This is a genomic window from Bacillus sp. JK106 (assembly GCF_053663355.1).
On sequence record NZ_JBSJQC010000002.1, the window covers coordinates 1,030,627 to 1,080,370 of the forward strand.

Consider the following 49,744-nt stretch of genomic DNA (forward strand, 5'->3'; position numbering starts at 1 on the left):
ACGACTTGTTGCAGGATTTGCATGAAATGTTCCCGAACCCGCTCTATGCTTGCCCGATCATACACATTTGCATTGTATTCAAAAGAGATGGTCATCTCGTCGCCCGGTATAACGGTCAAATTAAAATCGTAGTTGGTCTGTTCTTCCATTTGTACGTTGGAGATCGTGATGGATGTTCCGTTCTGGCGGCCTATGCTTTCCATATACTGATCAACCGGATAATTTTCGAATATCATTAAATGTGTAATTAAATCTTGTTTTTGCGTTGTACGCGCTTGAATATCGTACAGCGGGTGCGTCTCAAATTGTTGAGACGCTACAGCCCTTTCTTGCGCCTCTTTCATAAGCTCGGCAAACGTTGTTCCGGCTTCACACCGGAACCGGACGGGAATGGTGTTAATGAATAAGCCGATCATGGTTTCCACGTTTGGAATTCCAGCAGGTCTTCCGGATACAACACTTCCAAACACAACGTCCCGGCTGCGGTTATATTTCTGCAGCAAAACCGCCCATGCCGTCTGCAGCAGCGTGTTCAGCGTGACATGATGCTGGCCTGCCGTCCGCTTCATTTTTGAAGTGAGATCGGAGCTTATGTCACACGTCACTTTTTCAGGAACGTATCGTCCGTCTTCCGCTGCATGGTGATCCTTAGGAAGGCCGGTTTGCTCCTCATATCCCTCTAAGTATTGATCCCAATAAGCCGTGGCCTTTTTCGCATCTTGCCGGCCGAGCCATTCAATATATTGACTGTACGGAGTAATTGATGATTGTTCAGGCTGCTTTTGCTGAAGCAAGGCAAAGTAATTCTCGAATATTTCTTTTGTAATCAGCGGCAGGCACCAGCCGTCCATCAAAATATGGTGGAAGCTCCAGATAAAACGGTATGTCTTTTCATCCGTACGAAGGATGAATAACCGCATTAACGCGCCTTTTTCTAAGTCGAACCCCCGCATCTTATCTTCTCTGGCATACTGCTGAATCATCGCTTCTTTTTGTGATTCCTTCATCTCTCGTAAGTCATTGAATTGAAAACCGATTTTTTTCGTTTTGAATATGATTTGGAGCGGCTGATCCTTCCAGCCTCTGTAAAAATTCGTCCGGAAAATATCATATTTTTGCGATAAGCCGTCCAAGCTTTTTGAAAATGAATCAATCTCCAGATCTCCATGCAGATCAAACATCGTTTGCTGAAAATAAGCACCTGAATTCGGATCAAATAAGCTGTGAAACAGCATGCCCTTCTGCATCGGCGTTAATGGATAAATATTTTCCGCTTCGCCTAATTCACGCGTCTGCTCCAAAAGCTGTTCCAGTTCGTCGATTGAGATATCTTTTAACAGGATGTCACTTGGTGTGAGAGAAGTCTGCTGCCGGCTTACGCAATGCGCAATGACTTCTTGCAGACTTTCTTTCAACCCCCGGGCAAATTGCGCCATAGTAGATCTTTCGTATTGTTTGCTGCTGTAGCTCAGTGTCAGTGATAATGTCCCTTCGGCAATCATGCCGTTCAAATCAAGCACGGCCGTTCTCTCTTGGTTTTCGTTCATCGATAACCCTGTTGAATATGGCGATATGCGCAAAGCCTGATGCTTCAGGTCTTGGTCAAATTGTCCCAAATAGTTAAACGATATCTCCGGATTCAGCTGCAGGCTGTCGGCATCCGGATGCCCGGATATATATTTGATGATGCTGTAATTCATTCCTTTATCAGGGATGCGGCGCAGCCCTTCTTTCACGATCTTGATCCGCTGCGACAGGTTTTTTCCGGCTTCCATTCTCAGGACGACAGGGTACTGGCTTGTGAACCATCCTATCGTGCGGGAAATGTCAGCATCCGGAATAATCGGTTCTCTCCCGTGGCCTTCCAAATTCACGACAATGTTTTCCGTGCCTGTCCACTTGTGAACGGCCAGCCCTAACGAAGTCAGCAGCAGATCGTTGATATCCGTGTTGTAGGCGCGGTTCGCTTGTTTTAATAATTGCTCCGTTTCCTCTTTTGTCCATTGAATCGTCACTTCTTCGCTGTCACTTAATAACGATCCTTCGCTGATAATGTCCTTAGGCAATGGCTGAGGCTTTATGCTTGAAAGCTCAGTCCAATACGCAATCTCCTCTTCCATGTCGGTTTCCGCTGCATGCTTGGACAATTGATCGGCCCAGAATGGAAACGAATCTGTTTTTTGCGGGAGCTGGATCGTTTGTCCGCGTTCTGCCTGCTCATAACCGCTTGCAAAATCTTCGAGCAAAATACGCCAGGATACTCCGTCAATCAGCAAATGATGAATTGCAATCAGCAAATGATCTCCGTCCGGACATTGGAACAAACCGAGCTTCATCAATGGCCCTTTGTCTAATACCATGCTGCTTTGAATCTCATTCGCTTTATCGGCAATCGCTTGAGCCGGATCGGTTTTCCCTTTATAATTCATCACTTCCAGATGGTATAGTTCACTTTCATCTGTTCCTGTAATTCGCGGAGCGTATCCATCCGGCGTTTTTTCAAAAATCATCCTCAAGGCATCGTGATGCGACGCGATCTGTTCTATCGTCCGGCGAAGCGGAGCCTCTTTAAAGCATTCCGCCGAATATAACATGACGGCCTGATTGTAATGGTGTGCATGCGGCATGTTTTGTTCAAAAAACCAATGCTGTATCGGGGTCAGCTTGGTTCCGCCATTCACTTCTCCTTGATCAGCCACCCTGCTGACCGGCGCTACAAACTGACTAAGTTCAGCAATCGAGGGGTGTTTAAACAAATGCTTCATATCAACCTTGTATCCGGCTTGATACAATCTGGATGACACCTGAATTGATTTAATCGAATCTCCGCCAAAATCAAAGAAATTATCCAAAATTCCTATACGTTCTGCCCCTAATACTTCTTGCCAGATAGACGCCAGCAGTTCTTCTATTGTGTTCCGCGGGGCTATGTATTCGTATTCCGCCCGCGTATTTTCGTCAGCAGCAGGCAAAGCTTTCAGATCAATCTTCCCATTGGAAGTGAGCGGAATGCGTTCCAATGGGATAAAGCGGGAGGGAATCATATAATTCGGCAGTTCCCGGGATAATTCTTTTCTGAACTGCGCAGCGGTCAAAGAAGGCTCGCCGACATAATAGGCATACAATTGTTTGGCCCCGTCTGCGTCTTCACGCGCGACGACTGCGGCTTCACGAACGTTTTCCAGATTGAACATGGCTGCCTCTACCTCGCCGATCTCAATCCGGTAGCCGCGAATTTTCACTTGATGATCAATCCGCCCTAAATATTCGATTCTTCCATCCGGCAGCCATCTGGCAAGATCCCCAGTTTTATACATCTTTTGACCAGGGACATGCAGATGCTCCACAAATTTTTCCTCCGTCAATTCAGGACGATTGAGGTAGCCGCGGGCCACTCCCGCTCCTCCGACATACAGCTCTCCCGGTACGCCGATCGGCTGGATTTGATGGTGCGCTCCTAAAATATAAGCTTGATGGTTGGCCACCGGGCTGCCGATTGTGATCTGTTCATCAGCGGACTGAACAGGGTGAAATGTAGATACCACGCTGTTTTCTGTCGGTCCGTATTCATTATTGATCCGAATGCGAGGCTGCAGAGAATGGAGCTTCTCAACTGTATCTGTTTCCAGCTGCTCACCGCCTACAACAACATGCTGAACATGGATGAAGTCCTCTGTGTTCATCTGTTCGATCATCGTTTTCAGAAGACGGGGAGAAGTTGAGAAATGAGTAATTCTCTCTTGTTTTATGGCATTTTGAATGGCGAAAGTTTCTTTATTCTCTTCATTAGGCAATAGGTGCAAAGTTGCCCCCGAGATGAGCGGGCCGAAGAAATTTAAAATGAACGCATCAAAAACATACGGGTACAAGACAAGCACGCGATCCGCCGGAGAATGCTTAAAAAACGCCTTCTTCCATTGGAGCGAATTCACAATGCCGCCGTGTTCAACCATGACTCCTTTCGGCTTTCCTGTTGTACCCGACGTATAAATGACATAGGCTAAATGGCTGTGTCCCGCTACTGGTGATAACAATGAGCTATCGGCATGGTATGATGTTTCATCATTCAAATCAATCACCGGGCCGTCAAAGGTGAGACTGTTTTTTAAATGACGCTGAACAAGGAGAACGTCTGCATCCGCATCATGAAGCAAATATTGAAGCCGCTCTTTTGGATATTCAGGATCCAGGGGCACATAAGCGCCCCCTGCCTTCCAAACGGCTATAATGGATACGATCATCTCTAATGAACGATCGGCGAGAATGGCGACTAACGTATCGGGTTGAACCCCGCAATTACGCAATGTTCTTGCCAAACGGTTCGCCTTCTCATTCAGTTCCCTGTACGTCAAATGGTCGTTTTTAAACTTGACGGCCGCATGCTCAGGTGTTCTTTCTGCTTGCTCTTCAAATAATTGATAGACTGTTCTGCTCCCGGAGAAATCTCTGACGGTATCATTAAAATCAAACAATAGCTTCTGTTTTTCCGCTTCCGGTAAGATCTCTGCCGTATGGATCGCGGCTTGAGGCTGAAACAGGATCACAGACAGCAGCTGATCCAAATGGGATACAATTTGATTGATATAGCGCTCATCGTACAGATTGCCGTTATAAAAAAGTTTCAAATGAATCCCGTTGTTCTCCAAATCAAAGTGAAACAGCGTATCGGCTGCAGTATCTTCTTTAAATTGCAAGGAATGAATTTCGTTAAGCGAAACGACGGTATGAATCAACGGCAGATGCTCGTCATTGTATTGCACGTTCAGATGCTGAACCATTTTTCTAAACGGCAGGTTTTGATTTTTCAGAGAATCATTAACGGCTTCTTTCAGCTGTCCGAATACGCTTTTAAATGTACTCTCGTTTGAAAGCGTATTTTTTAAGAGGACAATGTTGTTAACGGCTGACTGGCCGGCTTTTTGCTTCGATACCGTCGGAATGCCAAGAATCAGGCTCGTTTGATCCGTATATTTATATAACAAGCATTCAATACCCGCCAATAAAATCAGATAGGCCGCCATATCGGAATGATTCGCCATTGTCATGATTCTTTGAGATACTTCCGGAGATAAGGAACGGCAGATGCATTTTTCCTGGTAGCCGGTACGGGCCAACGACGCTTTATCCGCTGCTTTAAAGTAAGGGAATGCGCTTAGTCCGTCTTCTTCATCAAACAGGTTTTCCCAGTACGTTTCTTGGTTTTTAAATACCGACATTGGAGCACCTCATTTTATATAATTTAAAGAAATGATGCTTTTCCCTAAAAGTTCAATTGAATAGAATCAAGCGCGTTCTCTTCTTCCTCATTGCTGCCGCTCAATCCGATATGTTCGATTAGAATGCTTGGCTGTTCCAAAATCGCCGATAGGATGTGTAAGTAGTCGTTTGATAAAACCTCGATTCTGCTTTTCTTAAACAGTTTTTTCGAATATTCAAACAGTCCGTGATAGTTGTCTTGGTCCGCCTGAATCGACAAGGTCAAATCGAATTTCGCAACCGGATGATGAAATGGATACGGCTTGAGTTGAAGAGAATCGAAAGTCAATTCGGCATGATCGAGATTTTGCAGCACAAACATCGTATCGAATAAAGGATTGCGGCTTGAATCTTTTGGAAGATGCAGATGCTGAATTAATTCTTCCAACGGATAGTCTTGATTTTTATAGGCGTTCAGCATGTTTTCTTTTACTTCGTTTAAGTAGGCATCAAATGTTTTACGGCCCGCCGGGTGATTGCGAATGACTAACGTATTGACGAACATTCCCACGACCGGCTCTACATCCAAATGAGTCCGCCCGGCAGATGGCGTTCCTACGATAATATCTTCTTGTCCGCTGTATTTGGATAAAAGAATCGTATAGGCTGCCAATAAAATCATATACAGTGTTGCTCCTGTGTCTTCTTCCATTTGGCTTAAACGCTGTTTCAAGTGTTCTGGTATAAGAAATTCAAATGATTCGCCTTCGTAATCGCGTATGGCAGGTCTCTCATAATCCGCAGGCATATCCAGTACAGGAATATCACCGTGAAACTGATCCAGCCAATACGTTTCCTGGCTCTTGATGTTCCGTTTCTGAATGTCCGATTGCTGCCAAACTGCAAAGTCTTTATATTGAATAGAGAGCGGGTCCGGTTCGTCCCCCTCGTAGATTCGGGTTAAATCTTTCATCAGAATATTGACGGACACGCCGTCAGAAATGATATGATGCATATCAACCACAAGCACGTGCCGCGCAGGTTCAATTTCAATCAGTCCGGCCCGCATCAGCGGCGGTTTGGCTAAGTCAAACGCTTTGATGAAATCAAGCACACGGTCTTCCGCTTCTTCTTCGCTTGCTTGAATCCGTTCTATCGTAAAGTCGACGTTCTGATGAATACGCTGTGCCGGCTCGCCTTCATATAAATCAAAGCTGGTCCGCAACGCTTCATGACGCGCGATTAATTTTCGGAAAGCGGCGTTTAACCGTTCGGGATCGATCGTCCCTTCCACATTCATGGCACCCGTCATATTGTAAGTCAGCTCGCCGCCTTCTGTGTGACTTAACAAATACATCCGCCTCTGAGCTGAAGAAACCGGATAATATGGCATTTCCTTTGCAGCCGGAATCGGTACATATCGATTTTTGTCCATGTGTAACGCCTTGTCAGCCAATTGTTCAATGGTAGGAAACTTGAATATGTCTTTGAGAGACAGATTCACATCCAGCTCTTTGTGAATTCTGGCGGCTAAGGCAGCCGCTCGAATGGAGTTGCCTCCGAGATCAAAGAAATTATGTTTGATCCCCGCATGGCTTATTCCGAGCACTTCCTTCCATAAATCTGTCAGTTTGGATTCCGTCTCATTACCCGGCGGAACATATTCAGCTGTCAGCTGAAGACTCGCTTCTGGTGCTGGCAGTGCCTTGCGGTTTATTTTCCCGTTGGACGTTAACGGCATATGCTCCAGATGGACAAAATAGGACGGAACCATGTAGTCTGGAAGCTCCGATGACAATTGTTCCCTAAGCTGCGCAGCCGCTATAGGCTTGTCGCTTACGTAATACGCGCATAATTGTTTTAAGCCGTCTTCTTCTTCTTTCACCGTAACTGCGGCTTTTTGCACCGCTTCCGCGTTATGCATTGCTGCTTCAATTTCACCAAGCTCGATTCGGTATCCCCTGATTTTGACTTGTTCATCAACGCGCCCGATATATACAAGATTTCCGTCCTTCAACCGCTTAGCCAAATCCCCTGATTTGTACATCTTCGCTCCCGGGACATACGGGTTTTCAACAAATTTCTCTGCCGTTAAATCCGGACGGTTCCAATACCCTCTGGCAACACCCGGTCCGCTGATATATATTTCGCCGATTACCCCGATCGGAACCAGGTTTCTGCTTGCATCGGCCACATAAATATCCGTGTTGGCAGCCGGAGTGCCGATCGGTACAAATTCCCGCTTGTCCCGTTCTGCGTCGAAGTGATAAATCATACATCCGACGACAGCTTCCGTCGGTCCGTATTCATTGAAAATGTCCAGCCGGCCTTTAAACTGCTCGCTGACACTTTTGGCCAGACGGGTGCTTAAATTTTCTCCGCCGACAATCATTTTCCGTATTGCGGTGCCGCCAGCGATATTCATCTCCTTGATGACGTGCAGATGTGCCGGGGTCAATTTGATCATGTCTATTCTTGAGTCCCGCATAATCTCAGAAAGCACAGCGCTTTTATCTTCGCCGTCAAAGACAATGATGGTATTTCCCGTAACCAGCGGTGTAAATATCGAGGTCACAGTCAGATCGAAAGAGATGGAAGAGTATAATGGGAAGTTGGTTTTCTCACCTCTTACATAAACCTCTTTCGCCCACCAAATATAATCAGCCAGTCCCTGATGCTCAATGAGTACACCTTTTGGATTTCCCGTGGAACCTGACGTATAGATCATGTAGGCCAAATCATGCGCATCGCTGTCCGATTCAAGATTCGAGTGATCCTCATGGTATGAGTTTTCCTCATCCAAAAGCACAACGTCACCATCATACGGTAATTGATCCAGCAGGCTGCGCTGTGTCAACACAACCTCCGCCCTTGAATCTCTCAGCATATATTGGATCCGATCTTCCGGATATTCAGGATCAATGGGCACGTATGCGCCGCCGGCTTTCAGAACAGCCAAAATTCCGACAATCAGTTCGACCCGATGCGGGCAGATGATGGCAACGAATTGATCCGCTTGTACGCCTTTTGTCCGTAACGTCCGCGCCAATCGGTTCGCCCGTTCATTGAGCTGTCTGTACGTATACCGCTCATTGCCAAAAATAACGGCTTCATGATCGGGACTCTGTTCCGCTTGCATTTCAAACCATCGGGTTACTGTTTCGTTATGCGGATACGGCGTCTTTGTGCCATTACACTCCGTCAGCAGTTGATGCCGTTCGGTTTCAGACAGCATAGGAACGGAAGACAATGTCATCTCCGGCTGCTCAACAAGACTGTTTAAAATGCCGGTATAGTGTTTGGTGATCTGTTCAATGGTGTCTTTTGTGAATCGTCCCGGTTTATAATCAAAATGCATCTCTATCTGTTGACCGGCATCTTCGATCGTGAGCATCAAATCATACAAAGAGACCCCTGGATTTCGTTCTTTCACTTTAAATGTACATTCATTGTGCCGGATTTCATGAAATTCAATGTTTTGAAACACAAACATCGTGTTAAACATAGACTGTCCGGTTGTTTCCCGCTGCACATTTAATTTCTCCACAAGCCGGTCGAATGGATAGTCTTGGTTTTCGAAAGCATCAAGCGTCTGCCGCTTTACTTCTTCCAGATAATCCGTAAACGTTCTATTGGCGTGCGGCTTCGTCCGGATTCCAATGGTTTGTATGAAAATACCGATGATCTTTTCGATATCCGGATGATTTCTTCCTGAAGCAGGCGTGCCAACGACAATGTCTTCTTGTCCCGTATATTTATGAAGCAGCACATTATAGGCGGCCAGAAGCACCGTATAGAGAGTGGTTTCCGCCTTTTGCGCCAAATCTTGAAGCGAACGGATGACATCCGACTGTAAGGAGCATGTCACACGCTGTCCCTCAGAAGACCGTTCTGCCGCTTTTGAGCCATCTGTCGGCAGGTCAAGGATGGGAATTTCGTCTTGAAATTGTTCCAGCCAATATGTCTCCTGCCGCTTCATGGCATCCTCATTCAGCCGTTGGTTTTGCCATTCTGCGAAATCTTTATATTCAAATTCAATGTCCGGTAGTGGTTTCTGATGATATAAAGCCAGCAATTCATTTGTAAGGATGTTGACGGAATAACCGTCCGAAATGATATGATGCATATCGATGAGCAGTTCGGCCTGCTCGTTTTCAATCTTGATCAGCTCCGCACGAACTAACGGAGCTTGGTCCAGGCGGAACGGTTTTACAAACCGGTCTGAATAGGCATCAAATTCGTCCCGGCTCATTGTCCGGACATGAACGTTAAAATCAACTTCGTTTTCAAGTTTCTGAACGATATCGCCATCTATAATGTCGAAATACGTGCGAAACGCTTCGTGCCGCTGCATCACTTGTTGAAGAGATGAGATCAGGGCTTGCTCATCGTACTTCCCTGTTATTGATATTTGGCCGAACATATTTTGCGCCAGCTGATCCGGTTCCAGCTGGTGCAGGAAATATACTCTTTGCTGCGCCGGCGATGTCGGGTAATACGCTTTTTTCTCGGCAGCCTTCATCGGGAAGTGCACGACTTTTGTTTCGTTCTGAATGAAATGTGCTAATTCTTTAACAGTCTGGTGATTGAAAAATTGTCCGATGGAAACCTTTTGATGAAATGTCTTCTGAACTTTGGAAAGCATAAGCGTCGCCTGGAGTGAGTTTCCTCCCAGAGCCAGGAAGCGATCTGATCTGCCGACCCGTTCAAGGCCGAAAAGTTCCTCCCAAATCCGCGCCAGCTGCCGCTCCGTTTCATTTACCGGCGCCTCATAGGCTTCAGTGAAATTTGCTGTATTGCTTCCTATTGAAGAGACCCGCTTCTGGTGTTCGGCATAAAGTGCTTGTAAATCATACTGTTCTTCATCGGAAAACAGCATCATGGCGTCAAGAGGGATTGAATCTCCCTCAACCATTTTTTGCAGCAATTTTGTAAAACCCGCTCCCCACTTTTTCATGATTTCCGGACTGATGACGTTCGTATTAAAGTCGAAATCAAGAACATATTCTTGATGCGCGTCTGTTATGTTAAGAAATAAATCGTACAGGGTGCATTTTACCGGGTATGCAACGGGCTCCGCTTCCGCCTTTCCGAAATGCAGCTTTCGAAAAGGCCTGTCTAAATTAAAGATAATACGCATATCCGGCACTTGATCGTGCGGAAGCTCTCTGGCCACCAGTGTCATCGGGACGGCTTGGTGCCGCATTGCAAGATTCACGCTTTCTTTCATACTGCCAAGATAACCGGATAAAGTGCTTTCTGAAGAAGACGTGTTCTTCACCGGAATCATATTGACGCAATTTCCAACCAGATCATGCTGTTTCATATGCGATTGACCTGCAGCGGGGATCCCGATCACAAGGCCTGACTGTTTGGTAAGCCGGTGCAGAAAAAGATGAAATGCACCCAGCATCGTCACAAATACGCTATTTTTCATCTGAATGCTTAATGACCTTAAAGCCTCGCTCAATGGCCGTCCAAGCCTGACGGTACACCGGTCTCCCTCATACCCCTTCGGATAACGGACAGAACCTGCGCTCGGCAGAATTGGCTGCTGTATCGGTTCAGAGAAATGACGCCGCCAATACCGGACCCCTTCTTCATAATGGCCGCTGTCAATCTGTGCCTGCTGCCAGTCTAAGTATTGGTGAAACGAAACATCTGCCTCTTTCGGTGAAATCGGCTTTCCTTGTACAATTGCCGCGTAGTTGCTCTCCAGTTCTTGAACAAAAACGGCGATTGACCATCCATCGGCAATGATATGATGGAACGTGAGCACAATCAGATGTTCATTGTGAGCCGCAGTAAGCACATGGATTCTAAACAAAGGCTTTTGTTCATGGAAATGAAACGGCCGCTTGGCATCTTCTGTCAGCCATTTTTGAATTTCCGACTCCCGATGTTCATGCGGGTGACCGGTAAAATCAATGACTGGTATTTCTATATTCATCCGTTCCTGCACTTGCTGTACCTCGTCATCGGGATGAATCACTGTACGTAAAGCTTCATGACGGTCAACGATATGCCGGACGGCTTGTTTTAATGGCGTATGCTGCAGTTCGCCCTCCACTTTCAGCATAATGGACTGGTTTAAAGCGGCGGAAGCTTCATTCCCGTAATGGGATGCCATAACCAACTGCTTTTGTTCAGGTGAAAGCTCGCGCGTCCCGGACTTTTTACGGCCTCCGCCATCAGGGGAGTCCGGGCCTTCCGGAATAAATCCGCCTCGGCGAAGATCCTCCACCGTGTCTTTCACCGCTTGAATAATATTTTCGATATCATCTGCGGTATGCGCGACGGACAAGAAGCAGTTACGTCCTTCCCACACATAGACACCTTTATAGTTGAGATGGTAAAAGAACAAGTCATTATCAAGCGATGAGACAAACCGGAATAAAGAACCGAATCGAACCATGCGGATAGGCACTTGCGCTTGTTCGAAGCAGCGATTCAGCTCATCGACCAAGTAGGCTGTTTTTTGATTAAGCTGCTCATACAGATGTTCTCCCTCGGTTTGTAAATGGCGAAGGACGGCTAATGACATCCTCATGGTAAGCGGGTGAGTATTGAAGGTGCCGGCCACAAACGTGCGTTTCGCCTCGTCTTGCGGGTAGGAATCGTCCCCATACTGCCAGGTACCCCCGTCGATCGCATTCATGAACTCAGCTTTTCCGGCAACTACCCCTAACGGCTGTCCGCCGCCGATGATTTTTCCGTAGGTCACTAAATCAGCCTGAATGCCGAACCATTCCTGTGCGCCGCCGAGACCGATCCGAAATCCGGTAATAATTTCATCCATAATCAGAGCTGTTCCGGATTGCTGCGTGATCGCCCGCAATTCTTTCAAAAATGCCCGCGGCTGCAAATCCGGTCTGCGGCTTTGTACCGGTTCCACCAGTACGGCTGCCAATTCATCACCAAGACTGCGGATCACGTCCAGCGAATCGGGATTGTTGTAATGTAAAATAATCAAATCATCCATAAAGCTTTGCAGTATACCCGGAGCCAGCGGATTCGCAGACGCAGCTCCGCCTTTTGTGCCGGCAACCCCTAATACGCCGTCAAACGTGCCGTGATAAGATCCCGAGAACGCCACGACTTTCTTTCTTCCTGTTGCCGCCCGCGCCAAACGCAGGGCAACCATGACGGCCTCTGTTCCGGAATTATAGAAAGCGACCCTTTCCACCCCGGTACATGTGCGGATCCGGTCGGCAACTTCACCGGCGACATCTGACATCGGGCCGAGCGGAGGCAATGATGAACGGGCTGAATCATCGATAACCTGTGTAATAAAGGAAGGATGATGCCCGAAAAGGTTAACCCCGAATCCCATGGTGATATCGATATATTCATTTCCGTCAATATCCCACATTTTAGAACCGTCAGAACGTTCGGCGATAATCGGGTATACGATTTCCTTCCAATACGAACGGAAGCTGGACAAGTTGCGATTGTTTGCATGAGCAAATCGGGTGTTGTCCGTATATTGTTTGGAACCTTTCGTTTTATCTGCGTATTTCTTGATGAAATCTTCTAAGTATTGTTTTTGCCGTGCGGTATAGTGTCCCTGTTCATGCAGGTTCTGAGGCTGGAAAGGAACATAGGGTTTCGCTTCTTGAGCCGCTTTCTTTTCTGCAGTGACGGCCGGAGGCCCCTGCTTGACAGAAGGAATTGATTTCTCTTGCGCTTTAGCGTATTCTTTCTCATCGGAATGATGTCCGCTGTTTCTCAACAAATTAAAGCTATTTAATTGAGCTTGCAAGGTATCCTGAATTAATTGATTCTGAGAAGCGATTATTTTTTCGAGCATATGCTCTTGATGACCTTCTCTGCGATCCGATTCAGACTGTGCTTCTGAAATGACCTGCATTTCCTGCGCCGGAACATTCTCTTGAGGCGGAGCGGATGCAAAGGACGATGGAACGGTCTCAGCCAAGTAATCTATGACACTTTGAAGGTTGTTCATCGTATCAAAAAAACGATCCATCGGGATGTCTGCCCCAAATTCGTCCGCGATGGCTTTTTTGACCTGTGACAGCATGATAGAATCCATTCCGAGCCCGATAAAATGAGCATTCAGATCGAGTTCCTCCGCTCTGATCCCCGAAGCATTGCTGATTACAGTTTTCAGGAAGGATTCAATGTGCGACTTCGATTGATTGATATTCAATGCCGCTTCTCCTCTCTTTTCGTCCTCGTTTAAGCGCAATTGGTCAGCTTCAGCCCAGCATCGGCTCCGTTCAAACGGATACAGGGGCAATGGCGTCTTTTGTACAGTTTCACCGGAATAAAGCGCGCGCCAATCGATAACGGCTCCTTGCACAAATAATTCGGCGGCGCGATGCAGCCATATGATCCGTTCATCTTGCGTACGTAAACGCTGCTTAATCAGTGCGGCTGCTTGTTGATTCAGCTCTTCTTTATGAGCAGGCAGCATTTCCTTCATATTCTTGTAGCCGATGTATACACCGGGAAGGTTTCTGTCTCCCTGAATCAGGCGGGTCAGCTTATCCGATAGTTCTTGTTTACCGGATACAATCATGGCAATGCCATGATCCAAATGAGCCCTGCCCGTACTGGCTGTATAGCAAATGGACTTTAATGAAGCTTGGCTGTCATCCGATACATATTGCCGGTACTGCTGTGCGAGTTCATAGAGTGATTTTTCAGTATGAGCGGATAAAACAAATAGGTGCGGCCCATGTTCATCCTCGGGCGCATACTCACTTTGAGAAATATATTCTTCCAATACCACATGAGCGTTCGTTCCGCTAAAGCCAAATGAGCTGACTCCGCCTCGCAGCGGCTCATCACCGGATGTGAACGCTGCAGCTTCCTGGTTTACGTAAAATGGTGAAGAGTGAAAATGAATGAGCGGATTAGGTTCATTAAAGTGCACTAACGGCGGATTTTTCTTGTGATTCAGCATGAGGACAGATTTGATCAGCCCGACGATGCCTGCCGCTTCAAACAAATGACCGATGTTCGATTTAACAGAACCAATCGCACAAAATTGTTTTTTTGCCGTATACTTTTCAAACGCTTTACAAAGCCCGTTAAATTCAACCGGATCGCCGAGCTTCGTTCCGGTGCCATGCGCTTCGATGAAAGACAGTGTTTCAGGAGCAATGCCCGCGTCTTTCCAAGCCGTCTCAATGACCTCAGTCTGAGCTGCCGGATTCGGTGCTGTAATCCCGGCGGTTGTTCCGTCTTGATTCAGCGCGCTTCCCTTGATTACGCCGTAAATATGGTCTCCGTCGCGAACAGCATCCTGCAGAGGTTTTAGCAGGACTGCGGCCGCGCCTTCACCTGTGCCAGTACCGTCTGAATCTTTGCTGAACGTTTTCGTGTACCCGTCCGAAGATTCCATATCAAGTCCGATACAGATCGGCAAGAGCGATGTCCGGATACCGCCGGCAAGAGCCATTTCACAATCGCCGGATATTAAAGATTTACATGCCATATGAACCGCGGCAAGCGATGAGGAGCATGCCGTATCCACTGTGACCGCCGGCCCTTTTAAATTTAGGAAATAAGCGATTCGGCTGGCTAACACGGAAGGGAGATTGCCCACGATATATTGATGAAGCTCCTCCGGATAATTCGCAGAAAGGAGACGTTCATAATCGTAGCCCACCTTCGAGTACCCTGCATATACCCCGACACGGCTCCCGTTCATGCTGCCGCCGGCATAGCCCGCATCTTCAATCGCATGCCATACAGACTGCAAAAACAGTCTTTGGTTAGGGTCCATAAACTGAGCCGTTTTAGGAGCTAAACCGAAAAACGAGTAATCAAAGCGGTCGATTTCATCTAAATAGCCGCCCTTCACAAACTGATTCTCATTGATTTCGCTTTGGATGGACTTTAAATAATCCGCCGCATCTTTCAGCCGGGATGCAGGGTATTCTCGAATGCTGTGCTCACCTTTTTCAAGCAGATTCCAAAAATCACTTTTCGTTGATGCTCCAGGGACATTGAGCGACATCCCGATAATGGCGATATCTTTCGGTGTCACATGGCTTGGTTTTTCTGCCGCGTCCTGCTTGATTTCAGCCCGGCTTTCAGACAGATATGCCGCTAAATCAGTGATAGAAGGATACGTAAAGAGATCTGAAACAGCAAGCTCGCGTCCGAATTTCTGTTCTATGCGCTCGGCAATCTGCGATAACTGTAATGAATTTGCTCCCATATCAAAATAACTGTCAGCGAGGTGAACCTTTTTCCCATTGAGCACATCGGAAAAGATAGACAGTAATTCCGTTTCAATTTCATGAATGGGAGTCTGTCCGGATGTTTCCGGGCTGCTCTCCAAACATTCATTGATAGCGGCAGACTCTGTTGAAAAATTCCCTGCCTCATACTGTCTGGCAAGTTCGTAGCGTTTAACCTTTCCGCTGGTTGTTTTAGGGAGTTTTCGGATCGGAAGGACTTCTTTTATGCTCCAGCCGCCCCGCTTGAGCAAATGCTTTTTTATCTCTTTGACAAGCGGTGCGAATTTTTCAGGTGATTTTTTGTAAACAACAAAGAGCACGATTTCTCCGCTTTGTGTCTTTTGATCATATACACCGCAGGCGGCAACTCTTCCTAAGTCAACCTCTTCCATTTCAATCGCGACCCGTTCAATATCGTGCGGGTAGATATTTTTTCCGTTCACGAAAATAATGTCCTTTTCTCTTCCGGTTACGACTAAGTTACCACTTTCACTAATGAATCCGAGGTCCCCCGTTTTTACCCAGCCGTCAGAAGTCAGCGCTTTTTCCGTACTCTCGGGGTTGTTATAATACCCTTGTGTCACATTGTCTCCTTTGATCTGGATATGGCCGATGATTCCGTCTTCTACTCTTTCATTTGCTCCATCGGAGATCCGAAGCTGACAATAGTCAATAGGTTGTCCCACTTCGACGAATGAAGCGCAATTTTGATCCTCTTTGCTTACTTTTACAGCTCTTTCACCAAGATTTAAATAGTCACGATGCAAATAAACGGGAACGAATTCTTTACCTAATTTAGAGAATGCTGCGCCGACCGAAGCTTCCGCTAAACCGTAAACATTCAAAATGGCGGATCTTTTCAGATTGAATGCTGCGCATCTTTTCAAAAATTCGTCACATAGCTCCGGCAATATCGGTTCTGCACCGTTTGCGATGACCTTGATGTGGGATAAATCCCAGTCTGGTTCGTTTTTCAGAAATTTAAGGAAGTAGTTGTACCCGAAATTTGGAGAGGATAGAATACTGGCTTTATGTTCATGAGCTTTTTTCATCCAAAGAATAGGTCTGCGAATAAATAATTCTGTAGGCATTAGATTTTGATTGATTCCGGTTATGAAGGGAACAAGGTGGCAGGCGATGAGCCCCATATCATGCGTTAAAGGCATCCATGATAAGAAAGAGTCTTTCGAATGAACGGCTAGGGCATTCCCAATGGCGCACGTGTTATGTATTAAGTTGTGATGCGTTAACATGACTCCTTTTGGATCTCCTGTCGATCCTGAAGAAAATTGGATAAAGGCGAGTTCATCCGCATCAGGTTCATAAAACGAAGCGGGGTAATCGTAGGTTTGATCTTGAATGATGTCAGATTTTTCGTTTAATTGATGATGGAAATCCTGTAAATCGTGTTCTGCAGCGTATTTCTTTATTTTGTCCAATACTTTTTCAGAGGCAATCAGAAACGGGTGATTTAATATGTTCCAAATGCGCCAGACCTTCAGCTTATGGTCATCATCTTCTCCGATACTGACCGGCACCGGGATCATTCCTCCTAATATACAAGCCCAAAAAGCAACGACAAATGATTTGTTTTCTTGGATTTGAAATACGATTTCCTGCTTCGGCTGAATGCCGATATGCTGTAAATAGCCAAGATACCCTTGCGCCTCTTCAAACAATTGGCGATAAGAGACAACCGTCTCGTTTTTATCGGATTCGATAAAACGGATCCCGCGGTCAGAGATATTGCTTCTTTCCCGAATGACATCTACTAAGGTTTGGAATTGACTGGTATACATAGGTCCCCTCCTGGGCGCTTTATTTTAAAATCCGCAATTCTTCCCAATCCGGAAGCTGTTTAGCCTCGCAAATTAATTTGCATAAATGGATCGAATGTTCGAGCTCTTGTTCTGAGAGCTCATTTTCATGTCTTTCCATTCTCTCTTTCAGCTCTTGGATTTGCGTAAATAATGCCGTCGTCATATTGGAATAAGCCGCTGAATCCTTGTTGTAATTTCGCGCAATGACGGATTGAATCATCAATTTATTCAGTTGTTTTTTGCGTAAACGGACAATATGTTTCTTTCTTTCTGCTGAATTGGAAAGCAAGTGAACATCAGATGTCTGTCCTAAGGGATAAGGTACAATGTGATTCGTTGTTTTTCTCAGCAGACCGGCTAAAACATTGTTCGGACCCATTTCGATGACTTCTGTGACTCCGTGTAAAAGCAAGTAATGCATCGATTCCGTCCATCTTACCGGCATCGTCATGTGCTGCTCGAGATGTTCGCTGATCGAATTTCCGCTGCTGTAAGGGCGTGCGGTGACATTTGAAATGATCGGCCATGCGGCATCCCGGAAGGAATACCGGTGTAATACAGTCTGGAATTGTTCAGATGCTGATCGTATCATCGGACTGTGAAAAGGCGCACTGACATTCAAATAAGTGTATGCCGCTCCCTTTTCCTCCGCCATCTTGATGACACGTTCCACAGCTTGCCGGTGTCCGGAAATCACATGCTGCTGTTCTGAATTCATGCAGGCTACTCCTGCCGGAAAGTCTTCCGTCGACACTTTCGAACATATTTCCTGCAACGTTTGAAGAGAGAGGTGAGTCACGGCGGCCATCGTCCCCTGCTGCTGAGGATCCGCATTTTGCATAAGAATTCCCCGCTGCCTTACAAGTGTAACGGCATCCTGAAAAGAAAGGGCGCCGGCACAGACAAGCGCTGAATATTCGCCTAAGCTATGACCTGCCAGGAAGCGGGGCTTCACCCCTATTTCCTGCATATACACTTGAAAAGCAATAACACTGACCGTTAAAATAGCGGGCTGCGCGTTCATTGTCTTTGTCAATTCATTCATATCTCCGTTAAAACACAGTTTTTTTACATCCAAGGAGATCGCATCGCTCGCTTCTTCAAACAATCTCTTTGCGAGCACAAAATCATTCCAAAATTGTTTGCCCATTCCTACAAATTGAGACCCTTGTCCAGAAAATAAAAAGGCAAGATTGTTCATGAGATTCCTCCGATCATATTGAACAGAAATACAATATCCTACAAATTATCCCTTTATCTAACATCCTAGCATGATTATAACAAATGTGTATAGAATACTTTCGGAGGAGTTATTGTTCGATTTTACAAACGAATTAGATATATTTATTCATAAAATAAAACATGGGGGTTTCACCGAAAATCAGTCTTAAAGAGAGATGATGAAAAGCCGGAGTGGAGCCTGTTACCGGCTCTTCTTCACTTAGGACGAGCTCTTCATGTTTCATATGTTTTAGGGCTATTGGCATTATTGTGTCAGAAATTACATATTTTCTGTTTATTGTAAAAATTCATTTGTATATCTGTGAAGGATTGTAAACTGATGGCGTTTGATTATAAATGCGGTGCAAGAGATGGATCTGGTGAGGAAAATCTGCAAGGACAAAATACGCCGCAGAACATGTGAATGACCCAGCCCGGATACCGATTGACGCAGTAAATCGGCCTATTGAGTGAACAAGGTTTTCAGGCATAAAAAAACAGCCGTTCAGAGCGGCTGTTTTTTAAATAGTACAAGAACTATTGAGCGGTATACCCGCCGTCCATGACTACGGCCTGACCTGTGACCCCTTTTGCTTTGTCGCTGGCCAAAAATACGGCGTAATCAGCGATTTCCTTCACTGACAGCAGCCGTTTTTGGGGAACGAGCGGAAAGATGACGTCCTCAAGCACCCGCTCGTACGGTACATTCCTTGTTGCGGAAATGTCCTTTAACTGATTGCGGACAAGCTGAGTGTCCACATATCCCGGACAAAGCGCATTGACGGTAATGCCGTCAGCCGCGCCTTCAAGTGCACCGACTTTCGTTAAACCGATGACGCCGTGCTTGGCGCTGTTATATGCCGCTTTCCCGTGAAAACCGATCAGCCCGTTGACAGACGCCATATTAATGATTCGACCGAATTGCTGTTTTTTCATAATGGGGAATGCATGCTTCATTGCGATAAATGGCGCAGTCAGCATGACACGAATGAGCCGTTCAAACTGTTCGGTGGGAAATTCCTCGATGGGCGCGACATGCTGAATGCCCGCATTATTCACAAGGATATCGAGACGTCCGAATTGTTTCTCGACCGTCTGCAGCATGTCGGCCACTTGCTTTTCATTTGTTACATCGCATGTGATGCTGACTGCTTCACAGCCTTCATCTTTAAGTCCTGCCGCCGCTTCTTTCCCCGCTTGTTCGTTTACATCAGAGATGATGACGGCTGCTCCTTCACGGGCGAATTCTCTTGCAATTTCAAGCCCGATTCCTCCGGCTGCTCCTGTTACAACGGCTGTTTTTTCAATAAGCAATGAATCCATGGCGGCACCTCCTCATTTTGGTCTGACCCCGTTTTTTAACGACTGGCTGACAGTAAAATGACCTTCTGTTTTCTCAAAGACCTCCTCCATTGTTACACCTTCCTGCAGTTCGGTGAGCGTCATACGGCCATCATGAAAATCGAATACAGCCAAATCTGTGATCAGCCGATCGACCACCTGCCTGCCGGTTAAAGGCAGCGTACATTCCGTTCTCACTTTAGATTCCCCATATTTATTAACATGCTCCATAATGACAATAATCCGTTTTGCTCCGTGCACCAGGTCCATGGCGCCGCCCATTCCTTTGATCATTTTTCCGGGGATCATCCAGTTCGCCAAATCTCCCCGTTCGGACACTTCCATCCCGCCGAGAATCGCTACATCAATGTGGCCGCCGCGAATCATGGCAAAGGATTCGGCACTGTCAAAATACGAGGCTCCCTTTACCTCGGTAATGGTTTCTTTTCCCGCATTGATCAGATCGGGGTCCTCCGTTCCTTCCGCCGGATAAGGCCCGATCCCGAGCAAGCCGTTTTCAGACTGAAGCAGGACGTTATAATCATTCGGTATCTCATTGGCTACAAGCGTCGGCATCCCTATCCCCAAGTTCACATTCATTCCGTCCTTTATTTCCTTTACAGCCCGTTTGATCATTCGTTTTCTGCTATCTCTCATTCTGTCAGCCTCCTTTATCATGCTTGCCGGACGGTGCGGCGTTCAATCCGTTTTTCATGAATCCCGCCAAGCAGCACGTGCTGCACAAAAATACCCGGCGTATGAATTTGATCGGGATCAAGCTCTCCGGCATCGACGATTTCTTCAGCCTCTGCAATCGTCACTTTGCCTGCCATTGCAGCGAGCGGATTGAAATTTCTCGCCGTCTTTCTGAACATCAGGTTGCCCAGAGGATCGGCTTTCCAGGCCTTTACGATGGCGGCGTTCCCTGTAATCCCTTTCTCCAGAAGATAGGTGCGTCCGTCAAATGTCTTATGTTCTTTTCCCTCGGCTACTGATGTTCCGACGCCCGCAGGTGTATAAAACGCCGGAATGCCCGCCCCTCCCGCGCGAATTCTTTCTGCGAGCGTTCCTTGGGGCACCAATTCGACTTCCAGCTCTCCGCTTAAAAACTGCCGTTCAAAGGTTTTGTTTTCTCCGACATAGGATGCGACCATTTTTTTGATCTGCCGGTTTGCAAGCAAGAGGCCTAACCCCCAATCATCAACACCGCAGTTATTACTGACAACGGTCAAGTTTTTCACGCCGCTGTCCCTGATCGCGAGAATTAATTGTTCCGGAATGCCGCACAGGCCGAAGCCTCCTGCGATGAGGGTGTCTCCGTCCTTGATCAGTGCAGCAGCATCTTTATAAGAGTCCATCACTTTTCCTTTTCCCATATTCGTTTCCCCTTTCTGTTTTGGCTACACAAGGCCCGTCAGACTGTAAATGGCGATGATGACAAACACAGCGGCTGTTTTAATGACGGTAATGGCAAAGATATCCTTGTAGGATTGGCGGTGGGTCAACCCGGTGACCGCGAGCAGCGTAATGACGGCGCCATTATGCGGAAGAGTGTCCATCCCGCCGGAGGCCATCGAAATCACCCGGTGCATGACCTCCGGCGGGATGTGGAATGTATTGATTGCTTCTGTATACGCTGCTGACATCGTGCTTAAAGCGATGCCCATTCCTCCTGATGCCGATCCTGTAATCCCGGCAAGCGCAGTGGTCGTCACCGCTCCGTTGACGAGCGGATCAGTAAACGTCTGCGATATGCCGCTGCTGACCATTTTAAAGCCGGGAAGCGCCGCAATGATGCCGCCAAATCCGTATTCGGCTCCTGTATTCATCGACGCCAGCAAGGCGCCCCCGATGCCCTCATTCAGTCCTTCTTTCAAATTGAAGAGGACTTTTTTCCAATCGAACAAAATCGTTGTCATGATTCCGATGAACAGTGCGAGTTCTACTGACCAGATCGCAGTGACGGAGGAAAGGTCAATCTTCCCGAACGCTTCTAAACCGAGCTGCGCAAAATCAAATCCGTCAGGGTACCAATGCGGGAGCCACATCGTGAAGCATTTGTTCATGACCCCCACAAGGATAAGCGGAACAAAGGCGAGCACTTGCCGCGCGGGGCTGGGTTCTGCCTCCTGCGGTAAAACAGGCGTATGTTTTTCATTAGTCAGACCTGAGGATTCCTCTGCAGCGGAAACTTCAGATTGAAATCCAGCATAGCCTTCTCCGGCATTGGCCGCTTTTTTGCGCCGGGATTCTAAATAAATCATTCCGGCCGTAAGCACAAATGCTGCACCAATCAGTCCGAGCCAGGGAGCGGCATAAATGTTTGTTTTAAAAAAAGCTGTCGGAATGACATTTTGAATTTGCGGTGTGCCGGGAAGCGCATCCATTGTAAATGTAAAGGCGCCCAATGCAATCGTACCGGGTATCAGACGCTTGGGAATATCAGCTTTAATAAATAGGTTTTTAGCAAACGGATAAATGGCAAACACCGCTACGAAGAGACTGACGCCGCTGTACGTTAAAATCGCACCCATTAAGACGATGGCGAGAATGGCTCTTTTTGCTCCCACAAGCCTGACGATTGTTTTTGCAATCGACTCGGCGAGCCCGGATATTTCAACAACCTTGCCAAAAACGGCCCCTAAAAGAAATACGGGAAAATACAGCTTAATAAATCCTACCATCTTCTCCATAAATATATTCGAGAAGAAAGGAAGTACGAAGCTTGGATCTGTAAGAAGCACGGCAAACAGCGCACAAATCGGGGCGAATAAAATGACTGAAAAGCCCCGGTATGCCGCAAACATCAGCATGCCTAATGCCAATAAAATAATAACAATGTCCACAAATCCCCCTCTTTTCTGCTCAATATTAGTAAGCGCTTACAAAAATCGAGAAAATAAAGCAAAAAACATGCCGGTTTTGCACAGTTTCTGAGGCTGAAAAAATGTGCATCACGGTGAATTTTCCGTTTTGGCGAAAAAAAAGGAGATTCTTGCTGCATGATATTGAATGGCTGAGCAGCGAGTTTTTTTTAGGATAGTGAGATGGATCAGAGAGGATTTTTGCTTTATAAATATGTATTCTTTTTTCTTTCATTTATTTCCTGCAAGAGGAACCGATAAAATCCGGCCCTCCTGCATGGTCATTCAGCCAAGGACAACCGGAAGCTCTTTGAGCGATCTAAAACCAATGAGCTTGCGGTATTCAAGGCGGTGTGCGGCCAGCCGAAGCTTAGGTATCCGCTCAAACAGTGTGAGAATTGCAATTTGTGCTTCGATGCGCGCTAATGAGGAGCCTATGCAAAAATGGGCGTTCTTTCCGAATGCAAGATGCGGATTCGGTTTTCTTCGGATATCCATTTTATGAGGCTGATCGAATATGCTTGGATCGCGATTGGCCGCTCCTAAAAGGATATATACCTGCTCTCCTTTTTTTATGGTCTTCCCATTTATTTCACAGTCTTCTGAAGCGGTGCGTGCCGTCAGCTGCGCGGGGCTGTCGTAGCGCAGACATTCCTCGACAGCAGTTTCAATAAGCGAGGGGTTTTCTCTCAGTGCGCTAAGCTGTTCAGGGTGTTTCAACAAAGTAAACACACCGTTGCTCATGAGATTTACCGTTGTCTCGTGTCCGGCTATGACAAGTAAGATACATGTCGCGAGTACTTCGTCTTTTGAAAGCTGTTTCCCCATAATAAACCTGCTGATTAAGTCTTCCTGAGGATGTGCTTTCCGCTCGTGAATCAAATCTCTGAAATATGCAGTCAGCCTGCCTGCGGTGTCGCTTGCTCTGACTAACGTCTTTCTTGACCGGGTAAGATCAATGGCTTGAATGACGTCTGCCGTCCATTGTCTGAATTGATATCTCTCCTCTTTCGGCACTCCGAGTATCTCCGCAATGATGAGGCTTGCCAATGGAAAGGCAAACTCTGAAACAAGGTCTGCGGTTTTTTTGTTTTGGATTTGATCCAACAAGTCATGAACCGTTTCTTTTATACAGGGGCGAAGTGATTCCGCCGTCTTTGCGGTAAATTCTTTACCTATAAGCATCCGCATCCGCTTATGGTCTGATTGATTTTTAAATAACAGCATATCGTGCTGGATATGCGATAGATTTTGATATTTCGTTGAAGCTTCCGGAAAAGGAATGCGGTTTTTAAATCGGGTGTCTTTCAGAATCGATGCCGCCTCTTTGTACCCGGTGACATACCAGCCCGGATGTTTTAATACGGTTCCTTTATAAACAGGATCAATGGATCGCAGTTTTTCATAAAACGGGTAAGGGTCATTCCAAAAATCCGCATCGGCATGGAGAGACGGATGTGCACTTGATAGGCCCGCCGTCATCTTATACCTCCGTATTGCAGGCGGATTGCAGGCCGGCTTTCATTTCTTCAACGGATTCGACTTCAAACCCTAAATCATGGAGCATTTGATGATCCTCTGTTTCATGCTGCCCTGCTGTCGTTAAGTAATCTCCGACGAAAATCGAATTTGCGGCGTAAAGTCCCAGCGGCTGCAGCGAACGAAGGTTGACTTCCCGGCCTCCTGAGATACGGATTTCTTTTGTCGGATTGATAAAACGGAACAAGGCGAGCACTTTCAGGCAATACACCGGATGTAATTCGCTTACCCCTTCTAACGGAGTTCCGTCAATCGCATGCAGAAAATTAACCGGGATGCTGTCGGCGTCAAGCGCTTTTAAGCTGTTCGCCATATCAATGACGTCCTGTTTCGTTTCTTTCATGCCGACGATGACACCCGAACAAGGCGACATCCCCGATTGTTTCGCCGTTTCCACCGTATTGACCCTGTCGTCATACGTGTGGGAGGTCGTAATGTTTGAATGATTCCTTTGTGATGTATTGATGTTATGATTGTACCGGTCTACTCCTGCCTGTTTCAGCCGCTCTGCCTGTTCCGGCTTCAGCAGACCGAGGCATGCGCAGATTTTTAAACCGTACGTTTCTTTAATTTCTTTGACAGCATCAACAACTTGATCTACTTCTCTGTTCGACGGTCCCCGCCCGCTGGCGACGATGCAGTATGTCCCTATATTCAGGTCATGGGCGCGTTTTGCCCCCTTAAGCAATATATGCTTATCCACCATCCGATAAGACTCGATCGGCGCTTTTGATATTGAAGATTGTGAACAGTACCCGCAATTTTCCGGACACAGGCCTGATTTTGCATTCATAATCATATTCAGCTTTACTTTTTTTCCGTAAAATCGTTTTCTGATATGAAAAGCGGCATGCATCAGCAATAAAAGATCCTCATCAGGACAATTTAAAATGGCCAGCGCTTCTTGATTCGTTACTTCCGCCCCGTCCAGCACTCTCTCTGCAAGATCCATCCATTGATTCATGTTTATCTCCCCATTTGTGTCAGATTCATGAAAGAGGAAACATCTATATGTTTCTCAATCATGTGTTGAATGTTTTCCGGTGAAACGAGATCCAGCTTCGGTGTGATTCCCAAAATCGGAACTTTGCATAATGTTTCAATCATGCTCGGGTTTGTCTTCTCGTCCAGCCCCGGCCGGCTCTTTACGCCGTTGATCATAATGCCGAGAACCTCTATTCCCATGTTTTTCGCATATTCAACGGTTAAATATGTGTGATTGATGGTTCCGAGATCAGGCCTGGCGACAATCACTGCCGGTAATTCCAAGGCTTTTATCAAATCACTGACTAAGTAATTTTCACCAAGCGGAACGGAAATGCCGCCTGCCCCCTCGACGATGAAACACTCATGACGATTTTTGATCTTACTCCAGTGGGCCATGACTTCATCCATGCTCACGGATTTCCCCTCAAGCATGGCGGCCGTGTACGGCGCAAGCGGCTCTTTCCATTCAAATGGCGTGATTTCTTCATGAGACAGTGCGGTTTGTGACATGTTTTTCAACAGCGAGGTGTCACTTTCCGGATGAGTCCGCGGCACGCCGCTTAAAAACGGCTTAAACACTCCGATATCCGCCTGTTTCTGCCTGAATGCCGCGGCAAGTCCGCAAGAAACGATGGTTTTTCCGACGCCGGTATCTGTTCCTGTGACAAAAAAACTTCTCATTTGTTTATATTCAGCTCTTTTCTAATGGAATCAAATGCTTCTGTCAGCTCGTCTATGTCCTGTAAGCTGCGATCCGCCGTAACGGTCAGCCTGATTCTGCTTTCGCCTTCCGGAACGGCGGGCGGGCGGATGGCCGGGGCGCAGATTCCCTTTTTCTCAAGCAGTGCAGCGGCTGAAACCGCTGTTTTTGCATCACCGATGATAACGGGGATAATCGGTGTATCCCCGCCTCTTACGATAAAGCCCATATCGGCCAGACGCGTTTTTATCTTTTTGACAGACGACTGCAGCTCACGGCGCGTACCGTGCATATCTGATATGAGGTCAAATGCCGTATGCGAAGCCGCACAAATTGACGGAGGGAGGGCCGTCTGAAAAATAAACGTCCTCGCCTGATTCAGCAAAAAATCAATGAAAATGTTTGATCCCGCGGCAAAACCGCCTTCCGTTCCGACTGCTTTGCTTAATGTGCCGATGACAACATCAGGACAAACACCGAAATAGTCACTGGTTCCCCCGCCGTTTTCTCCGAGTACACCGGTTGCATGCGCGTCATCTGCTATCACAAATGCCTGGTACTGCTTTGCAAGCGCCATTATGCGGTCAAGAGGCGCAATTGTGCCGTCCATGCTGAAAACGCCGTCTGTGACGATAAAGCGGCGGTTCCGCGTCTGGACGGAGGCAAGTTTTTTCTCAAGATCATCCATATCAATATGGCGGTACACGATGGTTTCCGCTTTTGATAAACGGCAGCCGTCAACAATGCTCGCATGGTTCAGTTGATCGCTTAAAATGACATCGCCTTTTTGAGGCAGTGAGGCAAGCACGCCGATATTCGCCAAGTAACCGCTTGAAAACAATAAAGCCGCTTCCGTCTGTTTAAAATCCGCGATTGTTTGTTCAAGTTTTTCGTGCCACACAGTATTTCCTGTCGTTAACCGTGAGCCGCCGCTTCCCGCTCCGAACCGGCTCAGCGCTGTTTGCGCGGCTGTGATCAGCCGTTCATCTTTTGACAGACCTAAATAGTCATTGGACGCCCAGGTCTGCCGCTTTTGCCCTTTGGTTTTAAGAGCGGTTTCCTGTGTTCGCAGCGTCCGATACAGCCCGTCTCTTTTCACCGCATCGAGCCTTCCGAGGAGCCATCCGTCAAAATCCACGGCCGGTCACCTCGGCTATCGCTTCTTTCATAATGGATATCATGGCTTGTAACTGGTCGGTTGTGCTGGCGAGCGGCGGCAGAAAGGCGATGACGTCACCGAGCGGCCGTGTCAGCATACCCAGCTCTCTCATTTTCAAGGACACCTTGTATCCCATCCGCTTTTCAGGCGGATAAGGCTGTTTTGTCCCCTTATCCTGCACAAGCTCTATGCCGCACATCAAACCGAGCTGGCGGACATCGCCGACATGAGGAAGCTGCTTCAGATCATGAAGAAATTTCGCAGCCGTTTTTGATTTTTCGGCGACTCGTTCAACGATGCGCTCTGATTCGAATAAACGCAGATTTTCAATTGCCGCGGCACAGCCAAGCTGATTTCCTGTATAGGAATGGCCGTGGAAAAATGTTTTCATTTTGTCGTAGTCATCGTAGAAGGCTTCATAAATGGCTTCTGTGGCAAACGTCACAGCGATCGGCAAATAGCCTCCCGTAATGCCTTTCCCTGCCGCCATCAAGTCCGGCTGGACATTTTCATGCTCGCAGGCAAACATTTTTCCGGTGCGGCCGAACCCCGTCGCCACTTCGTCAACGATCATTAACACATCATATGCCGTACACAGCTTTCGTACGCCTGCCAGAAAGCCTTCAGGCATGACGATCATCCCGGATGCGCCTTGCACCATCGATTCAATCGTAAGTGCGGCAATCTCTTCGTGGTGCTTTGCAAGCAGCTGTTCGAGCGCGTGAAGGCATTCATCCCGGCACTGTATGGGGTCGCCGCTTTCAGATCTGTATACATAAGGAATCGGGGCTTTGTAGCTTTCAAACATCAGCGGGCCGTACACATGGTGGAAGAGTTCAATGGAGCCGACGCTGACGGCTCCGATCGTATCGCCGTGATAGCCGTTCTGCATCGAAATAAACGTCTGCTTCTTAGGTCTCCCTACGTTTTTCCAGTATTGAAAGGCCATTTTCAGAGCGATTTCCATTGCTTCCGCTCCGCTGTCGGAGTAAAAAACGCGCGTCAGCTTTTCCGGTGTGATGCCCGTCAGCATCTCCGCAAGTTCTGTTGCGGGAACGTTTGTCATACCCAGCAAAGTCGAATGAGCGATTTTTTCAAGCTGTTTTTGAATCGCTTCATCCATTTCTTTTTTGCGGTGGCCGTGTACATTGAGCCATACTGAAGAAAAGCCGTCATAATATTCTTTGCCGCTGATGTCTTTCAGCATGATCCCGTTTCCGCTTTCAATGATTAACGGATCTTCATCGTAATCTTTCATTTGTGTGAAAGGCAGCCAAAGATGCTGTTTGCTTTTTTCAATCATTGATTGTTTCATATGTTCTCCTCCCGCTGAATGAATACAGGCTGCTTCTCTAAAAAATGGATACAGCTCTCCGTATCTATGGAGCCATCAGTAAAGAAAACCCGGCATCCCCTTTCATCTCCGGCATTCTTCATCTTGGCAATCCGCTGATATCCCAGCTTCTTTGCGGCAACGTAGCCTGTTATGTAATCAGGGTCATCTGACCAGCACAATTCGGCAATAATTCCCGGATGTGCGCAAACTTTTGCCGCGATGGCATGTGCTTCTTTTATTCGTGAATTTTCCGGCATGTTGTGAGTAAAAGCCCATTTTTGAAAATCATGTGACGGCCAATCCACTCGGGATACCCGCACACCTCTATTTCCTCTGCCGTCAATGCGTTTTCCTGCCCGGATATCAAACAGGACCGCTCCTCTTGCTTCTGCATATTCCGTAATGTTTTCGTACGCTTTCTCTATCATGTGCGGAGGAATCCCCGCCTTTTGCAGAAGCTTGCGGGCAATTGCTTGTCCTTTTTCCGGCGTGTCTGTTTGATGGAGGGCAACCGGCAAAGGGCGGATCGTTTCGATCGGTTCATGAACGCTTTCAAGCTGAATCTGCATAAAATCAGGTATCCCTCTTGAATGTGAGAAGCCTTTATGTAATAAGCCATCTACCGCTTCCTGTAAACCGCTGTAAGTGATGAGCCGTTCTCCGCCGGAAATATGTTTTCCGCCCTGCTCATGGGGGGCGTTTCGGGAAGCTCTCATTCTGACGCTGTAATAGGTCTCTTCCCGCATGAAAATTTCCCTCCTTTCTTTTATTTCGAAATTTAATGTTAACCAAAATAATAAAAGGTTAACACTCATACAGAATATTAGTGTCTTGCACGTAATATGTCAACCTAAACTATAAAACTGTTAACTTAATGGGTTTTACAAAGCCTCATTACGTTTTCATGTTTTGTTCATATTTTAGTAATTGTTTATTCAACACTGTCCGCTAAAGTAATCCATATCAACAAATAGGACAGCGATCCGCATCTTACTTATGAAGGGAGGTCAAAACCGGATGCCGTTATGCTGAAAGAAAAAGTAAAGACAGCAGGCCGTTTTTGCACCGTGGGCGCCGGCAATACGCTGATCGATTTTGGTGTCTTCTTTCTTCTCACCGCTTGCCATGTCCCCTATCTGCCGGCGCAGATCTGCTCCTATTCGGCAGGGATCATCAACAGCTATGTGTGGAACCGGAAGTGGACGTTTCGTGTAAAGCGCAAGGCTGGCGGGAAAGAGATCGTGCGCTTTCTCATCATTAATCTTGCCGCGTCGGGAATCACCTTTTTGCTGCTGTACGCGTTTCAAAAAGGCGGCTGTTCGCTTTTGGTGAGTAAGCTCGCCGCCACTATCGGCGGAATGATGATGAATTTTATCGGAAACCGAATCTGGGTATTTGGAGATTCGCTGAAAAACATACAGGATCAGGAGTGAAGATGGATGAGAAAAAAAGTGAGAAAAGCGGTCATCCCCGCAGCGGGTTTAGGAACGAGATTTCTGCCGGCGACAAAGGCGCAGCCGAAAGAAATGCTGCCGATCGTCGACAAACCGGCAATCCAATATATTGTCGAAGAGGCCGCAGCGTCAGGAATTGAAGATATACTGATTATTACAGGGAGAAACAAACGCTCGATTGAAGATCATTTTGACCGGTCGGCGGAGTTGGAATTCAATCTTGAGGAAAAAGGCAAGTCAGAGACGCTGAAGGAAATGCAGCGGATTGCCGATTTGGCCAATATTCATTACATCCGTCAGAAAGAACCGCTCGGACTAGGCCATGCGGTGCTGTGTGCGGAGCATTTTATCGGAGATGAGCCTTTTGCCGTTCTCTTAGGTGATGATATTATGGTATCTGACACTCCCGCTCTTTCACAGCTCATAGACGTCTATAACCAACACGGCACAGAAACGATCGGCGTACAGCCCGTCGATCCTGCTGATGTCAGCAAATATGGTATTATACAGACGGGGCGGCAGAGCGGTCATGTGTACCGGGTTGAGGATCTGATTGAGAAACCGGCCGTTGAAAAGGCGCCCTCTCATATTGCCGTGTTGGGTCGTTACATATTAACCCCTGCCATTTTTAAAGCGCTGAAGACGATCGGAAGAGGCGCGGGCAGCGAAATCCAATTGACAGACGCGCTGCGCGAAGTATGCCGCACCCGAAGCATTTACGCGCGGGAGCTTGAAGGAAGCCGGTTTGATATAGGAGATAAGTTCGGCTGTTTTAAGGCCGGCACGGAGATCGGGCTTCTGCGGGAAGAAATGAGACCGAAACTTTTAGCTTATTTAGAAGAGGTGTTAAAAAGAGAATCTGAAGAAATCGTGCGTTAAAAAATAATTTGTAACCATTTTGCTTGTCAATCAGTCATATAATTGGGTAAAAAGATAAAGAGGTTGTGAACAGTGTGGGCAATTTTATTAATGAAATATTATCCTGGCTGACAAGTATGGGCTATTTAGGGATTGCGCTCGGATTAATGATCGAAATCATTCCGAGTGAAATCGTTCTGGCTTACGGAGGCTATATGGTGTCAGAAGGCACGATCAGCTTTATCGGCGCCATTGTCGCCGGTGTGATCGGGGGAACGATCGCGCAGTGCTTTATTTACTGGATCGCCCGTTATGGGGGACGGCCGTTTTTGGACAAGTACGGCAAGTACTTACTTCTGAAAAAGCATCATGTTGATGTTGCGGAAAACTGGTTTCGCCGTTACGGCGCCGGCGTTGTGTTCTCGGCGCGTTTTATCCCGGTCGTCAGACATGCGATCTCCATCCCGGCCGGCCTTGCGAAAATGCCTCTTTCCAAGTTTGTCATATTGACGACGCTTGCCATTATTCCGTGGTCTGTCATTTTCGTTTATCTCGGGTATCAGCTCGGGGGACAGTGGAAAGACGTAGACAGCTATGCCGGAATGTATACAACTCCGATCATTATATTGGCTCTCGTATTTATTGTTGTTTATTTTGTTGTGAAGAAAATGAGATCAAGACTGTGAAAAAAGACTGCATAAGAACGGCTGCCGAGCCGGATCTATGCAGTCTTTTTTTATTTATACCGGGTATACGGGGTGTTTCCGGTGTGTGAATGTCAGTTGTTTGGACATGTAAGCAGTGAGGCGTTTATTGAGTTCTTCCCGCAAGGAATCAGCAGGAACAATGCCGTCAATCACCATTTCAGAGGCAAGCCGGTAAAGGTTAATGTCTTCCTTATATTCATCACGCTTTTCTTGAATAAAAGCCGGCCTTTCTTCAGGGGCCAGCTCGCTGATTTTGTTTGCGTAGACCGCATTCACCGCTGCTTCAGGACCCATTACGGCAATTTGCGCAGTCGGAAGCGCTAAACAGCAGTCCGGTTCAAAAGCAGGCCCCGCCATCGCGTATAATCCGGCACCGTAGGCTTTTCTGACGATAACGGAAAGCTTCGGAACAGTCGCTTCCGCCATTGCGGAGATCATTTTTGCGCCATGCCTGATGATGCCCGCCTGCTCAACCTTCGTTCCGATCATGAATCCGGGAATGTCTGCTAAAAACAGAAGCGGAATATGGAATGCGTCGCACAAAGCGATAAATTTTGCGGCTTTATCCGCCGAATCGAGAAATAAAACTCCGCCTTTGACACGCGGCTGATTGGCGATAATGCCGACCGGCTGTCCGTGAATCCGCGCAAGCCCCGTTATTAATTCCTGCGCAAATAACGGTTTGATCTCAAAAAATGAGTCTTCATCAATAACACGTTCAATTAAATCCATCATGTTGAACGGTGCGTTTTGATGTGCCGGGATGACATCTGAGAGCGGTTTTTCAAAAGCTTTCGGGTTCTTAGATTTGTTGACGGGCGCTTTTTCAGTATAATTTGCCGGAAAGTAGCTGAGATATGTCTGCGCCATCAAGATTGCTTCCTGTTCCGTCGGGGCGAGGAGATCACCGCAGCCTGATACGGAACAATGCATACGGGCGCCGCCCATTTCTTCAAGCGATACTTTCTCGCCGATCACCATTTCTGCCATGCGCGGGGAACCTAAGTACATGGATGCATTGCCTTCGACCATAATGACAATGTCGCAAAAGGCCGGAATGTAAGCGCCGCCTGCAGCGGAAGGACCGAACAATAAACAGATTTGCGGAATGCGGCCCGACAGCTTTACTTGATTATAAAAGATGCGGCCGGCTCCCCTTCTGCCCGGGAACATGTCGACCTGATCCGTAATTCTCGCACCTGCGGAATCGACTAAGTACAAGAGCGGACACTGAAGCTTCTCCGCTGTCTCCTGAATGCGGATGATTTTTTCCACCGTTTTCGCGCCCCACGAGCCCGCCTTTACGGTTGAGTCATTTGCCATCACACAAACGGTTCTGCCGCCGATGGTTCCGATCCCGGTAACGACCCCGTCAGCCGGCAGTCCGTCTGACATGCACTCGGCGAAAAAAGCGTCTTCAACGGATATGCCGTCATCGAATAAAAGCTTCAGCCTGTCTCTTACAAAAAGTTTCCCCTTCTTTTCATTGCTTGCGTGATATTTCGCGGCTCCTCCCTTTTCAATCGTTTTGCTGCGTGTCTGCCGTTCTTTTTCGTAATCCATCCGAGTCCCTCCATGTTTTATTTTCCTTTGTATTCAGGGGGTCTTTTTTCTTTAAAAGCGCGCAGGCCCTCTTCTCTGTCAAGTGTGGGGATGACTTGTTCATATGCTTTTCGTTCGATTTCGAGCCCTGTATTGAGATCTGTCTCCAGACCCTTGTTTATCGCGGATTTTGCTTGTCTGACGGCGATCGGCCCATTAGCGGCGATGCGGCCGGCCAGTGCTTTTGCTTTTTCCATAAGTTCATCGGCTTCACAAACATGCTCGATCAGCTTCATGTCTTTTCCCTCTTCGGCAGAAAGCCTTCGGCCGGTATAGATCAATTCTTTTGCCGCGCCGGGGCCGATAAGCCGGGGCAGTCTCTGCGTTCCGCCCGCCCCGGGAATGATTGCAAGCCCTGTTTCAGGAAGGCCGAGGCCCGCCCGGCTGACGGCTGTTCTGATATCGCAGGCGAGAGCGAGTTCAAGGCCTCCTCCGACAGCGGTTCCGTTCAGCGCTGCAATGACCGGCTGCGGGAGAGCTTCAATGGATGCAGCCGTTTCACCGATACGCCTGACGCTTTGCTTAACTTGTTCATGATTCATCCCCGCTCTCTCTTTTAAATCAGCGCCGGCGCAAAATGTGTTTCCGGAGCCGGTGAGAATGACACAGCGAATGGATGGCGAGTTTTTGATGTCTTCAATCACACGCTGTAAATGATCAATCATTTCTGAAGACAGTGAGTTGGCCGCATGCGGGCGGTTCAGCGTGATCAGACCGATCGTTCCTTGACAGACGGAATACAAGACGCAATCTCCCATGGCTTCTCCTTTCTCATTTCGTTCTGAATGCCTGCAGGTTTCTGCTTGGCAGATCTTTGCCTATTTTATCCGCGATCCAGCCGGCGGCATAAAGAAGTTTATTCATGTCCGTCCCGGTATCAATCCCCATTTGTTCGAGCATATAAATGACGTCTTCTGTGGCGGCGTTTCCTGCTGATCCCGGAGCATACGGACAGCCGCCAAGCCCGCCTGAGGAAGTATCGAAGGATGTAATCCCCATATCAAGAGCGGGAATGATATTCGCTAGAGCCGTTCCTCTTGTATCATGGAAATGGAGTGCGATTTTTGAGGCGGGAATTCTCGGCAAAAGGGCTTCAAGCACGGCTATGACCTGCAAGGGGTTTGCCGCGCCGATTGTGTCGCCGAGCGATATTTCATCAACATCCATTTCGAGCAGGGTGTCTGACAGGCGGATGACTTGTTCGACCGGCACGTTCTGTTCGTACGGACAGCCGAACACAGTGGACAGATAAGCTCTCGTCTCCATTTTTTCAGCTTTTGCTTCAGTAATAACCCGCCTGAGCTCTTGAACGGTCCGGTCAATCGGTTTGTTTACGTTTTTTTGGTTATGGGTTTCGCTTGCAGATAAAAATACACAGGCCTGATCGATTCCGCCTTCTGCAGCATGCTCCAGTCCGATGAGGTTCGGAACGAGAGCCGCGTAGACCGTATGTTCAGATCTGGCAATGCCTTTTGCGACGTCCAGGCTGTCACGAAGAGCCGGAATCCATCTCGGATGCACGAATGATGTCACTTCGATATAGGGAAGGCCTGTTTTTGACAGCATATTGATCCACTCAATCTTATCTTCTGTTTCCACCCACGCCGATTCATTCTGCAAGCCGTCACGCGGTCCTACTTCATTGATGCGGACATGTTTCGGACAGTTCATGCTGCACCTCCCGTTTTATTGAAGTTCAATCAGGACCTCTCCTTCATCAGTGAAATCACCTTCTGATTTTTTCACTTCTTTCACCGTACCCGCTGCATCAGCGATAATCGGAATTTCCATTTTCATAGATTCCAAGATGGCCACTTCCTGTCCTTCTTCAATGACATCACCGGGCTTCACATGAATTTTCCACAGGTTTCCCGCCATCTGAATTTTTATGACGCTCATTTTGACGCCCCCTCGTTCATTGTTTGTAAAAAACCGGTTGTTGCCTCACCCTTTTCAAACACTTCTGAATGGGCAATTTTTGTCAGCAGCGGAATGTTGGTTTTAATCCCTTCTACATGATATTCGCCAAGGGCGGTTTTCAGTTGTTCAATGGCCTGTTTTCTCGTATTCGCCGTGACGATCATTTTGGCAATCATCGGATCGTAAAACGGAGAAATGACGCTTCCCTTTTCTACGGCGCATTCGTGTCGCACTGACGGGTGTCTTAAAACGGAAAAAGACGAGATGGCACCGGGTGACGGGTAAAAGGTGACCGGATCTTCCGCATAGATCCGCACTTCTATCGCATGACCGCGGTGGTTGATATCTTTCTGCGAGAAAGTCAGCGCCTGCCCGGCGGCAATTTTCAGCTGTTCTTCCACAAGATCCAGTCCTGTAATTTCTTCTGTCACCGGATGCTCCACCTGCAGTCTTGTGTTCATCTCTAAAAAATAGATATGTTTCTTTTGGTCGACGAGAAATTCTATTGTGCCTGCATTTTGGTAGCCGATCGATTTAGCGGCTTTAACGGCGGTTTCACCGAGTCTTTGTCTTAATTCATCGTCAACAAACGGCGACGGCGCTTCTTCTATCACTTTTTGGTGGCGCCTTTGTACTGAACAGTCACGTTCAAACAGATGAACGGTGTTTCCGAAAGAATCTGCGAGAATCTGAATTTCAATATGACGGGCATTTTCAATGACCTTTTCCATATACATTGCGCCGTCTCCAAAAAAGGACGCGGCCCGCTTTTGATTGCCTTCGAACGCTTTGGCCAGCTCTTCTTCTGAATGTACGATCTGCATGCCGATTCCGCCTCCCCCTGCAGACGCTTTCAGCATGACCGGAAAGCCGATGGCACGGGCTTCGGCTAAGGCGGAGTGGACATCGGGCAATGGCTCTGAAACACCGGGAACGATCGGGACCTTTGCTTTTTGCATCGTTTTTCGGGCTTCTATCTTGCTGCCCATCTTGGCGATGATATCACCGGGCGGGCCGATAAATGTGATTTGTTCCTTCCGGCAGCGTTCGGCGAACAGGCTGTTTTCTGACAGCAGCCCGTAGCCCGGATGAATGGCGTCCGCTCCGGCGGATTTGGCGGCTTCTATGATTCTGTCGATATGTAAATAGCTTTCATTTACTCTCGATTTACCGATCGGATAGGCCTCATCAGCCGCTTTTACATGCAGCGCGTCCCTGTCGGCTTCTGAATACACAGCTGCCGAGGGGATGCCGAGACGTTTGCAGGTGCGGATAATTCTTAAGGCGATTTCTCCTCTGTTGGCAATCAGGACTTTTTTAAACAAATGTGAAGCACTCCTTTTTCATTAAGTTAACTTGAGCTCTTCAATCGTTTTTTCCCGCAGCTTGAATTTCTGAATTTTTCCTGAGGCTGTCATTGGATATTCATCTGTAAACAAAACATACCTGGGGACTTTATAGCGGGCGATATGTTCTTTGCAAAAGGTTCTGATGTCTTCTGCGGAAGCGGTTTGTCCGTCTTTGAGCCTGACCCACGCCGCGGCCTCTTCTCCGTATTTCGGATCAGGCACGCCGACGACCTGAACGTCTGCCACTGCGGGATGCCGATATAACATTTCCTCAATCTCGCGCGGATAGATATTTTCGCCGCCCCTGATCAGCATGTCTTTCAGACGGCCCGTGATTTTGCAGTACCCGTCCTCGTCCATGACAGCCAAATCACCGGTATGCAGCCAGCCGTCCTTGTCTATCGCTTCTTCGGTCGCTTCTTGATTTTTATAGTAACCTTTCATGACATGATATCCGCGGGTGCAGAGCTCTCCTTGTTCGCCCCGGGCGGCTTCTTGGGATGTTCCGGGCCGAACGATTCTGACTTCGATATGGGGAAGCGCGCGTCCCGCTGTTTCCACTCTTCTTTCAAATGAATCATCCGTTCTTGTCTGCGTAATGACAGGTGATGCTTCGGTCTGTCCGTAGGCAATGGTAATGCAGGTCATCCCCATTTTGCCGATCACTTCTCTCATGACTTCCGCCGGGCATGGCGAGCCTGCCATAATCCCGGTTCGGACGTGGGAAAGATCATATTCAGAAAAGCGGCTGTCATTTAGGAGGGCGATAAACATCGTCGGTACACCGTGCAGAGCCGTGCAGGCTTCTTGTTCCACCGTTTTCAGAACGGCCGGCGGAGAAAACTGTTCGATCGGAATCATCGCCGCACCCGCGGAAACACACGCCAGCACGCCGAGCACACACCCGAAGCAGTGGAAAAACGGCACGGGAATACATAAACGGTCACTTGAAGTAAGCTTCATGCATTCTGCGATATTGGCCGCGTTATTTACGATATTAAAATGTGAGAGCATGACGCCTTTCGGAAATCCGGTCGTACCTGATGTATATTGCATATGAATGCAATCATCCTTTTTCAGGCTGTCCATCCTTCCGTCAAGCGCTGCATCCGTTACAGCTTCGCCTTCCTTCAGCAAAGAATCCCAGCGGTGCATCCCGGGCGGGCTTTTATCACCGATATATAACACCGTCCGTAAAAAGGGGTAACGTTTCGAACGCAGCCTGCCGTACTCACAAGTTTTCAGCTCCGGAATCAGCTTATTCACCATCTCAACATAAGATGTCTGCCGGTAGGAATCCATGATTATCAGGGCCGAGACGTCTGAATGCGCCAGCAGGTAATCGAGTTCTGCGATTTGAAAATTTGTATTAATGGTGACCAGAACAGCGCCGATTTTCGCCGTTGCAAATTGCGCCGCGAGCCATTCCGGTATGTTGGATGCCCATATGGCCACATGATCTCCTTTTTCAACTCCCAGCTTCATCAGCCCTTTTGCGGTTTGCCGGCATAACCGGTCAAACTCGGCATACGTATAACGAAGGCCGCGCTCAGGGTAAACAACCGCTTCGTGATCTGGAAAAAGCCCCGCGGTCCGCTCAAGCAGCTTTCCGGCTGTTAAATGGATAAGTTCAGCCATATGACCTGCCCCCTTCCATCTCTGTCTTAGTAAACGTTTTCATTTCACTTCAAAAGCTGTCTTGCGATGACCATTCTTTGAATTTCTGATGTTCCTTCTCCAATCTCCATCAGCTTTGCGTCACGAAGCATACGTTCGACACCGCATTCCTTCATATAACCGGAACCGCCATGAATTTGGATGGCCTGAAGGCAGGTTCTGACGGCCATTTCTGAAGCATAAAGCTTGGCGAATGCCGCTTCTTTCGTAAATGGCAGGTTTTGATCCTTCAGCCATGCCGCTTTAAGCACCATTTGTCTGGCAAGGTCAATTTCCATCGCCATATCGGCCAGCTTAAATTGAATGGCTTGAAATGACGATATCGGACTGCCGAACTGCTTGCGTTCCTTCGCATATGACAGCGACGCCTCCAGTGCGCCTTGAGCGATACCGACAGCCAGTGCCGCAATCGAGATCCGCCCGCCGTCTAATGTATATAAAAATTGTTTAAAACCTTTTTCAGGATCACCGAGCAGGTTATCGGCAGGCACCCTGACATCCTCCAGCACAAGCTCGGCCGTATCCGATCCTCTCACACCCATCTTGTCGTACGGATTTGTGATCGTAAATCCCGGTGTGTCTGTCGGGACGATGAGAGCTGAAATGATCGGTTTTCCGGCGGAGTTCTTTCCCGTAACGGCGGTGACAATGACCGTGCGGGCGTAATTTGCGTTTGTGATCCAGCATTTTTCTCCGTTTATCACATAGTCATCGCCCTTTTTCTCGGCTTTTGTCTGGGTGCCGCCGGCATCTGAACCGGCATTCGGCTCTGTCAGCCCGAATGATCCGAGCGCTTTTCCCGAAGCAAGCGGAACAAGATGTTCTTGCTTTTGCTGTTCAGTACCGAAATAGTATAATGGGCTTGCGCCGAGTGACACGGCTGCCGCGTAGCTCAGCCCCGTGCTGCCGCAGGCTTTTCCGATTTCTTCAACCGCTGCTGCATATGAAATGGTGTCACCGCCCGCCCCGCCGTATTCTTCCGGAAACGGAATTCCGAGCAGCCCGAGTTCGCCTATTTTTTTAAATGTGTCTATCGGGAAGACGGCTGATTGATCAACCTCATGGGCTTTCGGGGCAATTTCATTTTTGGCGAAATCTCTGACCATTTCGCGCACCATCTGCTGTTCTTTTGTCAATTGAAAATTCATTAACCTTCCTCCTTCTGCTGCTTTCTACATTTTATTAATGGGGGTCTTTATTCATTCCATCCAAATAAAGTCTGAACATTCGGACTCATCCGCCGCAAAAAAACTGACAGCGCCGCAACTGTCAGTTTTATTAATAATGGCTATTTAATCGTCCGTTTTGCGGAGGGACGGCTCTCATGGTGAAGCCTGTCAACAGAAGTAACGATATAGGTGCATGCTTCTTCCGCCCGAATATCAGTATCTGAAAATGTCTGCGTCCGTGACGATGTTTTTCTGACTGTATCCACTAAATAAGGCTGCTTTCCCTTTTCTGCGCGGTAAATGGCGTAATAAGCCGTTTTTTTACCGTTGGATTTCGCATCTTCGATATAGAGTGTATTGCCTGAAGCGTTCTTCTCCGCCCGTTTGACAGCCGGTTTTTTTAAAGCGGAATGTCCGAGCCAAGGCATCTCGGGAATTAATGCGGGCCGGCTGTACATGTCATTGATCAAACGGTTTTTCACATCGAGCGGATTACGGTTTAAATCCTTTAAACTGAAATGCATGCTGCCTTTTATCCATGCTGATCCTCTGTTTAGAGTAATCTGTCTTCCGTATTCCCCCGGGTCGGCCCAGGCCGGATCAGTATTGTTGTTGATTTTATAAGCTGCCTGCCCGATATATAAATGCACCGGCCGATTGTTCACTTCTTTTCCCCACCAATCCGCTAAGACGTCATATGCTGCCGCTTTAAATCCGATACTCCAGTAAATTTGCGGTGCGATGTAATCAATGTATCCTTTTTGGATCCATTCTCTTGTATCAGCATATAAGTCATCGTAGTTCCGCACCCCGGCGGCCGTTTCGGAGCCTGTCGGATCATCTGCGGCATTTCTCCATACGCCGAACGGGCTGATTCCGAATTTGACATAAGGTTTTTCTCGTTTGATGGTTTCGTTGATTTCTTTTACAAGCCGGTTGACGTTATCCCTGCGCCAGTCATCAATTGATGCAAAGTGAGCTTTTCCGTACCGTTCGTATTCCGCCTGATCGGGGAATTCCTGTCCGGCAATTTTATAAGGATAAAAATAATCATCCATATGAACCGCATCAATGTCATAACGGCTGACCACTTCTTTGATTCCATCCGTTATAAATTGTCTTACTTCCGGAATGCCCGGATTATAATACAGCTGTTTTCCGTATGCAGCGACCCAGTCCGGATGGGAACGCGCGGGATGATCATCTGAAAGCGCATTCAAATTTGTGTGATTCATCGTGATCCGGTAAGGATTGAACCAAGCGTGAAATTCAAGATTCCGTTTATGTGTCTCTTCAACTAAAAAAGCAAGCGGATCGTAGCCGGGATTTTTGCCTTGTGTTCCTGTCAGATACTCTGACCAAGGCCCGTAATCTGATGGATAAAAAGCATCAGCCGCAGGCTTAATTTGGACGATAACGGCGTTCATTCCCATCTTCTGAACGTCATCCAGCAGCTTGCTGTATTCTCTTTTTTGCTCTTCCGGTGACAGCCCTTTTTTAGAGGGCCAGTCGATATTGGTGACAGATGCGATCCATACGGCTCGCATTTCTCTCTCCGGCTGAGTGCCGCTTGCTTGTGCGGATGCTGAGAATGTAAAGATGCCGGCTGTCAGTACAACGGCCAAAAACCATATCATGCTAAAACGGCAGCTTTTCATGTTTTTCCCCCTCTCTGCTTTACGGTATTCCGAAGCATTCCGGGCGGTGAATCAGAAAGCCTGCTTTGCTCCTCTCAGCCTAAAAGGGAAAGAAAAAAGTCCTAAAGCGAATAAAACGCTTCAGGACTTTTTATGTTTTATGGCGGCGAGCACGTCAATGACCTTCGTTCCGACGCCGACACATGTTTCAAGAATGGCCTGCGCTCCGGCGATGGACAAAATGAAAATAACCGGATGTGCATAGCGGGGCCAGACCAAGTAGCAGATGCCGATCAATATGGCGCACCAGACACCCGCACACCAATAACATTGCAGCATATAACCGAATGCGGAGGAAGGGACTTTTTTTTGGACGGCGCGCCCGTTTTGATCGACGGTTTTTTCTTGTTTTATAAAGGGTTTTCTTATGAATTCCGTAATCTTATCAAATACGATCAAATGGGTCAGCCGGTAGCTGGCAAGAATAATCATTACATACGTAAGCCAAGATAGGTTCGTCATCTCAAAGCCTCCAAAAAAAACTGAGTGTGATTCCCCTATCTTGCCCTTTGTCTTCTTCAGTCATTCTGCCGGATGTTACAGATTCCGCGCCAAGCGTCTTCCGCTGTTTGCAATGATGTCCAGTATGATCTCGGCATTTTTGTGTGCAAAGGCGGGTTCAAACATATCTTTATGAGCTCCCTCGCCCTGATATTCCTGGTAGAGTCCCGTTGTGGCGCCTTCCCATTTCTTCGGCTCAGACTCAGCATTGTGCTCTTCCTTTAAGCCGGCCTCGATAAAATGGAGGTTTGCCGCAATTTGGCCGTCATTTATCAGTTCCGCCCAGTACGTTTGATAGCGCTCTGTTTTTCTGATGACCGCTTCCCTGACGGCTTCCGGGACATTTTCGGCTGTTGCGTTTGTTGGCTGCTGCGGCAGTGCGTCAAGCTTTCTGTACGCGTCTGCGATAATGACGTCGCTGATTTCTAAGCCGCGCTTTTCCATCGCTTTTGCAGCCTCGAATGCCGTATTGCCGCCCGCTGAATATCCGAAGAGGATGTAAGGGCCTTCCGGCTGGATTTCCAGCATTTTATCAATGTATTGTTCCATTCTGCTGTCTTCTTCAATAAAGTTAAAACCGTACACAGCAGCCCGTCCATTTAATGCCGCCGCCAGATCTTTAAAGAAAATGCCGAAACCTGAGATAGGCGGAAAACAGAAAAGATTGCGGCCTTTCGGCTGATTCAGTCTGCTGATATGCTGTTCGGCAGCTTCTGACAGTGTGTTTGAATACAGCTTTTCAGCCAATTGTTCGATTGTCGGATATTCAAATATCATTTCAATCGGGACGTCCATCTGCTGCCTGGTCTTCAGCTGATGAATCACTTGCAATGCTTTCAAAGAATGGCCGCCCAGCTCAAAGAAGTCATCCTGTATGCCCAGCTCCCCGCAGCCGAGGATCGGCGTCCAAATGTCGATCAGCTCACGCTCTACCCAGTTTCGTGGCGGAACGGCTTTTGATGAAGCTTTTTTCCGTTCCGGCGCAGGCAGCCCGCGGCGGTCCACTTTGCCGTTTGCGGTAAGCGGCATACGGTCAAGCTTCATCACATACTGCGGAATCATATAGTCGGGAAGCGACCTGGCCAATAGGGATCGAATGGCTCTTTCTTCAGCATGTGCGCCTGTATAATACGCACAAAGGGTTGCTTTTTGTCCTTCGTCTGACACGATGACTGCAGCTTCCCTGATTCCATCAATTTCAGTCAGCCGCGCTTCGATTTCGGCCGGCTCGATACGCTTCCCGCGAATCTTGAATTGACGGTCGATACGGCTGATGTATCCGATGCTTCCATCAGGCAGCCAGTGTGCCAAATCCCCTGTTCTGTAGATCTTTTCTTCAGGATGAACCGGGTGGCTGACAAATGCTTCACTTGTTAAGTCAGGCCTGTTTAAATAGCCTTTGGCAACCCCGTCCCCGCCGACACAAAGCTCACCGGGCACGCCGATCGGCGCAAGTCCGCCATTTTTATCAATGATATACGCGGTTGAATTGCTGATCGGTTTTCCGATTGGGATCGGCTGAGAAAAATCGTGCCTGATTTCGTAAAAGGTAGAAAATGTCGTATTTTCCGTCGGCCCGTATATGTTATAAAGGCTGAGATTCGGACAGCGGTGTCTGACCTTATTGATGAGCGCCGGGGACAATGCTTCTCCGCCGACATATAAGGTGTGCAAACCGGAAAACATCTCCGGATCCGCCTGGGCAAACTGGTTAAAGAGCGCCGTCGTCAAAAACAGAATCGTAATACGATTGGAACAAAGATAATTGCCGAACCTCTCAGGCGCAAGCATTGTCGTGCGGTCAACCACATGAAGGCACGCTCCGTTCAATAGCGCTCCGAAGATTTCAAACGTCACTGCGTCAAAACCGATGGACCCTGTCAGAATGAGACGGTCCGTCGTGCCGGCTGACGTGTAATTGCTGTTTGACACGAGCGATACGACGTTGCGGTTGGAAATCATTACGCCCTTCGGTTTTCCTGTTGAACCGGATGTATACATAATATAGGCAAGATCATCAGGTGACGTAACGGTATTCAGTTTTCCTGCATCAGCGGTTTGTTTTTCAGCTGCAGCCGGGATAGAGATGATGTGAGAAAAGTCAACGTCAGTCTCAATCCCTTTTTGTACCGTTAACAGCTGTGCTCCGCTCTCAGTGAGCATATCGGCGATCCTGTCGGATGGCAGTTCTGCATCGAGCGGAAGGTACGTCCCTCCCGCTTTCAATACAGCGAGAACAGCGATGATAAATTCCGGTGAGCGTTCGGCAAGAATTCCGGCAATTCCTTTTGGCGCCAAACCGTTTTCCAGCAGGATGCGGGCGAACGCAGTTGACCGTTCATCGAGCTCCCGGTACGTCATCGTCAGCCCGCCGGCGTGAAGCGCCTGATGGTCCGGGGTTTTCTTCACCTGTCGGCTGAACAGGCTGATGATGCTTTCGTCTCTTTCATAAATTGTTTTCGTGTCATTAAATTCGCCGATTATTCTTGATTTTTCCTTTTGTCCGAGCATCGGAAGCCGATCAGCGGGAACATCGGGATTGAAGGCGGCGCCGCGCAGCGCTTCTTCCAAGTGTCCTTTTACGCTCTCTATCCATACTTCGTCATAAACGTTCGCATTGTAGCTGAATTTGATGATCAGCTCATCGCCGGGCGCTATGATGAGGTTAAAATCGTAGCCCGATTGTTCCGAAACATTAACATTCCCGATCTGGAACGGTGCATCCGATTCCTTTTCCGCGTCTCTCATCTGCTGCTGAATCGGATAATTTTCAAACACGATGATATGGTCGATTAAATCCTGTTTCAGCTCAGTCTGAGATTGGATGTCAGCAAGCGGATGATAACTGAACGCCTCTGAATCAAGCATTTCTTTCTGGCTGCGGCCCAGCAGTTCTCTAAAGCTTTCGTCACCCGTTTTAATGCGTACCGGCACGGTATTGATAAACAGCCCGATCATGCTTTCCACGCCGTCAATGACGGAAGGCCGCCCTGATACGACGGCGCCGAATACGGCATCGTCCGTCCGGTTGTAGCGCTGCAGCATCAGGCCCCATACAGTCTGCATAAGAACCGCGAGCGTAGCGCCCTCTTCTTTGGCGATGGTTTTCAGCCTGTCTGTCAGATTTTGATCTAAAGAAAACAGGAGCTCTTTCTTACGGTAGCCTTTTTCCTGGGGACGGGCCGATATTTTCGGGAGTCCTGAGGGTGTCTCGCAGCCTGCTAAATATCCTTTCCAATACTCAGAAGCCGCGTCTTTGTCCTGATCAGTCAGCCATGTAATATACGTGCTGTAAGGCTTTGCGGGCGCCAGTGTGACAGGTGAGCCTGATTCAATCGCCCGGTACATATGCATGAATTCCTGAAGGACGATGCCGAGGCACCAGCCGTCCATAAGGATGTGATGGTGGCTCCAGACGCATACATATTTTTCGTCAGCCGTTTTAAACAAAGACACACGCATCAGCATATCCTTTTGCAAGTCAAAGCCTTTTAAGCGGTCACGTTCCTTAAATCGCTGTAAGTAGGCGCTCTGTTCCGCTTCATCCAAATGTGTAAGATCTTCGCGGTGCAGCCGGAATTCCCGCTCACGCAGCACGACTTGGCGGGGGCCGTTCAGCTGAGCGACATGAGGTAAAAAAACTGTTCTGAAAATATCGTGGCGGCTGATGACAGACTGTACGCTTTGCTCAAACAATTCCGGACGAAGCCGGCCTTTTATGGTGAAGACGGATTGCTCGATATATGCAGCCCCCTCCTTTTGCAGAAAGGAATGAAAAAGCATTCCTTCCTGCATTCGGCTGAGGGGATAAATATTTTGGATATTTTTTGTTTTGTCCATGTGTTCCTCCCGCTCGGTTTAGTGGAAGCTGAGTAAGTCGGCAATATCCTGCAATGCTTCCTCAGTCAGCTCCCGATCATCAAAGTCACTGACGGTCTTCTCCGTATCGGTTTTGCTGAGGCAGTGTTCCGACAGTTTCAGGAGATAATACCGGCAGCTTTCGGACAGCCGTTCGATCGTATCTTGCCGGAAGCGCTCCGTTTCATAGGAAATGCTGACGGTCATCCGGCCTTTTGCCGCAATCGCGCTGATTTCAAGTGACTGCTCCCGTTTCCATGTATCTGTCACATCATCTCCGCCTCCCAAAGGAGAAAACTGAAACGCGTCAGGCTGTTCCGTTTCTGCCGGATTCCCGCCGGGCGCATCGAATTGTCCGAGATAATTAAAGCTGATCTCCGGTGCTTTCCCGAAAGTCATCCCGGCAAGCTTCGGCGGTGTTAAATATTTGAGGACGCCGTATCTGTTCCCTTTATCCGGAATGCGCCGCAATGTGTCTTTAACGGTTTTCAATGTGCGAATTTCATATTCTTCAAGAGGTTCATAAACTCCGCTCCGGACAAGCACCGGGTAAATGGAAGTGAACCACCCCACTGTCCTGCTGATGTCCGCACCTGCCTGCTCCGATTGGCGTCCGTGTCCTTCAAGGGCGATTTTCAAAGCGTGCCGCGGCGACCACTTTTGAACGGCAAGCACGGCGGAAGCCAACAGCACATCCTGCGTATCCGTATTGTAGGCGCTGTGCACATCTTTCAACAGGGCGTCCGTTTCACTTTCTGTCAGAGTGAAGGATACCGTGTTCCGTTTTTTTGCAGGAGTTTGAGATAGACCTGCCTGCTCGTAAGGAAGACTTTCTGTTTCATAGTGTTCAATCTCCCGCCAATACTCCGCCTGCTGAAGAAGCTGTCTGCTTTCGGCATAATCGGCCAGCTGCTCCGTATATGTTTTGAATGACATGGTTTTCGGAGGGAGTTTGATTTCCTGACCAGAGGCGGCCTGCTCATAAGCAGAAGCCAAGTCCTCCAATAAAATCCGCCATGATATCCCGTCGACAGCGAGATGATGGACGGTCAGAAACAAGTAATCTTCTGCTTCAGAGCGGAACAGTCCCGCCTGTACCAGCGGCCCGTTCTCCAAATCCATGTTTCTCTGAAGCTCTGCGACGCGGCGTTTTATAAAACGTTCCTTCTCATGCTCATCGCCTTCCGTTTCTAATATGGTCAGGTTGTAAAGCTGCTCATCTGCGAGGTCAGCCGGTCTGTTGAAGAGGAGAAGACCTTTCTCTTCGTCTTTTTTGCAGACAAGGCGCAAGGCATCATGATGAACGGTAATGGCTTTTAACGTTTTCCTGAGAGCCTCTTCATCTATTGAATTTGTTCTCGTCAGCATGACGGACTGGTTAAAATGATTTGCTTCCTTCATGTCTTGTGTGAAGAACCATTTGTGAACCGGCGACCACTTCACTTCTCCTTCTGCGGGAGCTTGGCTGACCGGCTGCCGCTCTGTACGGACATAAGGAGCCAGCTCTCTAATTGTCGGCCGGCTGAAAATATCTTTTACGGCGATCTGTTTTCCTGCCTGATGTAATCGGGCTGATACTTGCAGGGCTTTGATGGAATCGCCGCCCAGTTCAAAAAATGATTGATCCGCGGCAATGTTTTCAGTTCCGAGCACTTCGCTCCAAATCGCGGAAAGCTCTTTTTCCAAGTCGCTTTCAGGCTCCGTAAATGCCCGTCCGGTGTGCGCTTTTTTCCGCGGCTCAGGAAGCGCGCGGCGGTCAAGCTTCCCGTTCGGTGTGACAGGCAGGGCTTCAAGTGTTTCAAAGAACGCCGGCACCATATAAGCGGGCATTTCATTTCTGAGTGCCTGCTGCACGGTTTCACTTTCTGTTCCTTCTTCTGTCACGATATAAGCGCATAGTTCCGTTTGGCCTGCTGATGCGGACAGAGCGGTAACGGCTGCTTCCTTGACACCTTTTATGCCTGTTAAGGCCGATTCAATTTCTTTCAGTTCCACCCGGTAGCCTCTGATTTTGACTTGCTCGTCCATTCGGCCGATATATTGCAGCGTGCCGTCCGGCAGCCATTTTGCCAGATCGCCCGTGCGGTACATGCGCCGGTTCTTGTGGAAGGGGTCTTGGACAAAGACTTGAGCCGTTTGCTTAGGAAGATTGCGGTACCCTCTTGCAAGGCCGGAACCCGAAATGCAAAGTTCTCCCGTTACACCGATCGGCTGCGGGTGATCCCCGTTTAAAATATAAACGTGTGAATGCTCAATCGGACGGCCGATCGTAATGTTCTCACTTTGTTCTATATGTCTTGCCGCTGTAGTGGCGACGCTGTTTTCCGTCGGGCCGTACTCATTGGCAAGCTCCGTGTGAGGACAAACTGATAAACTGCGGCTGATAATGTTTTGGTCGACAGCTTCTCCAGCTAATGTGACAATTCTGAGAGACTCTGCATCCCCCGGCTCCAGTACGTCAAGCAGTGTACGGTACAGTACGGGAACAATGATCATATGAGTGATGCGGTAAGATGCAAGATAGTGTTTAATGGCAAGAATATCTCTTGCTTCATCTTCAGCTGGAACGGCCGCCTTCGCACCTGAAATCAGCGGTGTGAACATACTTGTCACAAAACCGTCAAAGGAAAATGAAAAGAGCTGAAGAACTGTATCTTTCTCATTCAGATCATAAAATCCGCTGCGCCATTGAAGGGTTTTGCTGACGGAACGATGTTCGACCATAACCCCTTTCGGCCTGCCTGTCGTCCCGGACGTGTAAATGATGTAAGCCAAATCTTCCGGTGCTGATAATGGCTGAACCGATGATGCGTCTTGTTCTTGGATATCCTCCAGTGCGAGCACTTCACCTTTAAAATGATCAGGCACTTGATCTATCGCGCCGTGTACGGTAAGGAGAAGCGCTGTGCCGCTGTCTGAAATGATATATCGCTTGCGTTCCTCCGGGTATTCAGGATCTATCGGGACGTAGGCGCCCCCGGCTTTCCAAACCCCGAAGACTGCGGCGACTTGTTCCGGTGATCTTGGTATCACAATGCCGACGGCGGCATTCGGTCCGATCTGCCGTTTTTGCAGAGCTCTGGCGATTTTATTCGACCATTCATCTAATTCTTTATATGTGACCAACGTTTCCCCGCTGATAAGGGCTGCCGCATCCGGTGTTTTTCGCGCCTGAGTGATGAACAGTTCATGAACTGTTTTTTCAGGCAGCTGTTTATCCGTCATGCCGTTAAAGTCCGAAAGAATTCGGTCCCGTTCCGCAGCAGTCAGCATGCTGATCGCTTGTATAGAAGTTTCCGGTTCACGGACAATGTGTTCAAGCATCGTCATAAAGTGGGAAGCCCAGCGCTGCATCGTTTCTTTCCGGAATAAAGACGCCGCATATTCAAACAGAAAATGAATCTGTCCCCCGCCTTCAGAAGCCTGCAAAGTGACATCAAATTTGGAAACCGGACGGGACACGTCCGCAGGCTGAATATGCAAACCGTCCAACAGCAATTCCTCATGTTCCATATTCTGAACGACAAGCATGGCATCAAACAGCGGATTACGGCTTGTGTCCCGCTGCACGCCGATCCGCTCCACAAGCTCTTCAAACGGGTAGTCCTGATGTTCATACGCCTCAAGCGCCGCCTGGCGGACTTCCGCCAAATAATCGGTGAACCGTTTGTCCCCCTTCGGCTCCGTTCTGATGGCCAGCGTGTTGACGAACATGCCGAGAATCGGTTCAAGGTCTTTATGCGGACGCCCGGCAATCGGCGAGCCGACGATGATGTCTTCCTGCCCGCTCAATCTCGCGAGTAACGTATTGTACGCGGCGAGAAGCACCATATACAAAGTGGAGCCGTGATCCCGGGCGATGCGGTGAAGGTCGGATGCCGTTTCAGCGTCAAGCGTGCACGATACGCTGCCGCCCGCAAAGCTTCTGACAGCCGGACGGGGCTTGTCAGCCGGAAGCTCCAGCACCGGAAGCTCTCCTTCTAGCCGCTTCAGCCAATACGCTTCCTGCTTCTGATACCCTTCTTTCTGCTGAAACGACCGCTGCCAGACGGCATAGTCTTTATATTGAAGGCGCATCGGCGCAAGCGAACGGCCTGCGTACAGCTCGCCGAATTCTTTAATCAAGGTGTTGACGGACACACCGTCAGAAATAATATGATGCATATCCGTTAATAAAAGATGGCGTTCGTCCGATTCTTTCACGAGGGCCGCACGGAAGAGCGGCGCTTCCTCCAGACAAAACGGCCGGACGAATGCGTCAGCTGACTCGGCCTCATCGAGCTGAAACGGTACACTGTCATGGATGCGCTGCACCGGTTCGCCGTCAGGCCCCGTTTCAAAGGACGTTCTGAGCGATTCATGCCGCTCCACAAGCTCCCGGAACGTCGCCTCCAGCCGGACACGGTCAAGCGGGCCCGTCAGCTCCAGCACAGCTGGCATATTGTAGCCGACACCGCCGTCTTCAAGCTGCTGGAGCACATACATCCGTTTCTGCGCCGAAGACACCGGGTAGGTATCTTGTGTTTGCGCAGGCTGAATCGCTTCATACGGGCTCTCTTCCAATTCCTGAATAAC

Annotated in this window: 27 protein-coding genes (1 of these 27 cut by a window edge); 3 read left to right on the forward strand and 24 right to left on the reverse strand. The window is 48.2% G+C overall.

All coding sequences use genetic code 11. The annotated features are described in order from the left end of the window. The 13 genes from ACWJJS_RS10255 to ACWJJS_RS10315 form a co-directional block, all read right to left on the reverse strand. A protein-coding gene (locus ACWJJS_RS10255) for a non-ribosomal peptide synthase/polyketide synthase (RefSeq protein ID WP_454023538.1) crosses the window boundary here: on the reverse strand, positions 1–5,216 show its 5' portion. Its footprint begins 10,909 nt before the window's first position; the window shows 5,216 of its 16,125 coding nt (coding positions 1–5,216); it begins with the start codon at positions 5,214–5,216; its stop codon lies off the left edge, out of view. A gap of 44 nt (positions 5,217–5,260) precedes the next feature. Further along, positions 5,261–17,209, reverse strand: a complete 11,949-nt coding sequence (gene bamA / locus ACWJJS_RS10260; RefSeq protein ID WP_454023539.1) for a bacillomycin D hybrid PKS/NRPS BamA — start codon at positions 17,207–17,209, stop codon at positions 5,261–5,263. A gap of 19 nt (positions 17,210–17,228) precedes the next feature. Beyond that, a complete protein-coding gene (bamD, locus tag ACWJJS_RS10265; protein ID WP_454023540.1) occupies positions 17,229–18,431 on the reverse strand; it encodes a bacillomycin D biosynthesis malonyl-CoA transacylase BamD in 1,203 nt (400 codons plus the stop codon). Positions 18,432–18,988: 557 nt separating this feature from the next. After that, positions 18,989–19,774, reverse strand: coding sequence for a 3-hydroxybutyrate dehydrogenase (locus tag ACWJJS_RS10270; RefSeq protein ID WP_070081905.1), 786 nt, complete (start codon positions 19,772–19,774; stop codon positions 18,989–18,991). 12 nt (positions 19,775–19,786) lie between these two features. Further along, positions 19,787–20,449, reverse strand: a complete 663-nt coding sequence (locus ACWJJS_RS10275; protein ID WP_007410136.1) for a CoA transferase subunit B — start codon at positions 20,447–20,449, stop codon at positions 19,787–19,789. A 17-nt stretch (positions 20,450–20,466) separates the two neighbouring features. Further along, on the reverse strand, positions 20,467–21,168 hold the full coding sequence (locus tag ACWJJS_RS10280) for a CoA transferase subunit A (protein WP_003153920.1): 702 nt from the start codon (positions 21,166–21,168) through the stop codon (positions 20,467–20,469). A 24-nt stretch (positions 21,169–21,192) separates the two neighbouring features. Continuing rightward, positions 21,193–22,638: a GntP family permease gene (locus tag ACWJJS_RS10285; RefSeq protein WP_454023541.1), complete on the reverse strand. Its 1,446-nt coding sequence runs from the start codon at positions 22,636–22,638 to the stop codon at positions 21,193–21,195. A gap of 303 nt (positions 22,639–22,941) precedes the next feature. Then, positions 22,942–24,138 carry a cytochrome P450 gene (locus ACWJJS_RS10290; RefSeq protein WP_454023542.1) on the reverse strand — a complete coding sequence of 399 codons (1,197 nt, stop codon included), beginning with the start codon at positions 24,136–24,138 and terminating at the stop codon, positions 22,942–22,944. Between the two features lies 1 nt (position 24,139). After that, positions 24,140–25,159 (reverse strand): biotin synthase BioB, encoded by a 1,020-nt coding sequence (bioB, locus tag ACWJJS_RS10295; protein ID WP_079004869.1) that lies wholly within the window; start codon positions 25,157–25,159, stop codon positions 24,140–24,142. A 2-nt stretch (positions 25,160–25,161) separates the two neighbouring features. Then, complete coding sequence (gene bioD, locus ACWJJS_RS10300; protein WP_146276882.1) at positions 25,162–25,863, reverse strand: dethiobiotin synthase; 702 nt, start codon at positions 25,861–25,863, stop codon at positions 25,162–25,164. Continuing rightward, positions 25,860–27,020 (reverse strand): 8-amino-7-oxononanoate synthase, encoded by a 1,161-nt coding sequence (gene bioF, locus ACWJJS_RS10305; RefSeq protein WP_454023543.1) that lies wholly within the window; start codon positions 27,018–27,020, stop codon positions 25,860–25,862. The genes bioD and bioF overlap by 4 nt, the downstream gene beginning before the upstream one ends. Next, on the reverse strand, positions 27,010–28,356 hold the full coding sequence (gene bioA / locus ACWJJS_RS10310; RefSeq protein ID WP_317461499.1) for an adenosylmethionine--8-amino-7-oxononanoate transaminase: 1,347 nt from the start codon (positions 28,354–28,356) through the stop codon (positions 27,010–27,012). Before bioA ends, bioF begins: the two co-directional genes overlap by 11 nt. Beyond that, positions 28,353–29,123, reverse strand: coding sequence for a 6-carboxyhexanoate--CoA ligase (locus ACWJJS_RS10315; RefSeq protein ID WP_146276888.1), 771 nt, complete (start codon positions 29,121–29,123; stop codon positions 28,353–28,355). Before ACWJJS_RS10315 ends, bioA begins: the two co-directional genes overlap by 4 nt. A 279-nt stretch (positions 29,124–29,402) precedes the next feature. Between ACWJJS_RS10315 and ACWJJS_RS10320 the strand changes: the two genes are divergently transcribed. The 3 genes from ACWJJS_RS10320 (at position 29,403) to ACWJJS_RS10330 (ending at position 31,375) form a co-directional block, all read left to right on the forward strand. Further along, positions 29,403–29,810 (forward strand): GtrA family protein, encoded by a 408-nt coding sequence (locus ACWJJS_RS10320; RefSeq protein ID WP_102422655.1) that lies wholly within the window; start codon positions 29,403–29,405, stop codon positions 29,808–29,810. A 6-nt stretch (positions 29,811–29,816) separates the two neighbouring features. Further along, positions 29,817–30,710, forward strand: coding sequence for a UTP--glucose-1-phosphate uridylyltransferase GalU (galU, locus tag ACWJJS_RS10325; protein ID WP_146276890.1), 894 nt, complete (start codon positions 29,817–29,819; stop codon positions 30,708–30,710). A 74-nt stretch (positions 30,711–30,784) separates the two neighbouring features. Continuing rightward, the gene (locus ACWJJS_RS10330) at positions 30,785–31,375 is read left to right on the forward strand and encodes a DedA family protein (protein WP_003153904.1); all 591 of its coding nucleotides are present in this window, start codon (positions 30,785–30,787) and stop codon (positions 31,373–31,375) included. Between the two features lie 54 nt (positions 31,376–31,429). Here the strand turns inward: ACWJJS_RS10330 and ACWJJS_RS10335 are convergent, their stop codons facing one another. The 11 genes from ACWJJS_RS10335 to ACWJJS_RS10385 all read right to left on the reverse strand — a co-directional run. Next, a complete protein-coding gene (locus ACWJJS_RS10335) occupies positions 31,430–32,959 on the reverse strand; it encodes an acyl-CoA carboxylase subunit beta (protein WP_058906071.1) in 1,530 nt (509 codons plus the stop codon). A 17-nt stretch (positions 32,960–32,976) separates the two neighbouring features. Beyond that, entirely contained in the window at positions 32,977–33,756 is a 780-nt protein-coding gene (locus ACWJJS_RS10340; RefSeq protein ID WP_003153902.1) for an enoyl-CoA hydratase, read from the reverse strand. Between the two features lie 13 nt (positions 33,757–33,769). Further along, positions 33,770–34,669, reverse strand: a complete 900-nt coding sequence (locus tag ACWJJS_RS10345) for a hydroxymethylglutaryl-CoA lyase (protein ID WP_003153901.1) — start codon at positions 34,667–34,669, stop codon at positions 33,770–33,772. A 15-nt stretch (positions 34,670–34,684) separates the two neighbouring features. After that, on the reverse strand, positions 34,685–34,897 hold the full coding sequence (locus tag ACWJJS_RS10350) for an acetyl-CoA carboxylase biotin carboxyl carrier protein subunit (protein WP_007410121.1): 213 nt from the start codon (positions 34,895–34,897) through the stop codon (positions 34,685–34,687). Further along, positions 34,894–36,243 carry an acetyl-CoA carboxylase biotin carboxylase subunit gene (locus ACWJJS_RS10355; RefSeq protein ID WP_454023544.1) on the reverse strand — a complete coding sequence of 450 codons (1,350 nt, stop codon included), beginning with the start codon at positions 36,241–36,243 and terminating at the stop codon, positions 34,894–34,896. Before ACWJJS_RS10355 ends, ACWJJS_RS10350 begins: the two co-directional genes overlap by 4 nt. A gap of 21 nt (positions 36,244–36,264) precedes the next feature. Further along, entirely contained in the window at positions 36,265–37,905 is a 1,641-nt protein-coding gene (locus ACWJJS_RS10360) for an AMP-binding protein (protein WP_139886570.1), read from the reverse strand. Positions 37,906–37,949: 44 nt separating this feature from the next. Beyond that, on the reverse strand, positions 37,950–39,092 hold the full coding sequence (locus ACWJJS_RS10365; RefSeq protein WP_032857977.1) for an acyl-CoA dehydrogenase family protein: 1,143 nt from the start codon (positions 39,090–39,092) through the stop codon (positions 37,950–37,952). A 140-nt stretch (positions 39,093–39,232) separates the two neighbouring features. Continuing rightward, the gene (locus tag ACWJJS_RS10370) at positions 39,233–40,771 is read right to left on the reverse strand and encodes a glycoside hydrolase family 10 protein (RefSeq protein ID WP_015388152.1); all 1,539 of its coding nucleotides are present in this window, start codon (positions 40,769–40,771) and stop codon (positions 39,233–39,235) included. A 120-nt stretch (positions 40,772–40,891) separates the two neighbouring features. Beyond that, a complete protein-coding gene (locus ACWJJS_RS10375; RefSeq protein WP_003153891.1) occupies positions 40,892–41,272 on the reverse strand; it encodes a DUF1360 domain-containing protein in 381 nt (126 codons plus the stop codon). A gap of 75 nt (positions 41,273–41,347) precedes the next feature. Then, positions 41,348–45,151, reverse strand: coding sequence for a non-ribosomal peptide synthetase (locus ACWJJS_RS10380; protein ID WP_454023545.1), 3,804 nt, complete (start codon positions 45,149–45,151; stop codon positions 41,348–41,350). Positions 45,152–45,169: 18 nt separating this feature from the next. Further along, on the reverse strand, positions 45,170–49,744 hold a 4,575-nt coding region (locus ACWJJS_RS10385), incomplete at its 5' end, for an amino acid adenylation domain-containing protein (protein ID WP_454023546.1).

Coding starts and splice junctions, on each gene's coding strand:
- ACWJJS_RS10320 (WP_102422655.1), top strand. CDS start 29,403: ATGCTGAAAGAAAAAGTAAAGACAGCAGGCCGTTTTTGCACCGTGGGC.
- ACWJJS_RS10365 (WP_032857977.1), bottom strand. CDS start 39,092: ATGAATTTTCAATTGACAAAAGAACAGCAGATGGTGCGCGAAATGGTC.
- bioB (WP_079004869.1), bottom strand. CDS start 25,159: ATGAATCAATGGATGGATCTTGCAGAGAGAGTGCTGGACGGGGCGGAA.
- ACWJJS_RS10360 (WP_139886570.1), bottom strand. CDS start 37,905: ATGGCTGAACTTATCCATTTAACAGCCGGAAAGCTGCTTGAGCGGACC.
- bamD (WP_454023540.1), bottom strand. CDS start 18,431: ATGAACAATCTTGCCTTTTTATTTTCTGGACAAGGGTCTCAATTTGTA.
- bioD (WP_146276882.1), bottom strand. CDS start 25,863: ATGAGAAGTTTTTTTGTCACAGGAACAGATACCGGCGTCGGAAAAACC.
- ACWJJS_RS10370 (WP_015388152.1), bottom strand. CDS start 40,771: ATGAAAAGCTGCCGTTTTAGCATGATATGGTTTTTGGCCGTTGTACTG.
- ACWJJS_RS10350 (WP_007410121.1), bottom strand. CDS start 34,897: ATGAGCGTCATAAAAATTCAGATGGCGGGAAACCTGTGGAAAATTCAT.
- ACWJJS_RS10280 (WP_003153920.1), bottom strand. CDS start 21,168: ATGGGAAAAGGAAAAGTGATGGACTCTTATAAAGATGCTGCTGCACTG.
- ACWJJS_RS10380 (WP_454023545.1), bottom strand. CDS start 45,151: ATGGACAAAACAAAAAATATCCAAAATATTTATCCCCTCAGCCGAATG.
- ACWJJS_RS10345 (WP_003153901.1), bottom strand. CDS start 34,669: ATGAACTGTCCGAAACATGTCCGCATCAATGAAGTAGGACCGCGTGAC.
- ACWJJS_RS10335 (WP_058906071.1), bottom strand. CDS start 32,959: ATGGATTACGAAAAAGAACGGCAGACACGCAGCAAAACGATTGAAAAG.
- bioA (WP_317461499.1), bottom strand. CDS start 28,356: ATGAAACAATCAATGATTGAAAAAAGCAAACAGCATCTTTGGCTGCCT.
- ACWJJS_RS10270 (WP_070081905.1), bottom strand. CDS start 19,774: ATGGATTCATTGCTTATTGAAAAAACAGCCGTTGTAACAGGAGCAGCC.
- galU (WP_146276890.1), top strand. CDS start 29,817: ATGAGAAAAAAAGTGAGAAAAGCGGTCATCCCCGCAGCGGGTTTAGGA.
- bamA (WP_454023539.1), bottom strand. CDS start 17,209: ATGTATACCAGTCAATTCCAAACCTTAGTAGATGTCATTCGGGAAAGA.
- ACWJJS_RS10275 (WP_007410136.1), bottom strand. CDS start 20,449: ATGAGAGATAGCAGAAAACGAATGATCAAACGGGCTGTAAAGGAAATA.
- ACWJJS_RS10340 (WP_003153902.1), bottom strand. CDS start 33,756: ATGGGAGATTGCGTCTTGTATTCCGTCTGTCAAGGAACGATCGGTCTG.
- ACWJJS_RS10375 (WP_003153891.1), bottom strand. CDS start 41,272: ATGACGAACCTATCTTGGCTTACGTATGTAATGATTATTCTTGCCAGC.
- ACWJJS_RS10315 (WP_146276888.1), bottom strand. CDS start 29,123: ATGCGGGAAGAGACCTATTACAGCGTCAGAATGAGAGCTTCCCGAAAC.
- ACWJJS_RS10290 (WP_454023542.1), bottom strand. CDS start 24,138: ATGACGGCGGGCCTATCAAGTGCACATCCGTCTCTCCATGCCGATGCG.